We start from the raw sequence: 57,671 nt of genomic DNA, 5'->3' as shown, positions 1-57,671 counted from the left end.
AACTGTTTGAAAAAGGAACATTACCTTGGTGGTGCTCATTTACTGCCTTCGTTTTATGTACACTTGTTCTTCCTTTTTTCCGATCATATATTATGGTGCCGTTAATTGTTGTTTCTATCTATATAGTATATGTGTTTTGTAAGAAAAAACGGTATGAAAGAACAGACAGGAGGTGAACGGAACGGTGGTTTATACAAACTTTTCTTTCAATGAAATGGTCAAAATCGCTAATAGCTGTGATGAATCCTATGATGGTTTATTTTATTATGCAGTCAAAACAACAGGGATTTTTTGCCGTCCATCTTGTAAATCAAGAAATCCTAATAAAGAAAATATCACTTTTTTTCAAACCGCTGAAGAGGCAAAAGGAGCTGGTTTTCGTCCCTGTAAAAGATGTCAGCCGGACATGATCCATTTTGATCCAATAATGGATATTATTAATGACACAAAATTATATATTCAGAGACATTACACAGAAAATCTCACTATGAAACAAATAGCACAAAAAATCGGTATAAGCCCATATTACTTGGGCCGGATTTTTAAAAAGCATACCTCCAGAACACCACGTTCCTATTTAGAGAAGATCCGGGTGAGTAAGGCCGTTCATCTTTTAAAAAACACGGATCTATCCACTATGGACATTTGTTTTGAAGTCGGTTTTCAAAGTTATTCCAGTTTTTATCATGCTTTTCAAAAACAGTTAGAGTATTCCCCTCAACAATATAGAAAGATTTTCAACTATGATCTATAGTGGAATTTGAAGAAATCTAAATGTTTAAGTAGTCATTTTTTTCTGATAGAGGTAAATGGTTCATGGTATACTTCTAAATAAACGAATCATTAACTATGCTGTCACAGCTGTTAAGTTAGTCCATACCACTGTGTTATCTATAGGTACAGGAAATGAGAGAATATGCAGGTAACAAATCAGGTAATGGATGGAGGCAGTGAGGATACACAAAAGTTCATTAGATTACTTGAGATATCTGGATGGTAGTCTTTATAATTAAGATTTGATAAAAAATCTATTCAGGTATTGATTAGGATTTCTTAAGATAATTATTGAATAAAGAAAAGTACTACAATAAATATAAAGGAGTTGATTTAATAGATGGAGATAAGTTTTAAACGCTTTTTTACAGAGGAACTATCTATAAGTGAGATTCAAGTAGCTATGGATCGCAATGAAATTACTTCAAAAGAATTAGTAATGTATTATTTAGATAGAATTGCAAAATATGATCAGGCTGGACCTAACATTAATTCCATGCTTGAAATAAATCCTGAAGCGATATTTATAGCAGAAGCACTAGATAATGAAAGAAAAATAAAGGGAGTAAGGGGGCTTTTACACGGTATACCGATTGTACTAAAAGATAATATAGATACAAATGATTCCATGCATACAAGTGCGGGAACAATTGCCCTAGAGAACCATTTAGCTAGTAAAGATGCATTTCTAGTGAAAAAACTCAGAGAAGCAGGTGCGGTTATATTAGGTAAAACAAATATGACAGAATTAGCAAATGGAATGGCTAGTGAAATGTGGGCAGGATACAGTTCTAGAGGAGGACAAACATTAAATCCTTATGGTGATCCTCAACTTTTTGTTGGTGGTTCTAGTTCAGGATCAGCAGTGGCAGTTGCGGCAAATTTTTCTGTTTTATCTGTAGGAACTGAAACGGATGCATCTATTCTTAGTCCTGCTATTCAAAATTCGGTAGTTGGTATTAAACCTACTGTAGGTTTGATAAGTCGTAGCGGTATAATTCCTTTTACATATTCTCAGGATACGGCAGGACCATTTGCAAGAAATGTTAAAGATGCGGCTATTTTGTTAGGGGCATTAACTGGTATAGATAAGAATGACATTGCCACATATAAAAGTGAGGGCAAGTTACAACATGATTATACAACCAATTTAGACCCAAAAGGATTAATTGGTGCTAAAATCGGAATCTTTCATAACTTTTCTAATGAATATAGTGATTCAGGCGAGTATGATGAGCAATTATTTAAGAAATCAATTCAGATTTTAATTGAACAAAGAGCAACTGTTATTGAAGATATCGAAATACCTTCTTTTCATAGAGATTGGAAATGGGGCGTATCTTTATATGAATTAAGACATAGTCTAGATAATTATCTTACTAAATTGCCTTCTCATATGCCGGTGCATTCTATAACTGAATTAATTCAATTTAATGAAGGTATAGGAAAAAGGGCGCTAAAATATGGGCAGGATAAGCTGGAACGTAGAGAAAATTTTCCTAATACACTAAGAAATCCAGAATATTTAAACGCAAAAGTAGAGGATTTATATTTTTCTCAAGAACAAGGCATTGATTATGCCCTGAAAAAGTATGAACTTGATGCTATTCTATTCCCGTCATATATTGGGTCTACAATAAGTGCAAAAGCTGGATATCCGTCCATCGCGGTACCAGCTGGTTATATGGAAAGTGGAAGACCTTTTGGTATAACTTTTGCTGGCACTGCTTTTAGTGAAGAAAACTTAATAAAACTTGCTTTTGCATTTGAACAGGCGAGTAATCTTCGGAAAGCTCCCCAGTTTTATAAAAATTGAATTTTCATTTTTATAATATTAGCTATGTTCCGCGAACTGATGGTGATTTTTAAACAAGAAGGAAAGCATGTAAAAAATCATTGCTTGTTCAAAAAAGACAAGTAGTGATTTTTTTGCTTTATTAGACAAATAAGATATCAATCGGGAAATGATTTTATTAAGTATATGTTTACTTTATAGGCTATATCACTTTCATTATAATGTATACTGATAATTCTATTATATGACTAATGCCGAACATGTTAGAGTATTCACCTCAACAATATATCGTTAATAATTATATTGGAAAAATTCTTCACTTTGAATATCATATTTCTAGTCCTCGATATCAATATCTGCAAAATAATAAATTAGGCTGGCTAGGTGACAGAATGAAATTTGGAGGAATGCTTGGAGCATTAGGCACTCACATGGTTGATTGTTTGAGATGGTTAGTGAAGGATGAAATGGAAGATTACAGTGGGTTTGTACATACACATGTTTCCGCAAATGGAATTGGAACAAAGGGATGCAGATGATGCTTTTTTTATACAAGGTAAAATGAGAGACAACTCCACTTTTTCCATTCAATTAATATCAGGGGTGAATCACGCATTTGGAGCTAGCTTAAGGATTTTTGGGGAATCAGGAACAATAACGTTAACGGATGATAAGGAGCTTTATTTTGGAAAATCGAAGGAAAAGTTTAATAAAATAAATGTGTCCAATCTAGAAATAACTTCTCAACAGCTGTCAGCAGAGGCAAGGTCTTACTATCCAGCTTTTTATCCTTTTTTAGAGAAGTTGTATGAATATATATCGGATGATAAATTGGATGAAGACTTACCGACAATAGAGGATGGACACAAAAATCAAGTGATTATAGATAAAGTTTTAGGTAATTAAAAAGTTACAGTTTGGTTCTTTAAAGAAAGAGGTGGTGAGAAATAACCTCGTAAAAAGTATAGTAATCGAATTTAATATCAACCTTAAGTATTTTAAAAGACTTTCATATATTCGCAAGGTATAAAAAGTTTAAAAAAGTAAAAAGGGAGGTTTTTTTATGCAAAATGCAATTATAACAGGTGGCGCAGCTGGAATTGGGCGAGGGATTGCTGTTAGATTAGCGCAAGAAGGTTATAAGGTATCATTGATAGATAAGGATAAAGATGCTGGTCAAAAAACAAGAGATGAAATAAATACTCAAATTGGCCCAGCTCATTTCTTTGAATGTGATGTGACCAATTTAACGAAACTTTCAAAGTTAATTCATTCCATTAGTAAGGATTTAGGTACTATTTCCGTATTTGTAAATACTGCTGGCGGTGTGGGGGATATTTGCTTTCCAGACGTTGAAACAGAAATATGGAGTACTACTATTGATTTGAACCTAAAAACTGTTATGCAGGGTATACAATCTTCCATGAAAGAAATGAAAAACGGCGGGGATATTATTAATATTTCCTCTTTTGCCGGAGTAGGGAGCCAACCTCATGATTCTCCGAAATATGCAGCCAGTAAAGCGGCTATTATCAGATTAACAACTTCTATATCAGATACGTTAATTCAACATGATATTAAAATCAATACAATATGCCCAGGCTGGGTAGACACTCCTGCATCAAGAAAAACAAGAGAAAATATGGATTCCAGGGAAATTCCAGAAAAAATATTAAGCCCTGATGATATTGCCGAACAGGTTATGGGATTTATAAATGACAATAAAACGGGAAGAGTCGTTGTTTGGAAAGAGGATGAGCAACCTTATGATTTAGATTAAAAGATTCATTCAAAAGTTACTACTTTTACAATAGATTTATCGGCAGCATCTTTTAAAATACTGGGAGGCATTATTATGGAACCATTAAAAAAAGGAGATAGAATTGGTATATTTACCCCATCTTCTCCTGCAACAGTTACTGCAAAATTGCGCTTTGAACGGGCTAAGTGCTTTTTAGAAGAAAAGGGTTTTACTCTCGTTGAAGGAAATTTAACAGGAAGAAAGGATTATTACCGTTCGGGCTCACCTAAAGAGCGCGCAGAAGAATTAAACAATTTATTAAAAGATCCAAATATAAAGATGATCATGTCAACGATTGGTGGAACAAACTCAAATAGCATGCTGCCGTATATTGATTATGAATCATTCCAGAAAAATCCTAAGCTGGTAGTGGGATATTCAGACGTAACAGCTATCTTACTTGCACTTTATGCAAAAACAGGAATCTCAACTTATTATGGACCTGCTTTGATTCCTTCATTTGGTGAATTTGAACCTTTAGTAAATGATACATACCTTAATTTTGAACAATATTTTATGCAAATGAGTAAGCCGCCTTATGAGATACCGACTCCTGCCTTTTGGTCGGACGAACCTGTAAACTGGCAAGAAAAAACTACAGAGAAAAAATTATATAAAAATGAATGGGTCACTGGTCAAAATGGTATTGCTGAAGGAAGATTGATAGGCGGTAATGTGAATGCCATGTACGGATTTATTGGTTCTCCTTATTTCCCGATAATTAAACAAGGAGATATTTTATTATTGGAAGATTGTAATAAAGATGTTTCCATCGTTGAAAAAAACTTTGCGATGTTAAAAGTTCAAGGCATTTTTGATAAGATTTCAGGAATTATTTTGGGGAAACATGAACAATATAATGACCTGGGAACAGGTAAGCAGCCCTTGGATTTATTAATCGAACAATTGGATGGAATAGAAATACCTATTTTAGCGGAATTTGATACATGTCACACTCATCCAATGCATCCTTTAGCTATTGGCAAAAAAGTGAGACTAGATGCGGGGCAAAAAAAGGTATTTTGTATGGAAGACTGGCTGGCTTTAAACTGAGATGATATAAACAAAGTTTGCGATTAAGTAAACTTTTTATGTTGGAGGAGTACCCTAACGGCATAACGCTACACAATTTTGAAGAAAATTTCGGAACTGTTCATTCAATACTATTTAACCTTAATGAAAAACAGTTAGAGTTTTCTTTTGGCTCTCCTATAAATAATAAAACCTATAAAATTAAAGCAGGAGAAAACTTACCTTTTAATGAATTAGAAGTTTTGATTAAGCATCATAACTATGGATTAGACTTTTGGAGATTAGTTAAATAATATTTCTAATAAGCGATTGCTATTTTTATTGAAAAATATTTTCATTTAGGGGGGATGATAAATCGATCAGTCAATTATAGAGTTAATAAGCAGAAGAAGAAGACAAATTTTAGTACATTCCTTTCTTTACTACCAACTGAACCGAACGATTATAGATGATTTTACTTATGATAAATGGGCAATGGAATTATACCAGCTGCAAGTGGACTTTCCCGAAGAATCTAAAAAAGCAATAGATTATGAGATTTACAAGGATTTTGATGGTTCAAGCGGCTTTGACCTGCCTTTTACTGATCCAGATGTACAAAATAGGGGTTATAGGCTTTTAGAATACTTTGAGAAAAACAAAAAGAGCTTTTAATATTTTTTCAAGACTAATATCAAAATGAATGCTTATATTTTATCTTTATCTATCTTTCTTAAGGGGATAGATAATAAAGCAAAAAAATAGCAGAAGCTCAGAAGCTGATAAAATTTAAAAATGTAAGTAAAATCAAACAGCCAAGGGCCTTATCCACTAAGGCTCTTGGCTGTTTTTTCTCTTCTTTAACCTTTAATTCAAACACTTATTAAACCAGACTTAATTCATAGTGATAGAATTGCTGGTCTTTTACAATGATAGTGAGTTTAGATATAAAGGTAAACCTATTCCAGCACTTCAGGGTTTGGATCCCTATGGCAGGGTCATCTACTTAGGTACTTTTTCCAAGTCTCTTTTACCATCCATTCGGTTAAGTTACATGGTTTTGCCGGAGGTTTTACTAAAGAAATATCAGACAGAATTCAATATGTACGAACAAACTGTTTCCAAAATTCATTAAAAGACACTTTATCAATTTATGCAAAAAGGTCATTGGCAAAAACATCTTCGTAAAATGAGAAATATTTATCAAAAGAAACATGAGATTTTAAATAAAGCCATCAGAACATATATGAAGGATAATGTAAATATCATTGGAGAAGATTCAGGATTACACATATTATTGGAAATAAAACGAGACGATACAGCAGAAAATTTAATTGAGATTGCAAAAAAAGAAGGGGTTAAAGTATACCCGACATCAAAGTATTGGATGAATCCTAATCAACTACGATTTCCACTTTTATTGCTTGGATTTGGAGGTTTAAATGAGGACGAGATTGAGCAGGGGATTAAAAAATTAAGTAGTGTATGGTTTAATGCTTAAAGAAGCTGGTATTTCAATATGTTTATTTTACCTCTAATATAATAAAGTCATTGCTTTTTTGCTGTAGAAAAAGGTAAATCACTATAACTTCGAAGACCCGGCTAACATATATCTAATTCCCGCAAAACTTACTACCTGCTGATGAAACTTGAAAGTTCTTTGTTTTGAAAGTGTTTTCCTTCCAGGCGCTTTATTGTAAGATTAATACAGGGTTTGTTTTTAAACTAGATTAGAGATGAGGAATGCATGATATGTGGGAGCAAGGATTTATAGAAACAGAAAGAGGGATTTTCGAGTATTTTACTGCTGGTCAAGGTGAACCGTTAGCTGCTGCACATTTGTATATGGCGTTCGATAAGCGTGGAAGCTTATCAGCTAATCCTTTTGCCAAGCATTACAAGGTTTACTTAATTAATACACGAGGAGCTGGCCATTCTGTCAGTGCTGAAAATGAAAATCAACTTAGTATGGAGGAAATTATAAAAGACTTGGAAGCTATTAGAACAGCACTAAATATTAAAAAATGGGCGTTTGCCGGACATTCAACAGGTGGAATGCTGGCATTACAATATGCAATAGAAGCACCTGACTCTTTAACAAAAATTATTGCAGGCTGTACGGCAGCTAGTAAAGAATACGCTGAGCACAAAAACTGCATCTATTGTTCAAAAAATAAGCATTTCTCCAGAATAATTGAGATTATGGAGTTATTAAACAATCCAAATACTGCGCGGGAGGAGCGTCAAAAATTAGGCCATGAATGGGATTTAATGTCTTTTTATTCAGAAGATAATTTAATAGAAGCAAGGAAACGTCCGAATAGTGGGCGTACAGTGGGAGAAAATCTTGATTATTTCAGAAAAGTAGAAGTGAAAAATTATGATATTCGAAGCCAATTAAAAAATATAAAGCTGCCGACTTACATATATGCAGGCAGATATGATGCACAATGTCCTGTTGAATTTGGTATTGAAATGGCAGAACTTATTTCTCATTCACATTTAACTATTTTTGAAAAATCAAATCATAACCCTTTTATTGAGGAAGAGGAGAAATTTAGTGAGTTTGTAGAGATGACTTTGTAATGAATGGTGTACATACAATAAATTATCAAATCAAATTTTCTTCATTCAAATAAAAATAGGAGGTAGATTTATGTTAAACGATCCATGGTTTACAGTTCGGGAAATTGATGAAAAAACATATGCCATCAGTGAGCTTGGGCATTGGGAAAAAGTACATTCTTTTTTGTTAATTGGAGATACAAAAGCAGCATTAATCGATACCGGTCTAGGTATCGATAATATGAAGCGGATTACAGACCAGCTTACCAGCCTGCCGATTGATGTTATCACTACGCATGTTCATTCCGATCATATTGGAAGTCATGGGGAATATAACAGGTTGTTTGTTCATGAGGCTGAAAGAGACTGGCTCGTTCATGGAATTGTCGGGTTGTCGTTAGAGCAAATTAGACAAAATACTGCGAGAGATATTAGCATTCCTGTACCGGAAAGCTTCGACCCAAATACATATAAGCCCTTTCAAGGTGAGCCGACAGGAGTATTAAAAGATGGAGATATTGTGGACTTGGGAAATAGAACGTTAATTATCTATCATACTCCGGGCCACTCCCCAGGACATATTGCGATATTTGATAAAAATACCGGCTATTTATTCACTGGCGATTTATTATATGATGAAACACCCATATATGCTTTTTATCCAACAACTAATCCTGTAGAATTAGTAAAATCTTTAGAGAGGCTAACCCAAATAAATAGCATCTCTATGATTTATGGAGCACATAATACCCTTGGACTTACTCCCGAAATATTAGATGAGGTTAAAAATGCGGTGGAATATTTACGAAAGCATGATTTAATGCGATTTGGTACGGGCATTCATTATTTTAATGGATTTAGCATTCAATTTTAATTTTGAGTAAATGAAAGAAGGAGAATTAGTGATGATAGACGAAACTATTATAAATGCTCTTAAAAAATTAAAAATAGAAAATATAAAAAAAGAACATATCTCAAAAATTGGCGAAGGTTCCTGGCATACCGTATACAGGATAGAAAGACAAGGGGAAGAGGATCTAGCATTAAGAGTTAAGAAGAAAACTGCTTATGGGCATTTGCAAGAATATCAAGAGAGTGAATTGATTACGGAATATGAATCCACAAAAATATATTATCATTATGCTAATGCTTGTAATGATAACCTGTGCCCATCATATTTTGATTACTATCTGGATCCATCATTGGTATTTACAATCGAAAGCTTTATGGGGAAGGGGACAATTCAAAGTTTAAATCAAACAGAAGCATTTTTTACAGGAGAAAAGGCGGGATATTTCTTTCAGGAAATGCATAACCAGACGCCTGATATAAAGGGATTTGGTAAATTGAAATGGAATGGGGAAAAACTTGAAGGAAGTATACAGGAAGAATTTGAACGAATTTGGCAAGATGATAACAACTTTTACATAAGTATATTAGATAAATTGATTTCATCGCATTTAAAATTTGATGTAGAACGGATTACAGCGAAGATTGACAGTATCATTGAAAAACGACGTAATAATCCGCAAAAAATAGCATTGGTAAATCAGGATATAACACCGGAAAATATAATAATGAATACAGATTACACTGCTATCATTGACCCTTTGCCAAGATTAGATTTTGATGTTAAATATGCCGGTTACTTTGTCTTTTGCTATAAATTTCTGCTTCCAGCTTATTCTAATGCTCCGAGATATCGTCATAATTCCTATAGTCAACATGCGGCTAAATTAAGTGAAATTGCTGATGGCTTCATAAAAGGTTATACCAATCATGATGTAAATCAGATAGAGCAGATAATGAACGAATATACTTTATGGGTTTTATTAGAGGCCTACGAGCATCTTGAAGTCTTAAATGAAGAAAATGTAAGCTATCAGACATTACAGCAAATGGGGAATAAAGAAATGATAAAGAACAGACTGATATTATGTTTAAAACAGTTAGAAAGTTTATGTCTAGACTTAGAATAGATTAGTTGGGAAAGAGGAGAAAAAATGAAAAGAGTATTAATGGTATTAATAACAGGATTAACGATACTAACATTAGCTGCCTGTGGTCAAAATGAGGCCGATGCAAACACTATTTCTATCAGTGAATTAACAGAAAGGGAAGACGCTATACTTTCAATTACATCAGAGCAATCATTTGTTTTTGATTTCAACATAGATGATGAATATAAAGAAGCTGCTGTATGGATTGAAAAATATGAAGCAGGTAATTTGATTGATGACAAATTAGGGTATATGACAACACAGGCTGAGCAAAAGGGTTCTATTATTTTTACACTTTCAGAAAATGATAGTGAAAACAATAATAGCTTTAATGTTGGAATTGCTGTAGATGGTGGCGTATCTTCTATACATGGTTCGGATTCCAATGTAACAGATTTAGAGAATGTGTCGATTGTATCGGGGAGTATTCCAGAAAAGATAGCTGTAGATAACGGCGAAGTAGTATTAGCAAGTATTAGCTATTCCCAGGATGAAAATGGTATACAGTCACTTACAACAGATTTTTATGAAGATGCTGCGGGCCATATGAATGAGCTTGAAGAATATGAGTTTACTTATTTACTTAAAGCTGAATTTATCAAGTAAACGCTATTAAAAAAATGAACCGGATGTTACTCCATATATTTTGTGACAGATTATTTATGCAGATTTAGCAACAAGAACAGATACTTATGGAAAATCCGGTTAACTGGGTTATAGCAATATTTTGAGCAGGAGTACGTGACAGTGTTTGGCAATCTGGTATGGGAGAAGTATGTTTGAGGTGCAGCTTTGATTATATTCTATTATTTCAACTGAAAAAGAACTTGGCTGTTTTCTGACAAACCATCCTTTTTCTGCATAATACTTTCAAAGCTCTCTCACGCCTGCTTCTCCGAATCCTGTATGAACTCAAATGAAGAATCTTCCCGTTTTCCTACAAATGTTATCTTCTTTTGCCGTTTCTTCCTGTCTTTTCCACTCTTATATCTATCCACAAGAAAAACATCTTCCATTCCCTTTGTCATTAAATTGAAAGCAAGAATGACAAGGGTGAAGAAAATGGTCACACTAAAAAACATCCAAGACCAGCCGGTTAAGTGCGTAAATGCATTCCCAATCATGCCAGACCATTCACTGGATATAGAAATATATGCATTTTGCGATTCATCAAGCTCTTGCTCCGTTGTCCCGCCAAATAATAAATGAAAAAATCCAAGATGTATTAATAATACCAATACCTTGATTGTTTCCTGGGTGAACTGAATAAGTAACTGGGGAAATATATATGGAATGATATGTTTCTTAAGAATATGCAGCCGGCCCCCTCCAAGTGTTTTTGCTGATTGAATGAATTCCAATGTATAAATTTGATGGATCTGATTTCCGATCAATAAGGAGTTAGTTGGTATGGCCACGATAGTTAATACAAAAAGTTGGAAAATCATTTTTTGTAATATAGTATACCCATCTACTTCACCGTGCGAAGTGAAAATAACATCAACCAAAAGAAAATAACAAATAAGCGCCGCCGGGATAAAATAAAAACCATTTACTAAGCCGCTGACGTACTGATTCAGCTTTGAAAAGTAATTTTCAAACAGAAAACCAATCATACCTGAAATAATTATCCGTAATCCAGCTACAAGGATAGAAATGCCGATTGTATATTTGGCGCCTTGTATTAATATAACAAAAATATGCCTTCCTACTTCATCTGTACCAAGTGGAGGTACTTCCAGAGGGCCAAATGGACCAAAGGATGTTATCAATCCTTCACTGTCTTTTAAGGAATTAGTAACTGGTATCACTCCATGAAAAAATATGGCATGACTAAAACTGGCTGCCAGTAATAAAAATATAAACAGAAAACCGGATAAAAAAAGCGGATGCTTGAAAAGCCTTTTAAAATTAGCTCCTATAATCATACATTAAACCTCCACTTGTTTACCCGTTATTTTTTCAATCACTATCTGTCCGATTGCCTGCATCATATAAATAGGAATAAACATCATCAACAATCCAATTGCTAGTACTGGTAAGGATCGGTGCATAAACATAAACCGCATTAATCCATCAATATTAAATGCGTATTCTATCATAAGCAGATTGGATAGCATAAACCAGATAATAGATTTAGAATGCAGAAAAATATGGATGATTGCATTGCGGAACACATGAATAAATAAAACAGAATACATGGATAGCCTTTTGGATTTGGCAACATCGATATATTGCCGGGATATTTCTTCTTCAAAATCATACATCATTGAACGGTAGAAAAACACGGTCGGTAGAATGGTCAGAACAATAATTGGCAGGATAAATACCTGTTTATCACCAAAAGATGCAATACTAAAAAACGGTAAATTTGTGTGTTTATTTACTAAAATTGCAGTCATAATCGCAAGGCCAATGACAAGTATATCTGGAACTGATTCCCCGATAAAGAGGATCCCCCGAATAATTTTACGGAGCTTACCTGCAACAATCATCGAGATAAAAGTTAAAATCAAGGCGAAAAGAAATGCGATAATAAAGGAAACAAAAAGCAGTGTCATCGAGTATCCCCACAACGGCCAAATATCTGGAAACAAGAAATAATCTGTCTGTAAATGTTCATATGTAACTGCAAATGGCTGCATCAAGCCCGAAGCAATCGTCATTAATGTGGAGATATAAGAAGAAATATCTAATTTCATGCCATCAAACAAAGCAGGGAGCGCTGAGATGAGAACAATACCAATAGCCGTCAGAATAAATTTTAAAAAAATTCGATAGTAAAGCCCCATTGACCGCACTCCTTCCATACTCTATTAAAATTTATCATAGTTTCAATAAATTTACAAATAACTCATAATATTAACTCTTATTTTGTTTTTAATCTACTATTCTGAATGGACCAAAAGAAACCCAGTATTCCGAGTCCGCCTATAAATAAGAATAGTCCTGCCATCATTGCATTGGATAGGAAAGCACTAACCATCAGACCGAAGCTGCCTAATATTTGTCCTGCATCCATGGATAATCCGCTCACAGCAATATAAGAACCTCTTGCATCTTTGTTTGCCAGCTGTGCGACATAGGTTGACCGGACAGGCTGAAAGAGAACCTCCCCGATAGTTGCAATGGCAATTGCGATAGTCAAAACAATGATCAGCTTACTCCATGCTAAAAAGCTGTAACCTGCAACATACAAAAACAAGCCCGCAAACAGTACCGTTTTTATATTGAATTTATGCGCCATTTTCCCAAGAATACTAGAGGCAAAAATCACAATAATGGTGTTCGTGATAATGAGAATACTTAACATCCTGGGACCATCAATGATGATACCGAACACCGATGTATGAATATCCTCACTTAGACGAACAGCGATAAAGCCATAGAGCTGAGATTCTAATGACAGGACAAGTAAAGTCGAGATACAAAGAAACATAAAACGAGTGTCTCTTAATACTTTTATATAGCTGGAAAGCAATCCTGAAAATACACCATTTTTCTTTTTCTCTTCATTTTTTGGTACATAATCATCACGGATCCATCCCAGTGTCAACAGAAATGTAAAGATGGAGAGAATGGCAAATCCTAAAAATAACTCAAATTTATGCTCTTGAAAGAATAAGGCTCCAACAAGAATACCAATAGAGAATGCCAGGTTTGCAGACCAGTAAATAAATCGATACATCAATGGCTGTTCATCTTCTGAACTGGCATCTATCAAAAGAGCCTCAGAAGCAGGGTCGATAAATCTGCTGGTAATACTTAATAGAAAAAACATAACAAATGTCAGCCAGACGGATTCAAACCATGGTGAATTAGCGAGCGCAATCATGATAAATGAGGCTGTTTGCAGGATACTTCCCGCTACTATAACTTTTTTTCTTCCAAACCGATCGGCAAAAAAACCTCCATACATACCAAAAATAATAGATACAACGGTTGTCAATGTTAAAATTGCCCCTGCCCAGGCTGCTCCTAGATTACTGGAAAAGTAAATGGCCATAAAGGGGAAGATACTCATCTCTGCGATATCTGAAATAAATGAAACAATCATACGGATTTTAATATTTAAATGGAACTGTTTAAATGCTGATAAATTCATTATTCGTCTTCTCCTTCCACCTTTTTTATTGTATATTGGAAAATAGGAAAGAAAAAGAGCAAGATGTTTTTTTATATTTCCTATTTTAGAAGGAGGTTACCTTAATGGATGTTTTAGAGTACTATATCGATTTTAAATGCCTGCCAGAATACCAACAGGCACATGAAATCCACATATCTAAACAAGAAATAGCAGACATTCTATTCTGCACCTCCAGAAATACACACTATATATTACAAAAATGGGTGCAGGAAGGATATATTGTTTGGCAGGGCCAGCGCGGCAGGGGTAAAAAATCAACTCTGACGTTTCTGACATCTTTAGATGAAGCGGCCTATCTTTATGTGGAAAATTTGATTCAAAGGGAGAAAGTGAAAGAAGCAGTAAGCTTTGCAACAGAAAGTCATTTTTCTTCTGAATTAAAAGAGATGCTTCTAAATACTATCCAAATGGCGTTTGGCATCCAGCATATTGAGCATCAGGAGGAAGTGAAGGATGTTTTGCATATTCCACTGCAGCATAGTCTGTACCATATGAACCCTTTCTTTGTAACCATTGCAGTAGAGGCGCATATTTTAAATGAAATTTTTGATACCTTGGTTCGTTATAATGTTGACAGCAAAACGGTCGAACCTCATCTTGCATATGGGTGGGAGGTGAATGAAGACTACACTTTCTGGACTTTTTATATACGCAAAGGAATCCGGTTTCATGACGGGAGTAATCTGACCAGTAAAGACGTGCAATGGACATTTCAATCCATTATAAATGAGGAAATAAATATTCCAAACAAATGGTTGTTTGCCGGGATACAAGACATAATCGTTCAGGGAAAATATACTATATCCTTTCAGTTAAAGGATGGAAATCACGTGTTCCCTTACTTTCTAAGCGCTATTTTTGCATCCATTGTCCCTGAAAAATCAGATATCAAAGGTTCTTCGCTGAAAGGAACAGGGCCTTTCAAAATAGAAGATGTCAATGATGAAAAGATGATTTTGAAAGCTTTCGATAATCATTTTCAAGGAAGACCTTTTCTGGATAAGGTTCATATGTGGAAACTGCCTGAAAGTAAGCTTGATCCGCTGAACTTTTTCACAGATGAGAATGTGGGGAAAACAAAAAAGAGCGGCTCCACATATACCATCCGTGATAATGGCAGTAATTACATCATCTTTAATTTGAAGAAAGCTGGTATACACCAAAATAGCTTTTTCAGACAGGCTGTAAGTGAAATGATAGACTCGAAGCAGATGGTACAGGAGCTGGGCGGGTCAAGAGTTGCCCCTTCTACAGGTTTTATACCGGACAGGAGTGACTACAGGAATATCAGGCATTCAACCCAAAAAGCAAAACAGCTGCTTCATCAATCTGGGTACAAAGGGGAAACCATTCATTTAGCTGTATTACGTTTTGATGATTTTTTAGAGGATGCCCGTTGGATGGAACAAAAAGTCAATGAGATTGGTATTAAGGTCAAGGTTCATCCGATTGAGCTGTCTGATATCTATAATGAAGATTTCATGTTAGCCTTTGATGCTGTATATACCGGAGAAAGTTTTGAAGATAATATCGAGCTGGCTATTCTCATTTTGCTTCGAAATGAATATGGAATTCGCATATTTCTTAATTCGTCTCTATTGAACGAATTAGACAATGGATTCGAATCTATCATTAAACAGCCGGATTATGAAAGCTTTTTGCAGGAATTTCAAGCAGTGGAGGAAAAATTAAAAGAAAGTGGTACGATTATATTCACTGTCCATGCTTCGGAGCAGAATACCTTCCAATCGAATCTGCAAGGAATCCAAATGAGTGGATACGGCTGGCCGGTATTTCATAAGCTGTGGATTAAATAGGAGGGAGGCATAGAGGGATGGAGTTACATTTTATCAGGCATGGCGAGGCTGAACATAATATGAATGAGCCAAAAACATTTCAAATCACAAATCCTGATTTGACTCCAAAAGGTGTTTCACAAGCGAAAGAACTTCGGCAAATCTTTCATCTTAAAAGTTCGGATCTCCTTTTAATGAGTCCAAGTGTCAGGACCATAGAAACTGCTATCATTTTTGCTAATGATTTAAATTGTGAAATGGCTGTCGTACCTATGTTTGGCCCAAAAATATTCCCATATAAAAGTAATTCAAAAACGCTGCCGTGTGATAAGACATTATCCTATCATGAATTGGCAGGGGAGTACCCCTTCTTGGATGTTTTTGAATGTAAAGATTTATGTACATTGAATAAACCGTTAAATAGTATAAAAGAAGAAGCTTTTATGAAACTGGCTTATCAATTCTTTCATTGGTGTAGAAAGTCAGAAAGGTCAAGGATCTTTATAATAACCCATGATGGTACAATAAATTCGTACTTGGAAATCTTAACAGAAAAGAAACTGACGAGAGATGATATGCTCAGTGAGGGGAAATATTTGACGGTGAACTTAACATAAAGTGATCCTTCATGTTCATGGGATCAGCGTAAAAACGAAACAGCTATCATATAAGTATGGAGAAAGATCGATTTTTTTACATCTATCTATAAAAAGGAATAAGTTTATGCCAAAATGTGAGAGGTGGAAGCCGTGAAATTAGGTCTGAAGAGCGATGAAGTAAGATTAGTGGATTACACACCTGAATGGAATAAAGAATTTTTAAAAGTGAAAAAAGAGCTGGTGAAAAACACAAGCATTGATGAAAATCGTATGCAGCATATTGGCAGCACAGCAATTAAGGGGATGTCAGCAAAACCAATAATAGATATATTAGTGGGTGTTGATGATTTGGGCAAGGTTGATAAAACCTTATTTAAAGGCTTTAGTAGAGCCGGTTTCTTAAGATTGAAAGTGGAGAGGCCAGGGGAAATTGTATTAGCCAAATTTACAGATGATACCTATGAAGTAAAAACTCATTATATTCACTTAGTTGAGTATCAAAAGGAGCTATGGAATAATCTAATTTTCTTTAGGGATTATTTAAATTCAGATGAAGCAGCCAGAAAACAGTATTTAGACATAAAGTCGGCATATCTAAAAAAGTCTTCTACAGGAGTCAATGACTATACTGATTTCAAAGAAGAGTTTGTTAAAGATATTTTTAAAAAGAGGAGAGGCTAAGCGCTGGTAAACAGTTTGATTATGACACTTCTGAAGTCCCGGTTGCTGACCACGCTATTTTTGTAGCATGTACTTGTTTAAAGTGCTGGATTGTGTTAATGTGCCATCGTCAATGCTATAAAAGAATAAAAATATTTAGATAAACCGTTATGGGATAAAATACCGTAACGGTTTATCTTTTTAATAGAGTGAGAACATAACGATTAAAATGGTGTATCTAATCTGTTTGAAAGAATCCTGTTAAGGGATCATTTGGAGTAAGCTTACCTTCAAATGGCCAGAAATAAGGAATATTTAATTTATGGTAAATAATACCAATAAATTAACTAGGCTGACTAATTTATATAAATATATAACGGGTCATTTTAACTGTTTTAACATTTTAGTTAAAAATTATATTAAATTAAAAAAGATTAACAGATAGGGTAATCTTTTAATAGATAATTAGGTAACCGCTGATTTAATGCATATGATATCAATTCATATACTACAGGAATAAAAATACAGAATATTTAGATTTAAAAAGGGGTGATAGAACTAATAAAAAAGAAAACAAAATAACCATTGAGTCTTATTGTTAGTTATATAGTAAAAATTTCCAAATATAGAGGGTTTATAGGTAGGTTATAAGTCTCTCGAAGAAAAATAATAATAATCCAATAAAACCTTTTGTATCGCACAGTGTATAGTTTTTGAATAGAATTTTCTATTTGGTAACAATAATTTATTAAAATCCGGGTGAAAAGTCTATGATTTACAAGATTAAATAATTCACCTTAAAATTAGACGGTATAGCCAAAAAAAGTCGCATTTTGGCAGGTAATGCAGGGAGAAAATTATATTGGTAGATTCGGTATTTAACTAATTATCTTAATTTTTGTGAGATTTAGTTTTTAAAGAGGACCTTTTAATTCTACCAATGATAATTATCCAAAACTTTATTTTTTTAGCTAATGTACATACATATTCATTTGGAGTCAGTCATCTTTAGAAATTAGCTAAACGACGGGGGGCATTTGATAAGAATAATTAGTACATATTCTAAATTATGTTGTTGACAAGTGAACGTTTTGGAGAATTATTAAGCAAAGGGAGGATGGAATTTTTGAGTAAAAAGAATTTCGATTATAAACGTAAGATGCAAGCAAAAAAAGTAAGCCGATCAAGTAAGATGAGGAAGGTGTTTGCTTCTTCAGCAGCAGCTTCTCTATTAGCTTTTAATACATTGCCAGCTGTTACAAGTGCTTCATCAGCAGGGGAAGTATTGACTAATCCTAAAATCGCCAGTTCATCTGCTATTTTAAATATTGCTCCATATGCAAGCCTGGCAGAAGTACGATTATTAACAGATGTTAATATTGATGCAAATTTAAATGATTCAGAGGACCCTAATTATTATAATCTTAATCTGGGTTTAACAGGTACTGGATTAGCTGATGTTGAATTAATCAGTCCTGATAGAACAGTAGTATTTTACGCTCCAGATTTAGCTGGCCAGCTAGAACATAGTGGCGGCACTGCGTCTGTGAGCGTTGATATCCTGCCAATTACCATGGAAAATCTGCCGGCTTTGGATGGAGCGCTTGAGGGGCTGCAAAGCACTCTTACCAGTTTAGTTACCGGTCTAGTCAGCGGAATTGATGATGCATTACCAACGTTAGTTCCACCAGAATTGATAGAAGTCAATGGTTTGGATGAATTAAATGCAGCAATTGATAACTTAAATAATTTAAATGATGCTTTAGCAGATGTACTTGCATACAGTGATAATGTTGAATATACAGTCGATAATGAAAATGGCACAATTGCTGTCACATTCTCTGATGGTTTAGGTAATCACTTAGAAACAGCAGTAGTTGATGTGGTTCAATCTGCTTTAGATGATGTATCCAATGCAGTAAATAATCTGGAAATAAATCTTTTGGATAATGTGCCTGGTATTGGTGATTTACTTAACACGCTTACAAATGAACTTCTTTTACCTTTAGTAGGGAATGTAACAGATGAAGTAACAAACCTTTCAGCGGAACTTACCGATGGAACTATTGATCTTTCAAATGATTTAGCAAGTGCTCAGGTAATAGGCAACACATCTGTTGACTTAGACGTACTAGTAAATAAGCCGGCAGGAGTTAATGGAGATGTTGTTATTGAAGGTGCCGGTGTGCAGGATTCAGTCATTGATGCAGCTTTATTAGAAAGCCTGGATGATTCTGCTACTGTTACGTTTGATGAAGATGATGACAGCGATTCCGATTCGGATAGTGACTCTGATTCAGACAGCGACTCTGATTCCGATAGTGATTCTGACTCAGACAGTGATTCCGACTCGGACAGTGACTCAGACTCAGACAGCGACTCCGATTCAGACAGTGACTCTGATTCCGATAGTGACTCAGACTCAGACAGTGATTCTGATTCAGACAGTGATTCCGACTCAGACAGTGATTCTGATTCCGATAGTGATTCTGATTCCGATAGCGATTCCGACTCAGACAGCGACTCTGATTCCGATAGTGATTCTGACTCAGACAGTGACTCTGATTCCGATAGTGATTCTGACTCAGACAGCGACTCTGATTCAGACAGTGATTCTGACTCAGACAGTGATTCCGATTCAGACAGTGATTCCGACTCAGACAGCGACTCTGATTCCGATTCAGATAGTGACTCCGACTCAGATAGTGACTCTGATTCCGATAGTGACTCTGATTCAGATAGCGACTCCGACTCAGACAGCGACTCTGACTCAGACAGCGACTCCGACTCAGACAGTGACTCTGATTCAGACAGTGATTCCGACTCAGACAGCGACTCTGATTCCGATAGCGATTCTGACTCAGACAGCGACTCTGATTCAGACAGTGATTCTGACTCAGACAGTGATTCCGACTCAGACAGCGACTCTGATTCCGATAGTGATACTGACACGGATGCGCCGGATCTTAGCGATGTAACAATCGATGGAAACAGCGATGATGGATATGAAATTTCCTTTACATCTGATGAAGAATTAGATGACATTAAACTAATTAATGAAGATGGAAATGAAGTTGATATCGAAGAAGTCATTTTTGATAAGGAAACTGGTGAATATACGCTTATAGTTGCAGGCAATGCAGTAGAAGCGGGTGATGTACTAACATTAGTTGCTGCAGATGAAGCAGGTAATGTAAATGATGAACACCAAGTAACAGTTCCCAAAGATAGCAGTTCCGGTGAAGGTGAAAATGGTGGAAAAGATTCAGGTGCGGCTACACCAGGAAACGGATCAGGTTCTGGATCTAACACATCACAAGGTCAAGGCTATGAGACAGAAAGTAGTAAAGAACAACGAGAAGGCCAAAAACTGCCAAGCACAGCAACATCCATGTGGACAATTGGACTAGTTGGATTAGTGGCTGTCGCAGCAGGAATTGGAACAACAATGTTTTCGAGAAGAAAGAAAACAAGTGAATAAATAAACAATATTCATGCAAAAGCAAATATCTGCCGATATTTGCTTTTGCCTATTATTTTATTTTATATCTTGATAAGTTTTGATAAGGAAAGGAAAATATCATTGAGTAGAAAAAAGGTTTATTTCTTACATTCCAATATCGGACAACAGCTTACCGGCATTGAAAAATCAGCAATGAAACGTGGAAATATGTTTGTGAAATACTTAGACGTGGAACCGGTGTTTGTTACCGTAAATAAAAATATCAATATACATACAAATTGGGAACGCTATATTGCAAATGGAGTTGTTGATAAGAATATTTCCATGATAAATTTATTCGAATATTTTCAGAGAAGTGAAGAAGGAAAAGAACTTCCTCCTTTTCAAATAAAAAGAGAGCCGGCTTATGGCTATGAAAATGAAACATCAAATGAAAAATTACATGTTCGTATGTTTGATACGAATAATAATCTCGTGAAATATATTATTTATAGATCAAACAAAAAGTTGGATTATATTAATTATTTCCATAATGGTAAAAAAATAGTCCGTGATCGATTTAACCGATTTGGTCAATTATCTCATACAGAATATTTACGCGAGGATAACACGGTTTATATGACAGAGTATTTTGATGTATATGGTAAACGGGTTATAACAAAATATGAGGATGGTCCGTATCTTATCAGTGATGAAAATTCTGTATTTAAGGCAGTTCTTCCTGATGAACAGGCTCTTATCCTTTATTTTTTGAAAAAAATAATTGGACAAGAAGAGCATGTTGTTATTATTGATCGAAACAAAAAATATAGTTCACTTTTTATTGGAAATAAGCAGCTAAATGTGAAGACCATCTCCGTCTTCCATTCTACATTTTTCTCAAATACTACGTTTCGATCGAAAGTAAATAAAAACTATAAAGAAGTTCTTAATAGTCCATATAGTTTCGATCATATTGTTGTATTAACAAACAATCAAAAAAGAGATATTGAGAAACAATATGGCATTCAGAATTTAGCTGCTATTCCACATCCTTGCCAGTTAGCCGATTCATTAGCCCAAAAAAAGCCGACGGTTAATAAACTAGTTTCTGTCAGTCGGTTAGTATCCGAAAAAAATATTGATCATCTATTAGAAATTATTACGATAGTAAAGAAGCATATTCCGGATGTGTTATTGGAAATATACGGAGGAGGGAAAGAACAGCAACAACTAAAGAAATTAGCTCAAAGCCTCGATTTGATGGATAATGTGTCATTTAATGGCTATGTAGATAAAGTGGAAGATGTCTATGATTCTGGTGAGCTGTTTCTATTTGCAGGCCAGGCAGAGGGCTTCACAATGAGTGTTTTAGAGAGTTTAGCATGTGGCTGTCCAGTCGGCAGTTACAATGTTCGCTACGGTGTGGATGAACTGATTCAAGAAGATGAAAATGGCTTTCTCGTTACATTTGGCGATAAAGAGAAATTTGCTGAAAAGATTGTTACTTATTTAAATAAATCTAGGGATGAGAAAAAAATTTACCGTCAAAAAGCAAAACATTCCGCTGTTGATTATACGGAAGATAAAGTAGCCGATAAGTGGAGAGATTTGCTGAATAACCTTATTTAGGTTGATAAGTCTAATCAAAAAAGTATTAATGTTTTAAATTAAAAATAGAAGTATATGACAGGGAATTGTTAATAAGAGAGGAAACGTTACTACATGGATTCAAGTATTATATTATCTTTTAAAAATAAACTATTTAGGGATGGGATAAAACGTATTTTAGAATGTGAACCAGAATTTCGAGTTATTTCTGCAAGTGATCAAATAGAAGAGATAAAACAATATTTATATTTAAAAAATAACATTGTATTAATGGAATTAATTAATCCGGAACTAAACCATCTAAATAAGATAAAGGAAATAACGAATAGATTTTCGATTGCAAAAGTTATTGTTCTTGCTGCCGAATTTGATAATTACCAAGTTGATTACGCACTTAAACATGGAGTACAGGGTTATTTATTAGGAGAGGTAAGCAAGGAATCTCTTATTGATTCCGTAAAAACAGTGAGTAGAGGCAACACTTATTTTGACCCTAAAATAGCTTACGATATTTTAAGAAATTATCGGAGGGTGGATAATGATGATAGAATTCTATCTGTAGGAAGAAACGTGGAATATCGAAAACCACTACATCTTTTTACTGTAAGGGAATGTGAAGTTTTACAGTTATTAGCTGAAGGGGCGAATAATCGTAAAATGGCTAATACTTTAGGTATTAGTGATAAAACAGTTAAAAACCATGTAAGCAGTATACTGAGTAAAATGGGAGTCTCTGGCCGAACACAAGCAGTACTCGCTGCAATAAAATCAGGATGGGTAGTTATTCATTAAAATATTCATGGATCAATATAAAGAGTAAACCGATTAGGCTATTAAAAGCATAGGAGGGCATAATGATTACCATAGATAAAGTATCATATCCATATTTTAAAGAACATCTTGAACACCTGAAGAAAAATATCATAGAAGACAGTGAATTTTTCCAACATATCAATAGTCAGCCTGCTTTAGATATCTTTTTATCAATTGGATTTGAGGATAAACGCGCGACTGTACTAAATGCAAGTGGAAAAAGTTTTTCTCAAGTTTGGTCGAATATAGAAAATCTGGGATATTCTTATTTAAAAAACTTAAGAGAAATGTTTATTTCTTTAAAAATAGACATTGTTACTAAAGTGACTCCTTTAGGTATCACAGAATTTATCCATCGAATTACAAAAACGAAAAAGAATTATTTTCGCCAAGGTATAAGTTTTAATAAAGATTTTAAGCATGCCTTTTTAGAGCAGGAGCTAAATGGAAACGCAGTGATTCAAATTGATCCGGAGACAAAACGTGGTTTTATTCACGAACGAAATTTGCAGAACTATATTAGTAAGCATAGACCAAAGCTAAAACCAGTAAACTTTAAAGCAGTTGAGAAAGTATATATTTTTGAGACACAGGGTTATTTTTATGAAAGTGGAAAATGTTATAAGCTGCATGATGGTGTTTATGATAATGGACGGAGAAACACTCCTTTAAATGCGGAAGAAGTCAGCATGTTAGTCAATGAGGGGCAGAAATATTTAACTGGTTTGAGTAAACCAAATGGCAAATTTGTATATGGTTTTTTCTCTTATTTTGATAAGGCGATAAAGCATTATAATAGTCTCCGTCATTGCAGCACCATTTATTCAATGATTGAGGCTTATGAGTTCCAGCCCACAGAAGAAGCTGCTGAAGCGATTGTAAAAGGGATACAGTATCTTATCCGGCAAAAAGTATATATTGACGAAGAGAAAAACATAGCTTATGTTATTGATGGCGAAAATCCTGATAATAAGGAAATCAAACTCGGAGCAATTGCGGCGGCTATATTGGCTATGACAAAGTATACAGAGGTCTTTAACGATGCACAATATATTCCGCTTACTCAAAAATTGGCACGTGGTATTATTCACATGCAGCAGGGAAATGGTAAATTCATTCATATACTGGATTATCCATCCCTTGCGTTAAAAGAAGCGTTTCGGATTGTTTATTATGATGGGGAAGCTTGTTTTGCTTTGATGCGTCTTTATAAAATTGATCGTGATGAACAGTGGCTGCATGCTGTTGAAAAAGCATTTGAATATTTTATTGAAAGCAGTCATTGGAAATATCATGATCACTGGTTAAGCTATTGTACCAATGAACTAACGCTCTATAAACCTGAACGTAAATATTATCAATTTGGTTTACAGAATGTACAAAACAGACTGGATTATATTTATAAAAGAGTGACAACCTATCCAACCTTCCTGGAGCTGATGATGGCAGCTTATCAAATGGTTGATCGTATGAAAGCAGACGGATATAATGACTTAATTGATGAATTGGATTTTGATGAATCAAAATTAGAAGCAACAATCCATCGAAGAGCAGAATATCAGCGTAATGGTTTTTTCTATCAGGAACTGGCAATGTATTTTAAAAATCCGAAAAGAATCGTCGGCAGTTTCTTCATTCGACACCATTCCTTCCGGACACGAATTGATGATGTGGAACATTATTTATCGGGATATTGCGCGTATTATGATCTATTTTTGAAAGCGAGTAAACGGTAAAAATTTGTAATCTATGTAAAGCTCAGTTAAGTTTTGCTGCAGCAAACATGATTACCCAAGTTTATCTGTGGGTGAAGCCATGAAAAACACAGCTCGTTAACAGATGATGGAGACGATAAGATTAATCGGAAGCGGTATATTATAGAAAAAAATCCAACTATGCTCATAGTTGGATTTTTTATTAGTTATAGCTGTAAATTAATTAAGTCCATGCACCTTTTCTGAAAACAGGAACACGGCTGCCGTCTTCTTTAATACCGTCAATATCCATTTGGTCTGAGCCAATCATAAAATCTACATGTGTAGTTGAACGATTAAGACCTGCTTTTTCAAGCTCTTCTTCAGTCATATCTGTTCCGCCGATTAAGCTAAACGCATATGCAGAACCGAGTGCTAAATGGTTTGACGCATTTTCATCAAATAATGTATTAAAGAAGGTTAATCCAGATTGAGAAATAGGGGAGGCATCTGGAACTAATGCGACTTCTCCTAAGCGGGAAGCACCCTCGTCCTGTTGAATTAATTTTTGGATAACTTCTTCGCCTTTTTCAGCAGTTACTTTGATTACTTTCCCATTTTCAAAATGGAACTCCATCCCTTCAATGACAGAACCTGCATAGCTTAATGGCTTGGTTGATACAACAACGCCATCTACCCGGTTAGCGTCAGGAGCGGTAAATACTTCTTCTGTCGGCATGTTGGCGATAAAACGTTCGCCGCGTGAGTTAAAGCTTCCGGCTCCTTCCCAGCGGTGGTTTTTCGGAAGGCCAACGGTTAAGTCTGTACCTGGAGCAGTGTAATGTAACGCCACAAACTGTTCTTTATTTAACGTTTCTGCTTTTGTTTCCAGGGTCTGATCTTTTTTCTCCCATGTTTGAATTGCATCATCATTATATAAATGAACCGCTTTGAAAATAGCTTCCCATAAGGCATCTGTCTGTTCATCAGCTGAATTTAATTCAGGAAAGACTTTTGCAGCCCATTCCGGACTGGCAGCAGCTGCTACAATCCAGGAAAGTTTATTTGCCTGTGTCGCTTGAGACATTGGCTTAAAAGCTTCACCAGATGCTTTTTGAGCGGCAGCGATTTTTTCGCCATCCAACCCTTTTAAGGCATCAGGGTCATTGGAAACGATACCGATACGAGTAGCACCTTGTTCAATGATGTAGTTCATTTCTTCGATGCGGTAATCCGGAATATCAGTTAATGTTTCTGTCGATTGGTGTTCGAAACCAAGTCTTGAAACTTTATCGTCTCCCCATTTGAGAATAACGCGTTTTGCCCCTTTTTCATAAGCAGCTTTCGTTATTTTCCGGGCTAATGGAGCCTGGTCGACGTCAATGGTTAAAACAACAGTGTGTCCTTCCTGCACATTCACACCGGCAGAAACGATTAACTCAGCATATTTTTGCAGTAATTGATCAAAATTTTTCAAAGTCATATATAGAGCCTCCTTGTAAGTTTGGTATACTTTTCCATAGTAGCACAATCAATTATGAATAACAAAAAGAGAGGGGAATGAGCTGATTAATACTGGTTGTTAAATCAGAATTTCTGCTTTTTTCTTATTCCATCTCTAAGCCTATATTTCCAAATTGGTTCCCGGCTTTCATTCTCTCCAGTGCCTGTTCGATGTCGAAAAGAGGATAGACGCTATCTACTACAGGTTTTATCTTGTGATCTGTTATAAATTGCAACATCTGTCCGAATTCTTCTGCACTTCCCATAGAAGTTCCCAATATATTAAATTGTGGATAAAAGAGCGAGCGCAGAGAAAGTGTAATGCTGTCACCGGAACTTGCTCCAAAATGAACCAAATTTCCATCTGGCTTTAACACATCGAAGTAGCGGGGGAAGAGAGCTGCTCCAATACTATCTAATATGACATCAAATTTTTCTTTTTTTCGTTCAGCCTGCCAATCACTGTTTGTTTTGAAAAGGCAGTCTGCTCCAAGAGCCTCGGCTTTCTGGAGTTTCGTATGATCACGTGAGGTTACACTAACCTTTGCATCAATTGCTTTCGCAAAGAGGAGGGCGTAGGTTGCTACTCCGCTTCCGATTCCGGGAATAAAAAGATGTTGTCCGGTTTTCAGCTGTCCTTTGGTAAACAGTGCCCGGTATGCTGTAAGTGCGGATAGAGATAATACACCTGCCTCTACCCATGAAAGATGTGCCGGCTTCTTTACAATATTTTTTGCAGAAATCACAACATATTCGGTAAAGGTACCGTTGGATGGGCCGCCTAAAATACGCGGTATTTCAGGTACATCTTGAACTGCATACCAGCCCAGGCTTGGATTAATAATGACCTCATCATATAGATTGAAATCTGCAGCCTCTTGTCCGAGCTCTGTAATGATCCCTGCACCATCTGATCCAAGGGTATAAGATGCTTCCTTGGAACGGCTCTGATTCATAACAAATAAATCGCGCCGGTTTAACCCGGCAGTTTTTAATTTGATTTTTACTTCTCCTGCTTTTGGCTTTTTATTTTCTATTACCTGATAAGATAATCCTTTTTGACCTTGAAAAATGACTGCTTTCATTTTTTCTCCTCCTATTCCAATAAGTTATGATAAACAAAAAAATAAACCCATTCTATATTTATTCCGAAACAAATAAACAGCTTGTATACTTTGTTTATTGTATAGTAAATATAGGAACAGAGGAAATACAGATTGGTTATGAATTTTATAACTAATTGTTATGGGGTGATGGGATGAACCAGGTCTGGTTAGAAGCGTATATCGCAATTGTTGAGGAAAAAAGTATTACTAAGGCGGCTGGCCGCTTAAACCTTTCTCAGCCAGCATTAAGCAAACAGGTAAGAAGTTTAGAATCCGATTTAAATGCAAAACTGGTTACAAGAAGCTCAAAAGGGATTGAAATGACCAGAGCCGGGCAGTATTTTTATCAGCAGGCACAATCTTTACTGCAGGAAATGAACAGGACAAGAGAGAAGCTCATGAAAATGCAGCAGACAGACAAGCTTACAATGGGGTGTTTGCCAAGTATTTCCACCTCTTTTCTCCCGGATATTATTAATGCGGATCATTCTGTTTTTATTCAGAATCATTCAGAAGCGCTGGTCCGGTCAGTAGTCAATGAACAGATTGATGCGGCCTTTATCGATACTTCTTTCCGGACAAAGGATGTCGTCATAGAAGAATTATTTACAGAGAATTACTATGCGGTTATTCCGAAGCAGGATCTGCCAGTAAAAGCAAATACGATGGATTGGAAGGATATAATAAAATTTCCCCTTATCCTCCATACAAGCCCCTGTGATTCCCGGAACCGGATTATTGCTTTTGCAAAGCAATATGGCGATACTCCTCAGATTGCAAGAGAGGTACCATTTGGTGATTTTCTTTACGGATACGTATTAGCAGGGGAAGGGATCACGATTATACCAGCATTGCTTGCTAAAAGTATTGCGTATTTAAATGTCCATCTGATTCCTGTTGATGGTCTGGAGCGTACGATTGCTGTTTGTGCAAAAAGCGAGGCTGCAAGAGAGAGGGTTTTGTCATTGCTTGATAAAGCCAAAATAAGAGTAAATAAAACGGATGCTTAGGCAGCCTCCGTTTTATTTATATCATTATCGCAGTTTAAAAGCATATGCCTTTCCTTTATATACAATTAAAAAGCCAATAACACTTAATAATAAAAACCCCCATGGGAAAGAACCGGCATCTGTTTTATTTAATAATATTCCACCTGCAAACCCGCCCCCGGCAACAGACAGGTTGAATACTGTTACAAAAATAGATTGTGCTACATCAGCGTCTTCTCCAGCAGCATCTGCCATCGCAGTTTGTAGAAGTGTTGGTGCTCCCCCAAAAGCCAGTCCCCAAGCTGCTATAGCAAGAAAAATAATCCAGGGCGTCCCATCTGCAGCTCCTAACAAAAGGGAACTTCCTGCAAAAGCTCCCACACTGATCAATGTTAACAAACGTAAATGATTATCAATAAATACACCAATCAGCCAAATACCAGCTATGGATGAAATACCAAAAATGAATAAAACAGCACCTACATAATTTGCAAGTTCAACATAAGCCATGAATGGTGCAATATAAGTGTAAAGCATATTATGGGCCAATATCCATACCAATACAACAAATAAAATGGACCGTATCCCAGGCAGTTTGAAAATCTCATAAATGGATTGACGCTGTCTGGCAGCTTGTCCTGGATAATCTGGTACTTTTACATATATCCATAAGATTAAAAGGATCGTGATTCCGCTGATAAGCAAAAAAATAGCTTGCCAATGAAGGTACATCCCCAGCCATGTTCCAATTGGAACGCCAAGAGACAAGGCAATCGGCTGACCAGTTCCAGCGATAGCCAATGCACGTCCTTGTAAAGCAGGGGCAACCATGCGGCGAGCATAACCCGCCACAAGTCCCCAAAGCAATCCAGTGGCCATTCCTGCAATAAATCGTAAAATCAGGGTAAGCTCGTAATAAGGGGATAATGCTGTGAATATATTAGCAAGAAACAAAATACATAGTGCCATTAATAACACTTTTTTTCGCGGCCATCCCCGTGTTAAAGTAACAAGTGGGATAGCTGCTGCGACGGAACCAGCCGCAAAAAGAGTGACAAACTGCCCTGCTGATGCTTCCGAAACACGTAAGCCTTGACTGATTTGCGGAAGTAAGCCGGCCGGGATTGTTTCTGTCATAATCGCGAGAAAACTCGCAACTGATAATGCTATCAGATTCCATATTGGCAATTTTTCAATGTGTGATGCTTCTTGCTCGTCTATCCTATCCGATTTACTCAACCTTTTTCCCAGCCAAACCGGAAGCTGCCATATCCTTGTCACCATGCCCTTGATCAAGTGCACGCTGAAATCTTTGTTGGCCGGCACGTGTAATATCCACCTGTAACCCTTGCTTTTCCGCAGCGGATACTACTAACCCGGCATCCTTCACGGCATTTGCAATTGAAAAGCTGGTTGTGTAATCATCCGTCAATATAGCCTGTGCCTTTTGCTGAAAATAAGCATTATCCATCGGTCCGCCGGTTACAACATCTACAACCAAATTCGGGTCAATGCCCAGTTCCTTGGCAAGACTTAGGCTCTCGGCAACACCATGTGTCAAAGCGAAAACCCAGCTGTTTAACGCTAATTTTAGACGGCTGCTTGCTCCGGGCTGTTCAGAAACCCAAACTGTGTGCTTTCCAATTGCTTCAAAGACAGGTGCAATCAGCTGTCTATATGATGTTGATCCGGAAGCAAGAATAACAAGCTGTCCCTGTTCTGCCGGCTGTTTCGTGCCTTGCACTGGAGCGTCAAAAAAGATTAATCCGTATTGTTTAGCGAAATCTATTAATTCATCAATATCCAGTCCGACCGTACTCATCTGGATCCATATAGTTCCTTTTGATAAGCTTTCTTTTATAGATTGCATGACTTCCAATACGGCAGGACCGTCTTTCAAGAGACTTATAATGACATCTGTACCCTGAACGGCTTCCAGCGGAGAATCACATACAGTAACTCCGGCAGATTGAAGCTTTTCGGCTTTTGAACGTGTCCGGTTCCAAACACGTACCTTAAAACCGCTTTTCTGCAGATTTTTAGCTACAGCTGCTCCAATAATTCCTGTGCCAAGTACGGTGATTTTCTTTACTTCTGATTTCAAATTATTCATCTATATTCCTCCTTGTCTTAAACTTCATTATGATAAAAATTTTATTTATTTGTACTAAAAAAATAGCCAATGTATCGATACAAAACAGATTGCTTTAAAGAAAATTAAATTGTATTTTATACAGAAAATCGGCATTTTTATGTGTAGAATGGGCATTTACTTACTATGCAGCTTCTCTAATTTTCGATTTCTTTTTCACATTTACCAAAATAACCCCAAAAATAATTACCGCTGCACCAATAATGTGATAATAATAAAATGGCTCGCTTAAAATCAGTACTCCAGAAAGGATAGTGATCAACGTAGCAACATTATTAAATACACTGACCTGGATTACCGGCAATTTGGAAACAGCATAAATAGACAATAAAGATGTTCCAAATGTAGACAGGACACCTAAAAATAAAATGGATAATAAATATGGAATCTCTGTCAGAGAACCTATATATTCCCCGGCAGAACCGCCATTGATAAAGTAGACAGCATTAAAGAATAAAAAACCAATAAACATGATATATATCGTAATTTTAATCGGTGCTGTCCGTTTGGTTGCACTCCGGGACATTACCTGCCAAACTGCGGTGGCCAGAATAGATACGATAATCAACAGGTTGCCAACCAAATGAAAATCATAGCCTCCCGAGCTGTTCATCATCTGCAGAAAAACAACTCCTGCAATACTTAAAGCAATTCCTGCTCCTTGTACTTTCCGGACATTTTCCTTAAGAAATATACTTGCTAAAAGAACCGTCAGGGCAGGTGCAATTGCCTGAATGATTCCAGCCTCTGTCACTGTTGTCTGGTCAAGACCCAGTATCTGCGTGCCGAAAAAAATAATCGGGTAGGATAAGGAAATAACTACTACGATTAAAAATTCTCTGCGTTCCAACCGTAAATCAATTGGTTTTATAGCAAGAAATAAAAGGACACCCAAAAAGGCAAATGTAAATCGCTGGGCCAATATAAGTAATTGACCTTCATATGTCAAAGAATTTTTAACAAACATAAAGGACAATCCAATAATAATGGAAAAGGCAGCGGCTGCCAGTAATGCTCTATTTTTTCTCATAACTTTCTCCTCCTTCTTTTTCAGAATAAAGGAGGCGTGCTGGATAGTCGGAATTTCTTTTTGCTGGTGTATCGATACAAATAAGATAAAGGGAAACTCAGCAACAATACATTCATGGTAATCTATTTGTAGGAGAAGGGGGGACGCTTATGAAGAAATATCAATTCATAGCCAATCAAATTCTAAACCAAATCGATCAGGGAGAATATAAAGAGCGCCTGCCGTCTGTACGGAAATTGATGGATACCTTTGGGGTGAGCCAGGTTACAATTACTCAGGCATTACAGCATTTAACCGATATAAATCGAATTTATGCAAAACCGAATGTAGGTTATTTTATTATTTCCAGAAAAACAGAGGCAGAAGCATGTAAAGGGAGATATGATTTTTCCACTGCCTCTACCTCCTGGACAGATTTTCCATTGGACAGTTATTCACAATGTTTGGAGGCAGCTATCCAAAATGAAAAAACAGAGCTATTTACTTATGGTGCAATCACCGGTAATGAGGAACTGAAGCAACTGTTTCAAAAGCTGCTGATGGAGGATCAGATTTTTACTGAAAAAGAACAAATTATGATTACAAGCGGAACCCAGCAGGCGCTGCATATTCTTGCTTTAATGATGATGACGAAAAAAGAATCGATTTTAATCGAACAGCCGACCTATCACCAGATAATCAATCTGGTGGAACGGCTTCATTTGAATTACGTCACATGCTATCGGGATTTAGATCAGATTGATTTAACGGAATTAGAAGAAAGCATTAAAATAAATCGTCCAAGCTACGTTTATTTGATGCCGAGACTTCATAATCCACTTGGAACTACAATGAGTGAACAGGAAAAAAAGATACTGTTAAAATTTTCTGTAAAATATGATTTTTATATTATAGAAGATGATTATTTAGGTGACTTTGAAGGGAACAGCAGCTATAAAACAATGTATGAAATGGATAACGATCAGCGCGTTGTTTATTTAAAAAGCTTTTCTAAAATTATGTTTCCGGGACAGCGGTTAGGCATTGCTGTCATACCTGAGAAGCTCATTGAGCCTTTTCAAAGCTTTAAAGAAATTATTGATATCCAGACCAATTCTTTAAGCCAGGTGATTATGCAAACATTTATGGAAAGCGGGCTATATGCACATCATAAAGATAAAATTGTTTCTAAACATCAGCAGAAAGCAGAAATATTGCATTGCGCTTTGAAGACTTATTTCTCCGATTATGAATTTAATGATAATCATCAGATGCATACAGTAATTAAACTGCCAAAACAGATAAATATGAATAAGCTCCATGAAGAGTTGGCTAAACGTCATGTTTTAGTGGATGATTACCAGACGAATTATGTAACAGGCTATAAGCAGAATCATAAATTTTTAAAACTGAATACGACAAGCATTCAAGAGGAAAAGATTGATGAAGGCGTCCAATTGATTCATGAAGCAATTGAATACAGTAAATATCTTTAAGATGCGTTCCGTTTGTATCGATACAAAGTCTAAATATTATTAAACAAATGATAATCACTTCTTTCATAATGAAGCGTAGCTAATGAGATAGGAGTGATTTTTTATGGAGTCAGAAATGATTTTAAAATGGATGCAGGAGAGGAAGAGTGTCCGCAGCTTTACAGAACAGGAGGTGGATTCTAAGCTTATATCTAAGATCATCAATCATGTGAGATTGGCTCCGAGCGGATTTAATGCACAGCCATGGAGATTTGTAATAGTGAAAGATAAAAATATGATTCAAAAGCTTTATCAATATTCCGGTTATCAAAAGCAATTAAATACTGCTTCCTGCGTTATTGTATTATATAGTGATTTGATGGATGTGCACAGAAAAGTAGAGGAGGTTCTCCATCCGGAAATGAGCCCGGAGAAGAAGAGAAGCGACAAGGAAGCACTCTTAGAAACACTGGAGATGGCTCCTGACGTATTGCAATCACAAGGATATATTGCACTTGGTTATTTGCTGCTGGCGCTCACTGCTTATGGTATATCCAGCGTGCCGATGCTTGGTTTTGATTTAGAAAAGGTAATGGAACTATTGGAGATTGAAGGGAGTATTTTATCCGTGGTTGCAGCAGGGTATGGAGTGAAGGAAGGATATGCCCACCATCGTCTTGCTTTAGAAGAAATTGTTCGTTTGTATTAAGGGGAGAGAGGAAAAACTTGGTGAGTTTGATATAGCTTTCAAGTTGACTCTGTAAAAGTTTAATATGGTTAATATACCATATATGCTTTTATTCAATTATTCTATTGATAAGATAAAAACTTATTAATAATTCTTTCCATATCATACTCACTTAATTTGCCTCTAGGTATTTTATCTTCATTACTGAAAACAGCATAAGTATCACATTGTACATAAGACGCTTTAGATAAACCAGAATTAGGGCTATCTAAAATAGGTACACGATTATATCTTGGTGTACTAGTTATTTTTAGCCCTACCGCTTTATTTTTATCTTGAGTTAATACAATAATAAAGACAGGGCGTTTTTAGCACCCTGTTCTTTTTCAAACGGGAATCTCAACTCATAAATGTAACCTGGTTTCATTAGTCATCTTCCGTCCAAAATTTATATTGAGGATGATCTGGTGTTATATCTACATTTCCAAAACGATCGACAAGTAATACATCATCTAAGTCTAGTTTTGACGTATCAATTCGTTTTGAAATAGCTCGTAATCTGCGTTCTTCTACATCTTCTCTAACAGCTTTAGCTAACCTTTTCATAGGAGTATTTGTAATCATTCTTCTTCCTCCTTTTTTCTTCAATACCGATCACCACCTCATGCTAATCAGTATATGCATTTTTATTAAATATAATCATCTTTACACCTATATCACATCAGATAATGAGTACATCATCAATTTGATTATATTTGGAGCTAGTGAAGGGCATAAGCACTATTGTGGCCGGCTTTAGAAGAAAGTGTTCGTCTATATTATGAGAAGAGAAGAGGCTTGTGATGCCAATATAATTTCTTATCTGATTAAATATAGTTAATAACGATAATTTCCTTCAATTTAAAGTGCAAGTTAGTTCAATATAATCTCCATTTTTCTACCCTTTGTCGTCATCCCAAGGGAATTATAAAATTCGATGGCAGATGTATTTTCCTCTGATACTCCTAATTCAATACTATCAACTTTAAGTTTTTTTCCGAAACCAAAAACATGTTTAGTCAGCTTTTTTCCGATTCCTTTCTTTCTATGCGTTTCAGAAACACATAAACTCTTTATAAATAATACCTTCCTCTCTTTAACAAAGGTATTTTCAGTTATTTCTTCTTCCTTTATCACTACGACGCCAACTATATCATTATTTATAGAAGCTACAAAAATATGCTGTTTGTCGTCTATTAATTGACTTTCAAAAAATTGTTGTTCGACGGGTATAGAATTTTCTTTATACAAATCTGGCCTTACTAAAACGTGGAATTCATGAACCTGCCTAAATAAAGGCAACAATGACTCGTAATCGCTTTGCTCAGCGTTTCGAATAAGTATATTCATATTTTTTCACCTCTCAATCTAAGATAACATTTCATTTTCCAATTACTTCGAGATTTTGTCATTGCTTGATAAAGCATTGTTATTCAAAGGGAGATGGATAGCTTATATTTAAAATTAAATCAAAAGAACCATCATTCTCCTAATAAGTATAGAGAAAAACCGACTATTATTTAGAAACTTGAATTTAGAATTCTGAAATAGCCGTTTTTTTCTCCTTGAAAGCTCATTTATTCAATAAAACAATTCCTTTAACCGTTCATCCGTAAAATCATCAATAATAAAGTCCACAACACCGGTTTGTTCCAGCTCTGCGTGATTATCATTGGTAGACATCGCAATAATCCGTTTTGCTTTGGCATTAGCTGCACCTTGCAGTCCAATGGGTGAATCTTCGAAAATAGTCATCTTTTCAGGATCTGTATTTATATTTAATGCTGCCTGAATATATTGGTCTGGTGCTGGTTTACTGGGCAGCCGCCCATTATCATACACGACTTTGTTTAAATCAAACCAACGATCCAATTGGAAAAACTCAAAATAAAAGTCTACATTTACTTTTGTAGAAGCAGTTGCAATATTTATAGGTGTGCCATTTTCTTGCAGCAAGTTGAAAAAATCGACCGTGCCTGGGATTAATTCGTTATGCTGCTTTGCTATTACAATCTCACGATAGATTGCTTCTTTACGATTGGATAAATCTTCTCCTTCTTCTTTGGTTAAGGAGCGTTCTAATAACCGTTCCATCGTCAGATGATTGGAACGTCCGTGAATTTTGGAAAACTCTTCATCAGAAAGTGCATAGCCCAATAGTTCCTGGATGAATTTCTGCCATGCCTGTTCATGAAGCGCCGTATCTCTATATAAAGTGCCGTTAAAATCAAAGATAACCGGGTCCATATACCTCTCTCCCTCTATAATATCGGTTATTACAACTATCATTTCATAGTTAGCAAGGCTATGTCCAGTCTTATTAATTCGCTTTACATGTCGTTATTAATTTGACAAAGGTATCCACAAGGAGTTGGAGAAATTGAACTGTTCCATCGTTATTGATTTTTCCGTCGTCATCAAATAAAGCTGCAACATTTGCCAAATAAGCTTCCGGCTGCTGCACTACTGGCATATTTAAACACATAATTGATTGACGTAAATGATGGTTAGCACCAAATCCGCTCAAATTTCCAGGAGAATTACTGATGATAGCTGCCGGTTTGTTATTCCAGACACTATCCGGTTTAGGGCGGGAGCCAATATCGATAGCATTTTTCAATACACCGGGGATTGACCGGTTATATTCCGGTGTAACGAAGAGCACGGCGTCAAATTCTTTCATTTTCTCCCGGAAAACTTTCCATTGCTGAGGAGGATTGCCTTCATCATCAAAATCCTGATTATATAGAGGCAGATCCCCAATTGGAATTATTTCTGTTTCAAATTCGTTTGGAAATAAGCTCATAACATTTTTTGCAATTTTCTTGGAGAAGGATTCTTTTCTTAATGATCCTACTAATACTGCGATCTTCGTCATTTTCTACCACCATCCTTATTTGTTGTTAAATTAGAAATATTGTACCTGTATCCTTTAGGGGTGTAAATCTTTCTGCTTATTTGCAATAGAAGATATTACGATTCGTTTGGTTTTACATTTTATTTAATACGGCCGGATTACAAGAAAGTGAAACATTTCTAACCATCTTTTTTTGATGTCCTTTTCGTGTTAAAGCAATAAGAAGCAGTTGCTGCAGGCTGTTTTGTTCCTTGCATAGAAGCGTCAAAAAAGTAGTCCGGATTTGTTCAGCAAAGACCGTTCATTAATATCTTGCCCGTCAACACTAATATGAATCCATATGGTGTCTTCCTTACAGCTTCATTAATTGTTTGACATTGAAAATGACCTATGCAATAATCAAAAATAGTTAGCCGGCTAATTAAAATGCGGGAGTGATTGTTTTGGATAAGTTTACTTTTATTGATCGTCCTGATAATCAACGTTTACAGTTGATGAAAAAGAGTTACACAGAATTAAATTCTGACATTGTAAGATTGTTCATTGATTTCCAATGGACTTATCGCAACATGCAAAAGGCATATGATGATGTGCTTGATAAAAACGGTTTAAGTGAATCAAGATTTATCATTTTAATGTTTTTATATCATGCACCAAATCAAACCATGCTGCCTTCGGTGATTTCTGAGAAGTTGGGAGCTACCCGTGCAACAGTTAGTAAACTGTTAAAGGCAATGGAAATCAAGGGATGGGTTAGTAAAAGCAGTTCTACCACGGACAAACGTTCATTATCTATCCAACTAACTGAAAATGGAAATCAAGTTTTAGAAAAATTTTTGCCGGAAAATTTTAATATCGCCAACGTTCTATTTGGTAGTTTGACCAGTGAAGAGATGGAGCAACTATTCTATCTATTAAAAAAAATACAAGATAACACTCAAAAATATACTCATAAAAATGGAGAGATAAAAGATGCAAACAAAAAAGATTGAACTACTAGAAACATATCTTAGCCTGTATATTGATCATGCTACTGTTTTGGATAATACCGGAAAAGAGGATTCACCTTATGTTGTGTTGGATGTTCGTAATGCTCCTGCACATATTAAAAAAGACCAGATAAAAGGTGCTAAGGCTATACCAGCCAGGGACCTGACCAATCATTTAGACGAATTGGATAAAAGTAAAACATATGTCGTGTATGACTGGACTGCTGGTACAACCCTTGGAAAAACAGCATTATTGATCTTGTTATCAAACGATTTTAAAGCATATGAACTGGGATGCGCCCTTGAAGGTTGGAAAGGAATGAACCTTCCTATTGAAACAATAGAGTAAACAAATAATATTACATTTCTTCAAAAAGGATAATTAACTAATGTTGGTTATTCTTTTTTATTTTTTGATAATAACGTACTGATTTTTCTACGTTTTGTTGCCATCCCAATGGAGATTCAATAACCATTTTACCGGCCTTTGAAGCAGTTTTGAAACATTAATTTTAAAAAAGGGTTTTCATATCTATCTAATTAGATTATAATCTAATTAGCGCAGGAGGGATTATGATGCAATTAGATCGAATCGTAAATTTTCATAAAACTATTGGAGACAAAACTCGAATCCGTATTATTAGCTTATTAAAAGAAGGGCCGCTTCATGGTCAAGCAATTGCCGGAAAGTTGGGGCTAAAGCCACCGACAATTTCTCATCATTTAACGAAATTAAAACAGATTGATATTGTTTATCAACGGCGGGATAAGAACACGATTTATTTTTATTTAAACAAAGATAAGCTTGAACGAATGGCACTGGAGATTACTCGGATAGGAGGTAATGAAATGTCCGAAAAGTTTGAAATAACAGATGGAGAAAAAGTGAAGGTCATTCGAAACTTCATTGATGGTAATGGAAAATTAAAATCGTTGCCAGCACAAAGAAAGAAGAAGCTGATTCTTTTAGAATATATGTTACGCGGTCTGGAGCATGGAAAAACGTATAATGAAAAAGAAATCAATGAACATATTCAGCAATATCACCAGGATTTCGCTACGATTAGGCGTGAATTTGTAATGGCTCATTTTATGTATCGTCAAGATGGTATTTATGAGCTTAATCCGGTTGAAATGTGGCCTGTTTAAACAGGTCATTTTTTCAGGGTATCTAATTAGATACATGTCTATTTAGTTAGGAGGGATATTATGCATAGTTTTCAAATATTGAAAAAGGAACCCAAATATCAAATTATATTTTGGAGTTCCGTGTTGAATGGTATAGGAGGACGATTCGCTCAGGTCGGATCTTTTGCACTGCTTTATCTATTAACGGAGTCCGGAGCTGCTTTAGGGTTACTGATGGCTTTGCTTGTTTTACCGACAATTATATTTGCTCCTATTAGTGGTTACCTGGCCGACCGTTTTCATAAGGCGAAGCTGTTATTTTGGACGGATCTTTTAAGAGCACCGTTCGCATTGCTTCCGATATGGGCAGCAATGACAGGACATTTAGGCTTGTTGTATCTTAGTACATTTATTATCTCAAGCGGTCAGGCAATATATAACCCGGTTCGATTTTCAATTATTCCCGATATCGTTGAAAAAAGAAACTTGGTTTCTGTTAATGGCTTAGAGCAGAATATTGTAGGGATAACACTTGTTTTTGGTTCGCTGCTTGGAGGTATAATTGCTTTTATATCCAATGTGCATGTTTTATTTTTCTTCCATGCCATGTTTCTTATGTCAGCAGCAATTTTAATGTGGCGTCTAACAAAGAGCAACATTACTAAGCATTCAAAAATAGAAGCGGCAGAATCTTCATTAAAAGAAAGCGGGTTCCTTATAGTTAGAGTTGCTTTATTACGGGTGTTTTTAATGGTCATGCTGCTAATGCCGCTTGCAAATGGTGTGGATAATGTCATATTTAATTTAATTGCATTAGAGGTTTTTGATAAAGGAGATTTAGGAGTTGGTTTAATCTATTCATCCCTGGGTGTGGGCTTTGTCTTAAGTTCAACAATCGTTAAATGGATTCGCGGAAAATATATCGCGATAGGTGTTGTGATGATTTTACTGGAAGGTGTTGGTCACTTATTACTTAGTCAATCATTCTTTTTCGGACAAGCTTTAGTGCTTGCTATTTTAATAACTTTTGTAGGCGGGATAAGCAATATATGCTTTGATACTGTTTTGATGAAGATACTGCCTGCTTCCAAACGGGGGTTTTTATTTGGTACTTTATCTATGTTTCAAAATAGCTCCATGGGCATTGCGATGATTGGTGCAGGGTTCTTAACGGAGTGGCTTCCTCCATTGCGAACCTCTTTTCTCGTTGGTGTGACGTATATTGTATTTGCATTAGCTTTCATGCTGGTATTTAGGAGTGTAAATGTTCGTACGTCCATACGTAGGTTAAAAAGATTAGACAGCAATTAATGTAATAGTATTTGTTTAAAGCGATGGAAATAAAATTAGTTAAGCTAAATCGGTTTTTAATCATAAGTGATTTCTTACATATCATTACTTAAAATGTTAACATTGTAAGGTTTTTTTAAGGTGAATCTATGTTGATTTTTAAATTTATTTTTTTATAATTGAAGTATTGTTAATGATAAAGGATAATTTCTGATGAGAAATTATTTATTGTAAGTATGGGATTTGCCATATGTTTATTGACTGCGTGTTCATCATATGATTCCTGTGTTTCCTGAACTTTTTTCGGATTTTTTAGCAGATCTTTTTCAGATAGGTTAGTAAATAAAGATATTAGTAGAAGGATGGATATATATGAAACAACGGATTGATACTTTGGATTTTTTGCGTGGATTTGCATTACTGGGGATTATATTCGCGAATATTACTGTTATTATACTTCCTTCTTCCATTCATACAAACCTTTTCTGGGGCAAAATCTTAGAGTATGCGATTTCAGAACGATTTTTTATGATTTTTTCTTTTTTATTTGGGATTGGTTTTTATATTTTCATTACGCGAGCCGTCAATCGCGGTGATCGAAGTACAACTCTTTTTATAAGACGGTTGCTCGTACTGTTGATTTTTGGTTTGATTCATCAATATTTTCAGCCAGGGGAGGCTTTGTTACCCTATGCGATATTCGGGTTCATTCTCATTCCTTTTTATAAATTAAAACCAACCATTAATTTTATAACTGCTGTTATCCTCATGGTTTTGGGGATATTTCTTGGGGGAGGCTATTTTATGATTTTTCCAATGTTCCTGGTTGGATTATGCATGGGACAATGGAGGGTTTTTGAAAACATTGCCAGCCGCCAAAAAGGATTTCGTTGGGTACAAATTGTCTCTCTCTGTCTCTTGCCTGCAGTTATTTACATTCAATATTTCCTATCTGAACAAAGCGGAAAAGTGGAGCAGGCGGCTGCCATCTCCGCTCCATTTGTTAGTACATTCTTTGTGACGACGTTGACACTCTTGCTCCGTCACAATATCATTCAAAGATTATTGACGCCCCTGAAGTATTTGGGAAGAATGGCTTTAACTAATTATCTTGTTCAGACCGCTCTGATTATACTAGCGGGGAATTTATTTCATTTAAAAGGTCACGTGCACCAAACGACGTTGATGAACATTGCTATTGGCATTTTGATTATCCAAATGATATATAGCACCATTTGGTTTCAATATTTTAAGATTGGTCCCATGGAGTTTATATGGAGAATAGCAACATACGGAAAATTACCCGGACGTTATAAGTTAAATGCTAATCATTTAGAGTAGTTCCTCAATGAATAGACGCATTTGTTGTACAAAGTTATACCGCAATGGGACCAGATTGTGGTGGTATAAGCTATTTAAGAGAGGTTGTGTCTATTTTGCAAAGATGTGAAAATTGCAACGCACCATTTAGTTGGAATAAAATTTATAAATCGATCTAGTGGAATTATAAACCAATGAAGTGTAATAACTGTGGGGCTGAGCATAAGATAACGATTTCTGGCAGAATTACAACTGTCTCTTTGACCATTTTGCCAATGCTGATATTTGGTAATTTTCTCACACCGTTTAATAGCATTCCTGTAACTCTAGGAATAGCACTCTTCATATTTTTTGCCGGCTCATTATTTACACCTTTTCTTGTTACGTATAAAATCCCATCATAAAGCACTAGGCTCTCAACCTGGTGGAACGCCTTCATTTGAATTATGTCACATGCTATCGGGATTTGGATAAGATTGATTGAACAGAATTAGAAGAAAGCCTTAAAAACAAATCGTCCAGGCTATGTTTATTTTGATGCCAGGATTTCATCATCCAATTGGAATACTGGTTATTATCAAACATTTATTAAATTAAAGTAAGGTGATTGAGATGAGCAGAGAAGCAGTTTTAAATTATGCGAAAAGAGAATACGATACGGATCCGGATTATCCATGGGCTAAACACCCAAATTATGCTGTGCTGCGGCATAAGGGAAATAATAAATGGTTTGGATTACTGATGGAAGTTGAGGGAGAGAAATTAAATTTAGAAAGAAAAACGCTTATTGAAGTTTTAAATGTTAAATGTGACCCTGGATTGGCGTCTATTTTAAGAGAAGAAAAAGGAATATTACCAGCCTATCATATGAATAAAGAACATTGGATAAGTATTCTGTTGGATGGCTCTGTTCCAAAGGATGAAATTTTCCATCTTCTGGATACGAGCTATCATTCAACAAAACAGTAAAATATTTTAATGCAGCAGCCAATCCTTGTTTGCTGCATTTTTAATTATAGAAATTAAACGAAAGAAACATATGTTCTTTTTCTCGCAGAGGTGTTATGATAATAGAATGTATTTTACAAATAAAGGAGAAAAAGAGCATGACAGGGAAAACACATATCATGGCTGGTATCACTGCAACAACAGCTATTGTGGCAATAACGGATGCCTATCAGCCTGAATGGTTTATTGCAGCTGGAGCTGCCGGAGGGTTACTTCCGGATATTTGCCACAGCGGCAGCAAAATCGGGCGGAGGTTCCCGGCGATTTCAAAAGTAATCAATACAATATTTGGACACCGGACGTTCACACACAGTTTATTATTTTTGGCTTTAATGGCCCTTATTTTATCTGAATTAGTCAGTAATACCTCTATTACCGCGGGTCTCCTGGCCGGTATGGCAACACACCTAATATTAGATGCCAGCACCAAACAGGGAATTAAGCTATTATATCCTGCTAAGATCACAGTTCGTTTTCCAATTACTGCGAGAACCGGCGGGAAGGCGGAGAATATTATTTTATTACTGCTGACGGTGGTTACGCTCTACTATGCGAATCGTATGATTGGAATTTTTTAATAAGAACCGCGACAAAAGGGAGAGTAACATGGAAATTCAAATTACAAAAATAAAAAAAGAAAAAGCGTGGAAGCTGAGGCATGAAGTTATGTGGCCAAATGAGGATTTTAACTACATAAAATTAAAAGATGATGATTCAGGTATTCATTTTGGTCTTTTTAAAGAAAATATGCTGATTTCTGTTGTTTCATTATTTGTAGACAAAGGGGAAGCTCAATTTAGAAAATTTGCGACGCTGAAAGCAGAACAGGGAAAAGGATATGGAAGCAAATTACTGGAAGCGGTGTTGAAGGAAGCAAAAACACATGATGTGAAAAGAATTTGGTGTAATGCGAGAAAGAGTAAGGAGGGTTTTTATCAAAGGTTTGGCCTTCACCAGACAGGCTCAGGTTTTGTAAGAAATGGAGAGTCCTACGTTATTATGGAGAGATTTTTATAATTCCCAAGTTAGTTAAAAAAGCCGTCTGTATAGCACAGATGGCTTTTTTTAACTGAATACAATAATCAAAATAAAATAAAGGATAACAACACATATAATAAAGGCATTCTAACTTTATACAGAAAATCATTCTTCATACATACTTTTCAATTTTTAGTTGAAAATAAATACTATTATCATTGTTAGGAGATGAATCTGTATGAAAGAAAAGGAAGACCTAAACAAAAAAGAAGAACAGTTAGAAGCCTATGTAAGAGAAACGCGTAATCAAGAGATGATTTCCAATGAAGGAAAGAAAATTGTCGATGATGAAAACTCGCTGACTGCCGGGGATCGCGGTCCGACTCTGCTCGAAGATTTTCTTGCCAGAGAAAAGATAGCACATTTTGATAGGGAAAGAATTCCGGAACGGGTTGTTCATGCACGGGGGACCGGGGCTTATGGAGAATTTGAACTGTATGAATCTATGAGTGATGTAACGATGGCAGATTTCCTGCAGGATCCTTCTAAAAAAACACCGTTATTTGTTCGATTTTCACAAGTAATCGGTTCACGGGGTTGTAATGAAACTGTTCGGGATGTACGCGGATTTTCTATTAAATTCTATACAGATGATGGGAATTTTGATATTGTTGCTATCAATTTTCCAATCTTTTTTATTCAAGATGCGATTAAATTCCCTGATTTGATTCATTCTGTTAAACCGGAGCCGGATAACGAATATCCTCAGGGCCAAACGGCACATGATACGTTTTGGGATTTTATGGGGAGCAACCCGGAGACAACCCATATGGCTATGTGGATTATGTCTGACCGGGCGATTCCTAAGAATTTCCGTACCATGGAGGGCTTTGGTGTGCATACATTCCGTCTTGTTAACAAGGAAGGCGTAGCGCATTTTGTGAAGTTTCATATTAAGCCGATGCTGGGCGTTCATCCATTAATTTGGGACGAGGCACAAAAGCTTGGCGAAGATGCGGATTTTCATCGCAGAGATCTTTGGACAAATATCAAAATGGGAAATCATCCAGAATACGAGCTGGCTGTACAGATTATTCCGGAAGACAAGGAGTTCATGTTTGATTTCGATATTTTAGATCCGACCAAGTTCTGGCCGGAAGAGGAAGTACCGCTTCAAAAGATGGGCAAGATTACATTAAATAAAACAGTTGATAATGCCTTTTCGGAAACGGAGCAAAGTGCATTTCATCCAGGAAATATCGTTCGTGGAATTGATTATTCCAACGACCCGCTGCTGCAGGGACGTTTATTCTCTTACACAGATACGCAACAGGCAAGGGTGGGGGCGAATTACCAGCAGCTTCCGATTAATAGACCGGTTTGCCCTGTTTCTAACAATCAGCGGGATGGCGCTTCACGCTATGTGATTGACCGCGGAAAAGTTTCATATCATAAAAACATATTAGCAGATAATACACCATCTGAAGTACCGCCGGAAAAGGGAGGCTTTGTAACCTATCCTTCCACGGTAGAAGGATTGAAGGTGCGTAAAACAGCAGACTCCTTCAAGGATCACTACTCACAGGCGAAGCTTTTCTGGAACAGCATGACACCAGTGGAGCGGGAGCATATTATTGGTGCTTACAGCTTTGAGCTGGGAAGATGTCTCCATGTACCCGTGCGTCAGCAAATGGTCGACCGCTTAGCAAGAGTCAGTAAAGAGCTCGCGGAAAAGGTTGCTATCAAAGTTGGGGTTACTGTGCCGGATGTAGAAGAATCCAAGGTTACGAAATCATCACCAGCTGTAAGCTTGATGAATACAAAATTCGTGGCGAAAACGCTGAAAGTAGCTGTGTTTCTGGCAGAGGGCTTTCCTGGAAAGGAAGTAGATGCGCTTTTGAAACAGTGGAGAAAAGAAGGAATTCATGTAATAATCGTAAGCAACAACCTCGGTGAAGTAAAGAGCGATGATGGAATGACGTATGATGTGGATCAAAACTTCCTGACAGGTTCCCCTTTAAGCTATGAAGGTGCCTATTTGGTTGGCGGCACTGGAGTAGATGACTATTTTCATCATCAGGCACGTACCTTTATTATGAATATGTACAATCACTTCAAGCCGATAGGTGCGAGGGAAGAGAGTGCTCATTTAATCAAGGAAATGGGTATTGAAGGAATGCCGGGTGTTGTGATGGATACCGATTCTCAGTTTGGACAGAAATTCATCGATGCCATGGCTAGGCAACGCTTTTGGGAGCGCCCAAGCTTTCTTTATAATGTGAAGGGGATTAAAGGGAAATAAGTACATCATTCGTTTTTGTTTTATAAAATTATTGATGATACTTTAAAAAATTTAAAACAATATTACCAGGCTGAATACAGGGGCTCCTTAACCAAAGTGAAATTTACTTATGGAAGGAGCCTTTTTTTATTTGCTATACCAAGTAATCGATGATTCATTTTAAAAAGGTTCTGGTTGATTTCCGTAAGCGCTTGACATCAAAGCTGCCCGTGGTATACTAGGGGTCATAGAGAGAGTTTTGTATCTATAATCAACTCAAATCTATATTCAAAGATACGAATTATTTTAAATATAATTTCTATATTATAATAGAAACGACTAGGATTGTTATAGCATGCTTCTGAGCTACACAAAACCTATTTACAAATATCTTTATTTGTAAATAGGTTTTTTTATATTCTGACATCGATAAAAATGAAAAAATGTAAATAAATTCAATTTATTTTAATGCAGGTAAGGGGGCCGATAATATGAAAATTAGAAAAATCCTTAATAATAGTGCTGTTATTACAAGAGATAGCAATAATAAAGAGATTATTGTAATGGGAAAAGGGATTGCTTATAACAAAAAGAATGGTGATTCCATTGATCAGGATAAAGTTTATAAAACATTTTCAGCTGATTCTCAAAAAATTCACAGCCGAATTATTGAAATGATAGATGAGATTCCGGTAAAATACATTGATTTATCCGAGCAGATTATTAATATCGCGAAGGAAAAGCTTGAAACGCCTTTGAATGACAGTATTTATATATCTTTAACAGATCATATTTACACAAGCATTCAAAGGTATCATGAAGGGATTCCTTTGAAAAATAAATTACAATGGGAAATCAAGCATTTTTATCAAAAGGAGTTTGAAATTGGACAAGAGGCAGTGATGCTGATAAAAAATGAAACGGGCATTTCCATGCTGGAGGATGAAGCGGGTTTTATCGCTGTCCATATTGTCAGTGCTGAATTAGATGGGGAGATTCATAACTCCTATCAAATAACAAACTTTATTCAGCAGATTATCCAAATCGTGAAATATTATTTTTCCATTGAATTTGATGTGGAATCGCTCGCATATCATCGTTTTGTGACACATTTAAAGTTTTTCGGCCAGCGTATTTTTTCACAAAATAATAAAAAAGAGAATCCGCTTGATAATGATTTATTGCAAATCATTAAAGAAAAATATGTGGATCCATATCTATGTTCACTAAAAATAAAAGAGTACGTAGAGCAAAAATATGATTATATTCTGGACAATGATGAACTATTGTATTTAACCATTCATATAGCAAAAATAATAAAGCAGTAGTTTTCTACGATAACCTTTGAGGCGGTGATTGATGAACAATAGCTCTGACAGGATGGTGACATTAAGTTGGCTAAACCTTCATTAATATTAAAAAAATGGAGGGAAAAAAATGAAGAATGAAAAATTAGTAAATCAAATTATCAAAGCAGTGGGGGGCAAGAACAATATAAACAATGTCGTTCATTGCGCTACCCGTTTACGCTTTACCTTGAAAGACGATTCCAAAGCGGATGATGATGAAATCAAATCCATAATAGAGGTTTTGTCCCTGGTTAAAAAAGGCGGACAATATCAATTAGTTATTGGAAATAATGTGGATCATGTCTATAATGACTTAGTAAAAATAATCGGGATTGGTTCGGGTGACAATGGCAAGAAAAATGATGACAGATCCGTTTTTGATAAAATTATTGGTACTATTACTGGATCGATAGCGCCGATAATTCCGTTACTTGCCGGCTGTGGTATGGGTAAAGTATTGTTGCTTGTACTAACGATGCTTGGCTGGTTAACAACAGAATCGGATACGTATATTGTCTTAAACTTAATGTTTGATACAGGATTCTATTTTATGCCTGCATTTATCGGCTTTTCTGCAGCTAAAATTTTTGGGGCCAATCAGTACTTAGGTGCGTTTCTTGGTCTGGTAATGGTGCATCCTGATTGGATGGCTCTAGTGTCAGAAGGAGATCCTGTTACGTTTTTAGGCGTCGGTGTTTCCTTAGTTAAATATTCAGCAACATTGGTTCCGGCACTGCTTGCTGTATGGATTATGTCTTATGTAGAACGATTTGTTAAAAAAATCGTGCCCGAGATGATTAAGGTATTCGCAGAACCGCTGCTGGTAGCTTTAATCAGTGTACCTTTAGCGCTGATTATTGTTGGTCCGATCGGTGATTTCATCTCCTCTTTAATTGCCCAGGGAAGTATGTTTGTTTATAATCATGGCGGTTTTATTGCTATTCCATTATTAGCAATGGTTTATCCTTGGTTAGTATCCATCGGTATTCATAAAGCTCTAAGTCCAATTAGTATTGATCTTGTTGCAACCAGAGGATTCGACCCGATTATTCGTGTCGTTGCTCTTTGCTCTAATATGGCCCAGGCTTCCGCTTCGCTTGCTGTATCAATTAAAAGTAAAAATACAGAATTGAAATCCTTGGCATTTTCTTCAAGTATGGCGGCTTTCTTAGGCGGAATTACAGAGCCTGCGTTATATGGGGTTAATCTTAAATTGAAGAAGCCTATGTACGCGTGTATGATCGGCGGCGCTGCTGCTGGATTGTTTGCAGGTATTATGAAACTCAAAGCTTTTATTTATGTTACTCCGGGTCTTTTAAGCTTACCTATGTGGATTTCGGAAGAGGAAAATAATATTCTGCTGGCTATTTTCACGCTGATTATATCAGCAGTTGTAACCTTTATAGCAACATTTGTTATCGGGTTTGATGATCCCGCTGAAGAAAAATCCCAAGAATCAAATATAGTTAAAAATGAAGAAACCTCTAAAAAACATGCAAAATTAAAAAGCCCTTTAAATGGTGAATTGGTTCCATTAGAAAATGTGAATGATGAGACTTTTTCCAGCGGTATTATGGGAAAAGGCATTGCCATTAAACCGGAAAACGGGAAATTATATGCACCTTGTGACGGTGTAGTAAGTGCCGCATTCAGCAGCGGTCATGCTGTTGGATTAACTACCGATGATGGTGTAGAGGTACTGGTTCATATAGGAATCGACACCGTTTCGTTGGAAGGAAAGTATTTCCGTTCATCTGTTGAAAAAGGACAGCCTGTTAAAGAAGGGGACTTACTTGTAGAATTCGATATAGACCAAATAGAGAAGGCTGGATATGAAGCAACAACGATTGTCATTATTACAAATAGCGATGATTATCTAGATGTTGTTCCGGTAAATAAAAAGCATGTCAAAGCAGCTGACGATTTATTAGCGATTATTTGAAAGGGGAAGAGTTAAATGATTTATGCAGATTTACACGTCCATACCAATCATAGCGATGGAGTATGTGAAATAAAGGATGTTTTAGACAGGGCAAAGGAAAAAGATATAAAAGCTCTTGCTATCACTGACCATGATACCGTTGATCATTGGGCAGAGGTTAAGCAATATTCTGAGGAATTGGGCATAGAGCCGATTCGCGGTGTTGAAATGAGTTGCTATGATTTTGATGTATATAAGAAAGTACATGTACTGGGCTTATGGATTGAAAAAACGGATCATATCGAAAAATTATGTACAAAAACCTTACAAGCAAGAGATAATTATCATAAAGAACTCATTGAAGAGCTGAAACAAAAAAATTACTATATCACCTATGCAGATGCTAAAAAATATGCTAAATATAACATTGTTTTTAAAATGCATCTCTACCAGGCTTTAAAAGAAAAGTATCCTGATGATATGAACCCTGAAAAATATAAACAGTTATTTGCATCCAAAACCTCTATTGAAACAGATATGAAGATGGAATATATAGATGTTAAAGAAGGCATTGAAGCTATTCAAAAGGATGGCGGTATTGCAGTATTGGCCCATCCCTGCGTATACGATAATTATGACGAGATTGAAAAGTATGTGAATTTTGGATTGCAGGGAATAGAAATTAATCATTCAAAAATGAAAGCAATTGATTATAAATTGACAGAAGAATTTGCTTCTAAATTTAATTTATATCGAAGCGGCGGAAGCGATTTTCATGATCCTGAATTGCTTCAGTTTGGTAATAATGGTTTGACGGAAGAGCAATTCATAGAATTGAAGCGTAATGCTGGTAAATAAAAGATTTTAGTGAAAAAAGACAACGCGTACTCTAATTTAATTGGGTGCGCGCTGCCTTTTTTAAGAAAAATATACTACTAAGTCTTTATTTACAACCGTTTGGGATATATCTTCTTCTACATCCGAGTTTCTAAAGCTTTTGACCAGAACAAATCTCAAACTGGTCTATTATGCTGAAATATATCAATCATTGCCTTCATTGCGGGCTCATTCCTTCTGCGTTCTTTAAATATAAAGTATATTGATTGTGGAGGAATAGAAGCTTTACTTTTGAATTCTATTTGTTCCAGACAATCTGCATAATCAGATTGCTTCACTTCTGTATCAGACAAGAATCCAACCCCTTTTAAATCAATAATAAATTGGATCGCTAAATCACTATGTCCCACTTCCATTTTTGGCCTGACGCCTTGCTCGTCCTCATTTTCCATCCAAGATTGAAACGAACGCCCCCAATTCAAATAAATCCAAGACTGATCGACTAAGTCCTGGAATTTTGCCGGCTCACTTATGTGCAAATCTTTATGCTTATACAAATGAAAGGTATCCTTTTGGATCAGTACGGAAGAGATTTCCTTACTCATCGGCTTATTATAAACAATACCGAAGTCTGTTGATCCATCTAAAACATGCTGAATGACAAAAGTGGAATGATCTGTTCGCAAATGGATGTGTGTCGGCTGATACGCTTGATATAATTCCTTTATAATCTCTGTATTTATTTTCCGCCATAGGGAGTAGGCAGCAGAAATTGTGATTTGGAAGCTTTCCTCTAATCCCTCCTCAGCAATCTTTTTCGTCTGTTCCCATAAATCCATTTGCCGCTGCAGGAGAGGCAGCAGTTTATAACCAATGACAGTCAGTTCGATATTTCCTTTATGTCTTATTAATAATTTTTGGCCATAGAATGCTTCTGTCTGCTGAATGCGTGCTGTCACTGTGGATTGCGTCACATGAAGGGCTTCTGCAGTTTTTGTAAAGTTCTTTAACTCAACGACTGTTAAGAATGTTTTTAATTGCTCATAGTGCATTTTTTCTTCCTCCTATCGAAAAAATCAATAGTAAGTATCTATTTATTCGTTTTGTCTATTATACTATCTTCCTTTTATAATATAAACAAGGGAGGGAAAAGCATGGCAGTGAAAGAAATTTTATTATTGGGAAATCCAAAATTACATGAAATCAGCTCTTTGGTGACGGAAGAGGAAAAAGAGGATTTATTGCCTGTTATTCAGAATCTTCATGATACGCTTTTGGACTTCAGGTTTAGATATGGTGCAGGGCGTGCCATTGCAGCACCCCAAATCGGAGTATTTAAAAGAATCATTTATATGTATGTTAACGAGCCGACTGTCTTTATCAATCCGGAATTAGTGATTACCAACCATGAAAAAATGGAGGTGTGGGATGATTGCATGAGTTTCCCGGACCTGTTTGTTAAAGTACAAAGATATAAAGAATGCACGATCCATTATCGTGATGTTCATTGGGAGAAAAAGAATATGTATCTGAAAGATGATCTATCAGAACTGCTTCAGCATGAATACGATCACTTAGACGGTATCCTGGCAACTTCAAGAGCTATTGATTCCCAATCCTTTGCTCTGCGTTCCCAAAGAAGCAAGATGGGTAAGGAGGGAGGCAGATGAAAAGGAAGATTGGAATTATCGGCGGTATAAGTGCGGCATCAACTATTCATTACTATAAGAGGCTGATTGATTTGTACTATGAGAAATACCAAGATTATTATTATCCTGAAATTCTGATTCACAGTCTTGATTTTCAATATTTCACAGACTTGGAAAATGAGTATCGAAAAGAAGAATACACAGACTATATCTGCCGGAAAATAAATGGGTTGGAGCGAGCCGGGGCTGAGGTGGTGATAATGGCTGCCAATTCTCCTCACTCTGTATTTAAAGAAATAGAACAAATTATTAATGTGCCAATGATCAGCATTGTTGAATCAACAGCTATAAAAGCAGTAGAGAAAAATTATAACAAGCTGCTTTTAACAGGTATCAAATACACCATGCAATCTACCTTTTACCAAGATATATTTGAACAGAACGGAATGAAGGTCATTACACCTGTGAAAAAGCATCAGGAGGAGATTAATTCGATTATTTTTAATGAATTGGTTGTACAGCATTTTTCTAGTAAATCGAAAAGACGTTTTATTGAAATAATCGATAATTATGATGTGGATGCTGTTATACTTGGTTGTACAGAATTGCCATTATTATTATCGAATAAAGATTGTGATGTGCCGCTTTTAGATACTGTTTCCTTGCATGTTCAGAGAACACTGGATTATGTTATGGAGTAAAAGAGAAGAAAATAAAAAATAACTTGGAGGGACTTTATATGACACAACGGATGAGCTTTTTTGAACTTGCACCTGAGGCAGTGGGGATGATGAGGGAGATTGAAAAGTATACGAAAAAAAGTAACATTGATCGAAAACTCCAGGAACTCATTAAAATTCGGGTTTCACAAATAAATGGCTGTGCATTTTGTTTGAACATGCATACAACAGAAGCCCGGAAGATGGGAGAAACAGAACAGCGGTTATATTGTGTCAGTGCCTGGAGAGATTGTACTTTTTATTCTGAAAAAGAAAAGGCTGCTTTAGAGTTAGCGGAACAAATTACGCTGATTTCAAAAACTGATGTATCGGATGATTTATTTGATCGTGTTCGAATATATTATACGGAGAAGGAATACCTGGACTTAATTGTGTTGACTAATCAAATTAATAGTTGGAATCGGCTTTCTATTGCTACGGGGGCGATGGCAGAGTGATTAAAGCAGGGTTGGATGATTTGGGGAGTGGTAAATTGTTAATATTTCTTTGCATGGCAGCTTTTGTTTCCTAGTTATTATTTCAATTTATAAACGCTAATGTAGATTTCATAATAAATACTAGGGTAAAAATAATTCTCGAGGAGGTTAGATAAATGAGTAAACCTGTAATTCGAACTTACAAGGATGCAAATGATTTAAAACGGATGCAGAAACTCACACAAGCTATATGGTCTCTGGAACCAAATTACCATATAGGCGATCTGGCTTGGCAAAGCTACCGACATGCTGGGCGCGAGGATGATTGGGATACTGCAATTTGGGAATTGGATGGGAATCCCGTTGCTTGGGGATGGCTTCAAAAACCTGGTGAGTTAATATGTCAAGTTCATCCTGATTTTCCTGAGGTGGCCAGGGATGTTATTGACTGGTTTGATAAAATAACTAAAACCAATGAGCAAAAAGTGAGTGTCCTGGAAACGGAGTCGCATCTTATTTCTGCCTTAGAGGATTCTTTATTCACTCCAGTAGCAGAAAATCCAGAGGTCCTCACAAAAATTTCATTGGAGAGTTGTTCATTCCCTGTTCAATTACCAGATAAATTTAAAGGTCGCCATATTAAGGATTCTGAGGATTTAGCAAATCGTGTGGCAGTGCATAGGGCTGCATTTCATAAATCCAGAGTAACAGAAGAAAGTTACTTGAACGTTATGAATACCTATCCTTATGATTCTTCTCTTGATTGGGTAATAGAATCTCCAAATGGTGAGTTCGTAGCATCTTGTTTAATTTGGTATGATGCAGTTAACAAGGTGGGGTTACTGGAACCTGTTGGAACGAATCCGGAATTTAGGAGAATGGGGTTAGCCAGTTCAGTCAGCAAGCTTGCTCTCAATGCGTTGAGTGAAAAGGGAGCAAAAACGGCGGTTGTTGTTTGTACCTCTCCAGATGCATGTGAGCTTTACAAGTCTATCGGTTTTGAACAATTTGCTCAAACAAAATCATTTCATCGTTTAAAATAGAGTCAGAATGGACACCCTTTATACCTATAATAATGAAGGAAGCTGGTTAAGGGTATGGCATATATTATAATAAGAAGCCCTTATGTTTACGTTATAACTGGAAAATAAGGGCTTTGTTATGCTTACTGTAAGAGAGAAGCAGAATATTAGAGTTCATTTTCATATGTTTTTGGGTTTTACATAAGAACCCCTTGCACAACAAGCCCAAGCACCAACCCTAAAAAAATAGAAGACAGTGTACCTAACAAGAAATATTCTGCCCAGTTCCGATCATCTAACTGCTTGAATCGCGCAATGGATTTAGCCGCAATAATAAAAGCAATTGACGGGTACGCCCCAACCGCTGTTAATACAATCACAAGTAATCTTTCCAGATAGCCGATAAGTTTTCCACGTGAACGAAGCGGGGTGGAGTAGGTGAAATAATGATATTCCTCTGTGAAACGATTATCTGCTCCCGTGTGAATTTTTTCCTTTCCGGCAGCAATTTGATTTTTCAATGTCAGTTCGCTTTCGAAATTAGCAAATTCAGATGGCAGGGAGCCGATGATAAATTTTACCATATGACCGCTCACACTTGTTGCTAAAATATAAATGATACTAATAAATAATGCAGTATTGAATAGGCTTAAACCGTCTGTTCCATATAAATGAAAAAGCTCCGCTGTCATTTCTGCAGCTGTCATATGGAAGAAAAGGGTGCAGGTTATCACTATCATGATGACATGTAATACTTGATCTGACAGAAAGTATCCCAGACTTTTTATATTATCCGTCGGGCTTTTGGAAATGGAGTCTACTAATTTTATTTTCAGCAAATCAATTACAAGATGTGTCATGATAATAAAAATCAACGGGAGAATAAGGTAGTTGATTATATTTTCAAACTCGTATTGATAACCCCATATAATCGCAAGCGCAATGCCTGTTGTCATCAGATGATGAAGGGTATGTTTTTTCAAATATTTTATTTTGTTTTGCACCATCTGATCGGTCTGCAGCCAAAAGTCAGCAATCAAATGTGCAAGAAGGAGCAACAATATAGTCATGATAAACTCCTTTCTTCAGGGAAATAATCGGGCAGATGCGTCCTTATGTTTTCTCTGATGTTTTCTTGCAGCTTATCGTTCAGAGGCTTCGAATTTTGTAAACCTAATGAATCCAGCACCTTAACAATGCTATAAAAAGCATTCAAAATAAGTTGCGTTTTACCTTGTTTTATATGATAGGATATCGTAGCTGTTGTTCTTCCGAGATATTGACTTACTTTATTCTGCTGGTTGAGAATGAAATATAAAGAACAGACGAGAGATTGTATTTCAGTTTGCTCATTCATTTGTTCCTGTTTTAAAGTTAAACTGGTATTTATTAAGGCTTCGAACTGCTGGCTGAAAACAGTAAAGCCCTGCTCATCTGATAAACGAGGTAATTCAAATCGGAATAATAATCTGTTCGATTGTTTTTTTAGATAGTTATTGGCTTCTCTTGCTTGCTTCATTAATGGATGAATCCAGGTTTCTATGTTTATTTCACTGATATCCTCCTGAATATCGCCAAATGATAAACCGAAATAGGGTTTATGACCGGGGTACCGCCAAATACGGGTTATATAGAAAGCAAGTGTATATGCCGAGGCATAACCGCTGCTTACAACTGCCAATTCATCACCGGCTCGATGGCTGATCTTTGTTACAGCTGAATCCTGTGTCCATTCTGCAATGTGGTTTTTTAATTGCTCCAGATATCCGCTTAATTCATTCCCGATATTTTCTGTTGATGAATTACTTATATCCATAATGAAGATGGAGACTTCATTTGTCATGAAGAAACAGCTCCTTCCTTATCAAATGTAATATGAAGTTTGCTTATATAATCGAATATAACAAAAGTTAGATGAAATAGTCAAACTTTATTGAAGTTAGATGTTTTAGACTAACTTAGTAAAGGTATATGCTGTAAATATTTTATAGAAGGTAAATAATTATTTTAAAAGAGGGTATATACTAATTCGAAGCTGTCTTATCAGGGATATTAACTGTAATAATTCATAGAAAAGAGAGAATGTATATCATCATTCTACAAGAAAATCGAAAGCTATGAAGGTATAGTTTTAAAAGCAGCTGCCAATCCTGCAATTCCGGCATTACATACTGCAAGACTTAAAGGAAAATGAGGCAGGGATAACTTAAAGCTGAATCTGGTTCCTCTTTGAGCTGATAGAGTACGGTGCTATTCACAAAAGATCAACTAACAATGGTGTCGGAAAATGAATAGGAGATATGTAAACCGGCTAAGATAGAGACAAGAGAATAACCTTCTCGAAATAGCCTGTCAGCTGAGGAAAGGCTTGGTGTTTAAAGTACATAACCATCAAAGACACATCTCATTTAATAAAAAGTTTCCTTAAGGCAATTTAATTGTTGACATAAAAATAAAAGGGGTTTATGCTACATAATGTAATCAATTCAATTTAACTGTATGTTAACAAAATATAAAATTTTATCATTAAAACAGAATGAAATATTAAAAGAAGAAGGGATAAGGATGGAACATAAAAGTATAGCATTTTCAGTCCAGGATTTAACGGTTTCTTACGGTGAACAAACCGCGCTTAAAAATATTAAATTTCAAGTGGAAGAAGGAAATCTGGTTGGCGTTATTGGACCGAATGGTGCGGGGAAATCAACATTGATGAAAGCTTCGCTCGGTTTAATTCCAAAAGACCACGGAACCATTGAATTCTATGGTAAACCCGTCAAACAAATGCGTGAGAATATTGCTTATATTCCACAGCGTAATAATATTGACTGGGATTTTCCCATTACTGTTCTGGACACAGTAGTGCTTGGAACATACCCGAAGCTGGGTGTTTTTCATCGTCCGAAGAAGGCGGACAGAAAACGGGCTCAGGCTTGTCTGGAGCAGGTCGGCCTGCAGAAATTCAGTAAACGTCAGATTGGCGAATTATCAGGTGGACAGCAGCAGCGCGTTTTTCTGGCGAGAGCATTGGCTCAGCAAACAGATATATTTTTCTTTGATGAGCCTTTTGTCGGCATCGATGCTTCCAGCGAAGAAACAATCATCCGTATTTTGAAAAAGCTACGGGATGAGGGAAAAACGGTTATCGTTATTCATCATGATTTATCCAAAGCGGAGGAGTATTTTGATGACCTGGTTCTTATTAATCAGGAGCTTATCGAGGCCGGGCCGGCAGATTTGGTTTTAACACCAGAGGTGCTGGGTAAAGCATATAAATCGCAGCTTCCATTCTTACAATCAGAGGGGGCGGATGAATAATGAGTATCATGGAGTTTATTTCAGAAATTATAGATTATGGTTTCGTGCAAAAGGCCTTATTTACATCGGTTATGGTTGGTATTATTTGTGGCATTGTTGGCTGTTTTATTGTTCTGCGGGGATTGGCACTGATGGGAGATGCAATTTCGCATGCAGTACTTCCAGGCGTTGCGATTTCTTTTCTGCTTGATATCAATTTCTTTTATGGGGCTGTTGTAGCTGGAATTTTAACGGCACTGGGAATAGGCTATGTCAATCAGAACAGCCGTATCAAGAGTGACTCTTCCATTGGAATTGTTTTTACTGCTTTTCTGGCCTTGGGGGTTCTCCTCATAAGGTATGCAAATAGCGGGGTTGACTTAGACAGTATTTTATTCGGAAGCTTAACATCCGTTCAGACATCTGATATGTGGATGACATTAATTGTTGGAGCTATTGTACTGCTGGTTGTGGTCTTGTTCTATAAAGAATTGCTTATATCTACATTCGATCCAACTATGGCAGCAGCATACGGTCTGCCAACAAAACTGATCCATTATATGTTGATGATTCTTTTGACATTGGTAACTGTTGCTTCCATGCAAACAGTCGGTGTCGTATTGGTAGTAGCATTGTTAATTACACCAGCATCGACAGCATATCTGTTAACAAACCGGCTGTGGGTTATGCTGATATTATCAGCATCCTTTGGCGTCATTTCTTCCCTTGCAGGGCTGTACTTCAGCTTTGCATATGACTTGGACTCAGGTGCTGTGATTGTGCTTACATCATTTGTTTTATTTGCCTTCATTTTCTTCTTTTCGCCAAAGCAGGGAGTCTTGTGGCGCGCCATTCGTTCGAAACGTAAGCGGAATGCTGCAAATTAAATGCTGGCAGGGAAAATAAAAAGGAGACAGGAA

At 36.2% G+C, this 57,671-nt stretch carries 58 protein-coding genes (1 of these 58 cut by a window edge); 42 read left to right on the top strand and 16 right to left on the bottom strand.

The features are described from left to right. From IEX29_RS10420 to IEX29_RS10365, 14 genes are all read left to right on the top strand, one after another. Positions 1–176 carry the final stretch of an APC family permease gene (locus tag IEX29_RS10420; protein ID WP_188734385.1) on the top strand. 1,090 nt of this gene lie to the left of the window's left edge, so the window shows 176 of its 1,266 coding nt (coding positions 1,091–1,266); its start codon lies off the left edge, out of view; the stop codon is at positions 174–176. A gap of 38 nt (positions 177–214) precedes the next feature. Next, the gene (locus IEX29_RS10415) at positions 215–754 is read left to right on the top strand and encodes a bifunctional transcriptional activator/DNA repair enzyme AdaA (protein WP_188734447.1); all 540 of its coding nucleotides are present in this window, start codon (positions 215–217) and stop codon (positions 752–754) included. Between the two features lie 360 nt (positions 755–1,114). Then, positions 1,115–2,590, top strand: a complete 1,476-nt coding sequence (locus IEX29_RS10410) for an amidase family protein (RefSeq protein ID WP_188734384.1) — start codon at positions 1,115–1,117, stop codon at positions 2,588–2,590. A gap of 230 nt (positions 2,591–2,820) precedes the next feature. Further along, positions 2,821–3,108 carry a Gfo/Idh/MocA family protein gene (locus IEX29_RS26670; protein WP_229720168.1) on the top strand — a complete coding sequence of 96 codons (288 nt, stop codon included), beginning with the start codon at positions 2,821–2,823 and terminating at the stop codon, positions 3,106–3,108. After that, positions 3,068–3,475 (top strand): hypothetical protein, encoded by a 408-nt coding sequence (locus tag IEX29_RS26665; protein WP_229720167.1) that lies wholly within the window; start codon positions 3,068–3,070, stop codon positions 3,473–3,475. The genes IEX29_RS26670 and IEX29_RS26665 overlap by 41 nt, the downstream gene beginning before the upstream one ends. 157 nt (positions 3,476–3,632) lie before the next feature. Beyond that, positions 3,633–4,349, top strand: a complete 717-nt coding sequence (locus IEX29_RS10400) for an SDR family oxidoreductase (protein ID WP_188734383.1) — start codon at positions 3,633–3,635, stop codon at positions 4,347–4,349. Positions 4,350–4,424: 75 nt separating this feature from the next. Next, entirely contained in the window at positions 4,425–5,423 is a 999-nt protein-coding gene (locus IEX29_RS10395; RefSeq protein WP_188734382.1) for a S66 family peptidase, read from the top strand. A 38-nt stretch (positions 5,424–5,461) separates the two neighbouring features. Continuing rightward, entirely contained in the window at positions 5,462–5,695 is a 234-nt protein-coding gene (locus IEX29_RS26660; protein WP_204799044.1) for a hypothetical protein, read from the top strand. A gap of 61 nt (positions 5,696–5,756) precedes the next feature. Next, positions 5,757–6,056, top strand: a complete 300-nt coding sequence (locus IEX29_RS27225) for a DNA ligase LigA-related protein (RefSeq protein ID WP_188734446.1) — start codon at positions 5,757–5,759, stop codon at positions 6,054–6,056. Between the two features lie 478 nt (positions 6,057–6,534). Continuing rightward, positions 6,535–6,882: an aminotransferase-like domain-containing protein gene (locus IEX29_RS10385; protein WP_188734381.1), complete on the top strand. Its 348-nt coding sequence runs from the start codon at positions 6,535–6,537 to the stop codon at positions 6,880–6,882. Positions 6,883–7,133: 251 nt separating this feature from the next. Beyond that, entirely contained in the window at positions 7,134–7,967 is an 834-nt protein-coding gene (locus IEX29_RS10380) for an alpha/beta fold hydrolase (protein ID WP_188734445.1), read from the top strand. 70 nt (positions 7,968–8,037) lie between these two features. Then, a complete protein-coding gene (locus IEX29_RS10375; RefSeq protein ID WP_188734380.1) occupies positions 8,038–8,820 on the top strand; it encodes an MBL fold metallo-hydrolase in 783 nt (260 codons plus the stop codon). 31 nt (positions 8,821–8,851) lie between these two features. Next, complete coding sequence (locus tag IEX29_RS10370) at positions 8,852–9,925, top strand: hypothetical protein (protein ID WP_188734379.1); 1,074 nt, start codon at positions 8,852–8,854, stop codon at positions 9,923–9,925. A gap of 24 nt (positions 9,926–9,949) precedes the next feature. Then, positions 9,950–10,552, top strand: a complete 603-nt coding sequence (locus IEX29_RS10365; protein WP_188734378.1) for an LptM family lipoprotein — start codon at positions 9,950–9,952, stop codon at positions 10,550–10,552. Between the two features lie 275 nt (positions 10,553–10,827). On the opposite strand, the gene IEX29_RS10360 is transcribed toward IEX29_RS10365, so the two are convergent. The 3 genes from IEX29_RS10360 to IEX29_RS10350 all read right to left on the bottom strand — a co-directional run bounded on the left by IEX29_RS10360 (position 10,828) and on the right by IEX29_RS10350 (position 14,051). Continuing rightward, on the bottom strand, positions 10,828–11,874 hold the full coding sequence (locus tag IEX29_RS10360) for an ABC transporter permease (protein WP_188734377.1): 1,047 nt from the start codon (positions 11,872–11,874) through the stop codon (positions 10,828–10,830). Between the two features lie 3 nt (positions 11,875–11,877). After that, the gene (locus IEX29_RS10355) at positions 11,878–12,738 is read right to left on the bottom strand and encodes an ABC transporter permease subunit (RefSeq protein WP_188734376.1); all 861 of its coding nucleotides are present in this window, start codon (positions 12,736–12,738) and stop codon (positions 11,878–11,880) included. Positions 12,739–12,815: 77 nt separating this feature from the next. Beyond that, complete coding sequence (locus tag IEX29_RS10350; protein ID WP_188734375.1) at positions 12,816–14,051, bottom strand: MFS transporter; 1,236 nt, start codon at positions 14,049–14,051, stop codon at positions 12,816–12,818. Positions 14,052–14,155: 104 nt separating this feature from the next. On the opposite strand from IEX29_RS10350, the gene IEX29_RS10345 reads away from it, so the two are divergent. The 7 genes from IEX29_RS10345 to IEX29_RS10315 all read left to right on the top strand — a co-directional run bounded on the left by IEX29_RS10345 (position 14,156) and on the right by IEX29_RS10315 (position 24,750). Further along, on the top strand, positions 14,156–15,910 hold the full coding sequence (locus tag IEX29_RS10345; RefSeq protein ID WP_188734374.1) for an ABC transporter substrate-binding protein: 1,755 nt from the start codon (positions 14,156–14,158) through the stop codon (positions 15,908–15,910). A gap of 17 nt (positions 15,911–15,927) precedes the next feature. After that, complete coding sequence (locus IEX29_RS10340) at positions 15,928–16,506, top strand: phosphoglycerate mutase family protein (RefSeq protein ID WP_188734373.1); 579 nt, start codon at positions 15,928–15,930, stop codon at positions 16,504–16,506. Positions 16,507–16,638: 132 nt separating this feature from the next. Then, positions 16,639–17,169, top strand: a complete 531-nt coding sequence (locus IEX29_RS10335) for a GrpB family protein (protein WP_188734372.1) — start codon at positions 16,639–16,641, stop codon at positions 17,167–17,169. A gap of 1,105 nt (positions 17,170–18,274) precedes the next feature. After that, positions 18,275–20,629 carry an adhesive domain-containing protein gene (locus IEX29_RS27000; RefSeq protein ID WP_204799043.1) on the top strand — a complete coding sequence of 785 codons (2,355 nt, stop codon included), beginning with the start codon at positions 18,275–18,277 and terminating at the stop codon, positions 20,627–20,629. Positions 20,630–20,731: 102 nt separating this feature from the next. Next, on the top strand, positions 20,732–22,222 hold the full coding sequence (locus IEX29_RS10325; protein WP_188734371.1) for a glycosyltransferase: 1,491 nt from the start codon (positions 20,732–20,734) through the stop codon (positions 22,220–22,222). Between the two features lie 93 nt (positions 22,223–22,315). Continuing rightward, positions 22,316–22,993 (top strand): response regulator transcription factor, encoded by a 678-nt coding sequence (locus IEX29_RS10320; RefSeq protein WP_188734370.1) that lies wholly within the window; start codon positions 22,316–22,318, stop codon positions 22,991–22,993. Positions 22,994–23,055: 62 nt separating this feature from the next. Then, positions 23,056–24,750, top strand: coding sequence for a hypothetical protein (locus tag IEX29_RS10315; RefSeq protein WP_188734369.1), 1,695 nt, complete (start codon positions 23,056–23,058; stop codon positions 24,748–24,750). Positions 24,751–24,952: 202 nt separating this feature from the next. Here the strand turns inward: IEX29_RS10315 and IEX29_RS10310 are convergent, their stop codons facing one another. After that, a complete protein-coding gene (locus tag IEX29_RS10310; RefSeq protein WP_188734368.1) occupies positions 24,953–26,191 on the bottom strand; it encodes an aminopeptidase in 1,239 nt (412 codons plus the stop codon). A gap of 124 nt (positions 26,192–26,315) precedes the next feature. Next, positions 26,316–27,296: a zinc-binding dehydrogenase gene (locus IEX29_RS10305; protein ID WP_188734367.1), complete on the bottom strand. Its 981-nt coding sequence runs from the start codon at positions 27,294–27,296 to the stop codon at positions 26,316–26,318. Positions 27,297–27,469: 173 nt separating this feature from the next. Here IEX29_RS10305 and IEX29_RS10300 point away from each other — a divergent pair, with 173 nt between their 5' ends. Next, positions 27,470–28,327: a LysR family transcriptional regulator gene (locus tag IEX29_RS10300; RefSeq protein ID WP_188734366.1), complete on the top strand. Its 858-nt coding sequence runs from the start codon at positions 27,470–27,472 to the stop codon at positions 28,325–28,327. Between the two features lie 24 nt (positions 28,328–28,351). Here the strand turns inward: IEX29_RS10300 and IEX29_RS10295 are convergent, their stop codons facing one another. The 3 genes from IEX29_RS10295 to IEX29_RS10285 form a co-directional block, all read right to left on the bottom strand. Next, complete coding sequence (locus IEX29_RS10295) at positions 28,352–29,545, bottom strand: MFS transporter (protein ID WP_229720165.1); 1,194 nt, start codon at positions 29,543–29,545, stop codon at positions 28,352–28,354. Further along, the gene (locus tag IEX29_RS10290; protein WP_188734365.1) at positions 29,538–30,419 is read right to left on the bottom strand and encodes an NAD(P)-dependent oxidoreductase; all 882 of its coding nucleotides are present in this window, start codon (positions 30,417–30,419) and stop codon (positions 29,538–29,540) included. Before IEX29_RS10290 ends, IEX29_RS10295 begins: the two co-directional genes overlap by 8 nt. Positions 30,420–30,582: 163 nt before the next feature. Next, entirely contained in the window at positions 30,583–31,488 is a 906-nt protein-coding gene (locus IEX29_RS10285; RefSeq protein WP_188734364.1) for a DMT family transporter, read from the bottom strand. Positions 31,489–31,637: 149 nt separating this feature from the next. On the opposite strand from IEX29_RS10285, the gene IEX29_RS10280 reads away from it, so the two are divergent. Continuing rightward, positions 31,638–32,963: an aminotransferase-like domain-containing protein gene (locus IEX29_RS10280; RefSeq protein WP_188734363.1), complete on the top strand. Its 1,326-nt coding sequence runs from the start codon at positions 31,638–31,640 to the stop codon at positions 32,961–32,963. A gap of 103 nt (positions 32,964–33,066) precedes the next feature. After that, a complete protein-coding gene (locus IEX29_RS10275) occupies positions 33,067–33,651 on the top strand; it encodes a nitroreductase family protein (RefSeq protein WP_188734362.1) in 585 nt (194 codons plus the stop codon). 405 nt (positions 33,652–34,056) lie between these two features. On the opposite strand, the gene IEX29_RS10270 is transcribed toward IEX29_RS10275, so the two are convergent. The 4 genes from IEX29_RS10270 to IEX29_RS10255 all read right to left on the bottom strand — a co-directional run bounded on the left by IEX29_RS10270 (position 34,057) and on the right by IEX29_RS10255 (position 36,547). Continuing rightward, the gene (locus tag IEX29_RS10270; RefSeq protein ID WP_229720164.1) at positions 34,057–34,236 is read right to left on the bottom strand and encodes a hypothetical protein; all 180 of its coding nucleotides are present in this window, start codon (positions 34,234–34,236) and stop codon (positions 34,057–34,059) included. A 306-nt stretch (positions 34,237–34,542) separates the two neighbouring features. After that, the gene (locus IEX29_RS10265; protein WP_188734360.1) at positions 34,543–35,019 is read right to left on the bottom strand and encodes a GNAT family N-acetyltransferase; all 477 of its coding nucleotides are present in this window, start codon (positions 35,017–35,019) and stop codon (positions 34,543–34,545) included. Positions 35,020–35,250: 231 nt separating this feature from the next. Next, positions 35,251–35,958 carry an HAD family hydrolase gene (locus IEX29_RS10260; RefSeq protein WP_229720163.1) on the bottom strand — a complete coding sequence of 236 codons (708 nt, stop codon included), beginning with the start codon at positions 35,956–35,958 and terminating at the stop codon, positions 35,251–35,253. Between the two features lie 31 nt (positions 35,959–35,989). After that, a complete protein-coding gene (locus IEX29_RS10255; RefSeq protein ID WP_188734358.1) occupies positions 35,990–36,547 on the bottom strand; it encodes an NADPH-dependent FMN reductase in 558 nt (185 codons plus the stop codon). A 422-nt stretch (positions 36,548–36,969) separates the two neighbouring features. Here IEX29_RS10255 and IEX29_RS10250 point away from each other — a divergent pair, with 422 nt between their 5' ends. The 5 genes from IEX29_RS10250 to IEX29_RS10230 all read left to right on the top strand — a co-directional run bounded on the left by IEX29_RS10250 (position 36,970) and on the right by IEX29_RS10230 (position 41,274). Then, entirely contained in the window at positions 36,970–37,518 is a 549-nt protein-coding gene (locus IEX29_RS10250; protein ID WP_188734357.1) for a MarR family winged helix-turn-helix transcriptional regulator, read from the top strand. After that, positions 37,499–37,864: a rhodanese-like domain-containing protein gene (locus IEX29_RS10245; protein ID WP_188734356.1), complete on the top strand. Its 366-nt coding sequence runs from the start codon at positions 37,499–37,501 to the stop codon at positions 37,862–37,864. Before IEX29_RS10250 ends, IEX29_RS10245 begins: the two co-directional genes overlap by 20 nt. 227 nt (positions 37,865–38,091) lie before the next feature. Beyond that, complete coding sequence (locus IEX29_RS10240) at positions 38,092–38,664, top strand: DUF2087 domain-containing protein (protein WP_188734443.1); 573 nt, start codon at positions 38,092–38,094, stop codon at positions 38,662–38,664. Between the two features lie 60 nt (positions 38,665–38,724). Then, a complete protein-coding gene (locus IEX29_RS10235) occupies positions 38,725–39,954 on the top strand; it encodes an MFS transporter (RefSeq protein WP_188734355.1) in 1,230 nt (409 codons plus the stop codon). 351 nt (positions 39,955–40,305) lie between these two features. Then, positions 40,306–41,274 (top strand): DUF418 domain-containing protein, encoded by a 969-nt coding sequence (locus tag IEX29_RS10230; protein ID WP_188734354.1) that lies wholly within the window; start codon positions 40,306–40,308, stop codon positions 41,272–41,274. A 163-nt stretch (positions 41,275–41,437) separates the two neighbouring features. Here the strand turns inward: IEX29_RS10230 and IEX29_RS10225 are convergent, their stop codons facing one another. Further along, a complete protein-coding gene (locus IEX29_RS10225; RefSeq protein WP_229720162.1) occupies positions 41,438–41,692 on the bottom strand; it encodes a hypothetical protein in 255 nt (84 codons plus the stop codon). Positions 41,693–41,865: 173 nt separating this feature from the next. Here IEX29_RS10225 and IEX29_RS10220 point away from each other — a divergent pair, with 173 nt between their 5' ends. The 7 genes from IEX29_RS10220 (at position 41,866) to IEX29_RS10185 (ending at position 49,648) form a co-directional block, all read left to right on the top strand. Beyond that, the gene (locus IEX29_RS10220; RefSeq protein WP_188734352.1) at positions 41,866–42,222 is read left to right on the top strand and encodes an MmcQ/YjbR family DNA-binding protein; all 357 of its coding nucleotides are present in this window, start codon (positions 41,866–41,868) and stop codon (positions 42,220–42,222) included. Positions 42,223–42,359: 137 nt separating this feature from the next. Beyond that, a complete protein-coding gene (locus IEX29_RS10210; protein WP_188734350.1) occupies positions 42,360–42,839 on the top strand; it encodes a metal-dependent hydrolase in 480 nt (159 codons plus the stop codon). Positions 42,840–42,873: 34 nt separating this feature from the next. After that, positions 42,874–43,278, top strand: a complete 405-nt coding sequence (locus tag IEX29_RS10205; RefSeq protein ID WP_188734442.1) for a GNAT family N-acetyltransferase — start codon at positions 42,874–42,876, stop codon at positions 43,276–43,278. A 199-nt stretch (positions 43,279–43,477) separates the two neighbouring features. Then, positions 43,478–45,541, top strand: coding sequence for a catalase (locus tag IEX29_RS10200; RefSeq protein ID WP_188734349.1), 2,064 nt, complete (start codon positions 43,478–43,480; stop codon positions 45,539–45,541). 470 nt (positions 45,542–46,011) lie between these two features. Then, entirely contained in the window at positions 46,012–46,848 is an 837-nt protein-coding gene (gene licT / locus IEX29_RS10195) for a BglG family transcription antiterminator LicT (protein WP_188734348.1), read from the top strand. A 109-nt stretch (positions 46,849–46,957) separates the two neighbouring features. Then, a complete protein-coding gene (locus IEX29_RS10190) occupies positions 46,958–48,811 on the top strand; it encodes a PTS beta-glucoside transporter subunit IIBCA (protein WP_188734347.1) in 1,854 nt (617 codons plus the stop codon). A 15-nt stretch (positions 48,812–48,826) separates the two neighbouring features. Beyond that, positions 48,827–49,648 carry a PHP domain-containing protein gene (locus IEX29_RS10185; RefSeq protein ID WP_188734346.1) on the top strand — a complete coding sequence of 274 codons (822 nt, stop codon included), beginning with the start codon at positions 48,827–48,829 and terminating at the stop codon, positions 49,646–49,648. A 155-nt stretch (positions 49,649–49,803) separates the two neighbouring features. Here the strand turns inward: IEX29_RS10185 and IEX29_RS10180 are convergent, their stop codons facing one another. After that, entirely contained in the window at positions 49,804–50,679 is an 876-nt protein-coding gene (locus IEX29_RS10180) for a LysR family transcriptional regulator (protein ID WP_188734345.1), read from the bottom strand. Positions 50,680–50,781: 102 nt separating this feature from the next. Between IEX29_RS10180 and IEX29_RS10175 the strand changes: the two genes are divergently transcribed. From IEX29_RS10175 to IEX29_RS10160, 4 genes are all read left to right on the top strand, one after another. Beyond that, positions 50,782–51,297, top strand: a complete 516-nt coding sequence (locus IEX29_RS10175; RefSeq protein ID WP_188734344.1) for a peptide deformylase — start codon at positions 50,782–50,784, stop codon at positions 51,295–51,297. Then, positions 51,294–51,977 carry an aspartate/glutamate racemase family protein gene (locus IEX29_RS10170; RefSeq protein WP_188734343.1) on the top strand — a complete coding sequence of 228 codons (684 nt, stop codon included), beginning with the start codon at positions 51,294–51,296 and terminating at the stop codon, positions 51,975–51,977. Before IEX29_RS10175 ends, IEX29_RS10170 begins: the two co-directional genes overlap by 4 nt. Before the next feature lie 38 nt (positions 51,978–52,015). Continuing rightward, positions 52,016–52,453: a carboxymuconolactone decarboxylase family protein gene (locus IEX29_RS10165; RefSeq protein ID WP_188734342.1), complete on the top strand. Its 438-nt coding sequence runs from the start codon at positions 52,016–52,018 to the stop codon at positions 52,451–52,453. Between the two features lie 155 nt (positions 52,454–52,608). Beyond that, positions 52,609–53,475, top strand: a complete 867-nt coding sequence (locus IEX29_RS10160; RefSeq protein WP_188734341.1) for a GNAT family N-acetyltransferase — start codon at positions 52,609–52,611, stop codon at positions 53,473–53,475. A gap of 176 nt (positions 53,476–53,651) precedes the next feature. Here the strand turns inward: IEX29_RS10160 and IEX29_RS10155 are convergent, their stop codons facing one another. Together IEX29_RS10155 and IEX29_RS10150 are read right to left on the bottom strand one after the other, a co-directional pair. Continuing rightward, positions 53,652–54,524, bottom strand: a complete 873-nt coding sequence (locus IEX29_RS10155; RefSeq protein ID WP_188734340.1) for a DUF3307 domain-containing protein — start codon at positions 54,522–54,524, stop codon at positions 53,652–53,654. After that, positions 54,521–55,297: a hypothetical protein gene (locus IEX29_RS10150; protein WP_188734339.1), complete on the bottom strand. Its 777-nt coding sequence runs from the start codon at positions 55,295–55,297 to the stop codon at positions 54,521–54,523. Before IEX29_RS10150 ends, IEX29_RS10155 begins: the two co-directional genes overlap by 4 nt. 722 nt (positions 55,298–56,019) lie before the next feature. Here IEX29_RS10150 and IEX29_RS10145 point away from each other — a divergent pair. After that, positions 56,020–56,772, top strand: a complete 753-nt coding sequence (locus tag IEX29_RS10145; RefSeq protein ID WP_188734338.1) for a metal ABC transporter ATP-binding protein — start codon at positions 56,020–56,022, stop codon at positions 56,770–56,772. Continuing rightward, positions 56,772–57,638 (top strand): metal ABC transporter permease, encoded by an 867-nt coding sequence (locus IEX29_RS10140; RefSeq protein WP_188734337.1) that lies wholly within the window; start codon positions 56,772–56,774, stop codon positions 57,636–57,638. Before IEX29_RS10145 ends, IEX29_RS10140 begins: the two co-directional genes overlap by 1 nt. The last annotated feature ends 33 nt before the right edge of the window (positions 57,639–57,671 follow it).

Origin of the sequence: Oceanobacillus neutriphilus, assembly GCF_014645515.1 — a bacterium.
Taxonomy (GTDB): domain Bacteria; phylum Bacillota; class Bacilli; order Bacillales; family Amphibacillaceae; genus Oceanobacillus; species Oceanobacillus neutriphilus.
The sequence above is the reverse complement of the archived record's forward strand: the minus strand, read 5'-3'. Positions and strand labels throughout refer to the sequence as shown.

Excerpts from the sequence above, each read along its gene's own strand:
- IEX29_RS10260 (WP_229720163.1), bottom strand. The coding sequence starts at position 35,958 with ATGATAGTTGTAATAACCGATATTATAGAGGGAGAGAGGTATATGGAC.
- licT (WP_188734348.1), top strand. The coding sequence starts at position 46,012 with ATGAAAATTAGAAAAATCCTTAATAATAGTGCTGTTATTACAAGAGAT.
- IEX29_RS10310 (WP_188734368.1), bottom strand. The coding sequence starts at position 26,191 with ATGACTTTGAAAAATTTTGATCAATTACTGCAAAAATATGCTGAGTTA.
- IEX29_RS26660 (WP_204799044.1), top strand. The coding sequence starts at position 5,462 with ATGTTGGAGGAGTACCCTAACGGCATAACGCTACACAATTTTGAAGAA.
- IEX29_RS10240 (WP_188734443.1), top strand. The coding sequence starts at position 38,092 with ATGCAATTAGATCGAATCGTAAATTTTCATAAAACTATTGGAGACAAA.
- IEX29_RS10365 (WP_188734378.1), top strand. The coding sequence starts at position 9,950 with ATGAAAAGAGTATTAATGGTATTAATAACAGGATTAACGATACTAACA.
- IEX29_RS10415 (WP_188734447.1), top strand. The coding sequence starts at position 215 with ATGGTCAAAATCGCTAATAGCTGTGATGAATCCTATGATGGTTTATTT.
- IEX29_RS10200 (WP_188734349.1), top strand. The coding sequence starts at position 43,478 with ATGAAAGAAAAGGAAGACCTAAACAAAAAAGAAGAACAGTTAGAAGCC.
- IEX29_RS10350 (WP_188734375.1), bottom strand. The coding sequence starts at position 14,051 with ATGAATTTATCAGCATTTAAACAGTTCCATTTAAATATTAAAATCCGT.
- IEX29_RS10280 (WP_188734363.1), top strand. The coding sequence starts at position 31,638 with ATGAAGAAATATCAATTCATAGCCAATCAAATTCTAAACCAAATCGAT.
- IEX29_RS10235 (WP_188734355.1), top strand. The coding sequence starts at position 38,725 with ATGCATAGTTTTCAAATATTGAAAAAGGAACCCAAATATCAAATTATA.
- IEX29_RS10410 (WP_188734384.1), top strand. The coding sequence starts at position 1,115 with ATGGAGATAAGTTTTAAACGCTTTTTTACAGAGGAACTATCTATAAGT.
- IEX29_RS10355 (WP_188734376.1), bottom strand. The coding sequence starts at position 12,738 with ATGGGGCTTTACTATCGAATTTTTTTAAAATTTATTCTGACGGCTATT.
- IEX29_RS10230 (WP_188734354.1), top strand. The coding sequence starts at position 40,306 with ATGAAACAACGGATTGATACTTTGGATTTTTTGCGTGGATTTGCATTA.
- IEX29_RS10150 (WP_188734339.1), bottom strand. The coding sequence starts at position 55,297 with ATGACAAATGAAGTCTCCATCTTCATTATGGATATAAGTAATTCATCA.
- IEX29_RS10210 (WP_188734350.1), top strand. The coding sequence starts at position 42,360 with ATGACAGGGAAAACACATATCATGGCTGGTATCACTGCAACAACAGCT.
- IEX29_RS10170 (WP_188734343.1), top strand. The coding sequence starts at position 51,294 with ATGAAAAGGAAGATTGGAATTATCGGCGGTATAAGTGCGGCATCAACT.
- IEX29_RS26665 (WP_229720167.1), top strand. The coding sequence starts at position 3,068 with ATGTTTCCGCAAATGGAATTGGAACAAAGGGATGCAGATGATGCTTTT.
- IEX29_RS10380 (WP_188734445.1), top strand. The coding sequence starts at position 7,134 with ATGTGGGAGCAAGGATTTATAGAAACAGAAAGAGGGATTTTCGAGTAT.
- IEX29_RS10275 (WP_188734362.1), top strand. The coding sequence starts at position 33,067 with ATGGAGTCAGAAATGATTTTAAAATGGATGCAGGAGAGGAAGAGTGTC.
- IEX29_RS10165 (WP_188734342.1), top strand. The coding sequence starts at position 52,016 with ATGACACAACGGATGAGCTTTTTTGAACTTGCACCTGAGGCAGTGGGG.
- IEX29_RS10175 (WP_188734344.1), top strand. The coding sequence starts at position 50,782 with ATGGCAGTGAAAGAAATTTTATTATTGGGAAATCCAAAATTACATGAA.
- IEX29_RS10315 (WP_188734369.1), top strand. The coding sequence starts at position 23,056 with ATGATTACCATAGATAAAGTATCATATCCATATTTTAAAGAACATCTT.
- IEX29_RS26670 (WP_229720168.1), top strand. The coding sequence starts at position 2,821 with ATGCCGAACATGTTAGAGTATTCACCTCAACAATATATCGTTAATAAT.
- IEX29_RS10270 (WP_229720164.1), bottom strand. The coding sequence starts at position 34,236 with ATGAAAAGGTTAGCTAAAGCTGTTAGAGAAGATGTAGAAGAACGCAGA.
- IEX29_RS10300 (WP_188734366.1), top strand. The coding sequence starts at position 27,470 with ATGAACCAGGTCTGGTTAGAAGCGTATATCGCAATTGTTGAGGAAAAA.
- IEX29_RS10385 (WP_188734381.1), top strand. The coding sequence starts at position 6,535 with ATGCAAAAAGGTCATTGGCAAAAACATCTTCGTAAAATGAGAAATATT.
- IEX29_RS10225 (WP_229720162.1), bottom strand. The coding sequence starts at position 41,692 with ATGAAGGCGTTCCACCAGGTTGAGAGCCTAGTGCTTTATGATGGGATT.
- IEX29_RS10340 (WP_188734373.1), top strand. The coding sequence starts at position 15,928 with ATGGAGTTACATTTTATCAGGCATGGCGAGGCTGAACATAATATGAAT.
- IEX29_RS10220 (WP_188734352.1), top strand. The coding sequence starts at position 41,866 with ATGAGCAGAGAAGCAGTTTTAAATTATGCGAAAAGAGAATACGATACG.
- IEX29_RS10370 (WP_188734379.1), top strand. The coding sequence starts at position 8,852 with ATGATAGACGAAACTATTATAAATGCTCTTAAAAAATTAAAAATAGAA.
- IEX29_RS10155 (WP_188734340.1), bottom strand. The coding sequence starts at position 54,524 with ATGACTATATTGTTGCTCCTTCTTGCACATTTGATTGCTGACTTTTGG.
- IEX29_RS10190 (WP_188734347.1), top strand. The coding sequence starts at position 46,958 with ATGAAGAATGAAAAATTAGTAAATCAAATTATCAAAGCAGTGGGGGGC.
- IEX29_RS10345 (WP_188734374.1), top strand. The coding sequence starts at position 14,156 with ATGGATGTTTTAGAGTACTATATCGATTTTAAATGCCTGCCAGAATAC.
- IEX29_RS10265 (WP_188734360.1), bottom strand. The coding sequence starts at position 35,019 with ATGAATATACTTATTCGAAACGCTGAGCAAAGCGATTACGAGTCATTG.
- IEX29_RS10185 (WP_188734346.1), top strand. The coding sequence starts at position 48,827 with ATGATTTATGCAGATTTACACGTCCATACCAATCATAGCGATGGAGTA.
- IEX29_RS10290 (WP_188734365.1), bottom strand. The coding sequence starts at position 30,419 with ATGAATAATTTGAAATCAGAAGTAAAGAAAATCACCGTACTTGGCACA.
- IEX29_RS10285 (WP_188734364.1), bottom strand. The coding sequence starts at position 31,488 with ATGAGAAAAAATAGAGCATTACTGGCAGCCGCTGCCTTTTCCATTATT.
- IEX29_RS10395 (WP_188734382.1), top strand. The coding sequence starts at position 4,425 with ATGGAACCATTAAAAAAAGGAGATAGAATTGGTATATTTACCCCATCT.
- IEX29_RS10375 (WP_188734380.1), top strand. The coding sequence starts at position 8,038 with ATGTTAAACGATCCATGGTTTACAGTTCGGGAAATTGATGAAAAAACA.
- IEX29_RS10305 (WP_188734367.1), bottom strand. The coding sequence starts at position 27,296 with ATGAAAGCAGTCATTTTTCAAGGTCAAAAAGGATTATCTTATCAGGTA.
- IEX29_RS10360 (WP_188734377.1), bottom strand. The coding sequence starts at position 11,874 with ATGATTATAGGAGCTAATTTTAAAAGGCTTTTCAAGCATCCGCTTTTT.
- IEX29_RS10145 (WP_188734338.1), top strand. The coding sequence starts at position 56,020 with ATGGAACATAAAAGTATAGCATTTTCAGTCCAGGATTTAACGGTTTCT.
- IEX29_RS10160 (WP_188734341.1), top strand. The coding sequence starts at position 52,609 with ATGAGTAAACCTGTAATTCGAACTTACAAGGATGCAAATGATTTAAAA.
- IEX29_RS10320 (WP_188734370.1), top strand. The coding sequence starts at position 22,316 with ATGGATTCAAGTATTATATTATCTTTTAAAAATAAACTATTTAGGGAT.
- IEX29_RS10255 (WP_188734358.1), bottom strand. The coding sequence starts at position 36,547 with ATGACGAAGATCGCAGTATTAGTAGGATCATTAAGAAAAGAATCCTTC.
- IEX29_RS10140 (WP_188734337.1), top strand. The coding sequence starts at position 56,772 with ATGAGTATCATGGAGTTTATTTCAGAAATTATAGATTATGGTTTCGTG.
- IEX29_RS10180 (WP_188734345.1), bottom strand. The coding sequence starts at position 50,679 with ATGCACTATGAGCAATTAAAAACATTCTTAACAGTCGTTGAGTTAAAG.
- IEX29_RS10245 (WP_188734356.1), top strand. The coding sequence starts at position 37,499 with ATGCAAACAAAAAAGATTGAACTACTAGAAACATATCTTAGCCTGTAT.
- IEX29_RS10400 (WP_188734383.1), top strand. The coding sequence starts at position 3,633 with ATGCAAAATGCAATTATAACAGGTGGCGCAGCTGGAATTGGGCGAGGG.